Origin of the sequence: Streptomyces sp. BK022 (genome assembly GCF_004217355.1) — a bacterium.
In the GTDB taxonomy this organism is placed as follows: domain Bacteria; phylum Actinomycetota; class Actinomycetes; order Streptomycetales; family Streptomycetaceae; genus Streptomyces; species Streptomyces griseoluteus.
In genome coordinates this window covers 725459-781073 of the sequence record NZ_SHKU01000004.1, presented here as the reverse complement: position 1 = coordinate 781073, position 55615 = coordinate 725459, and the positions used below count along the sequence as shown (strand labels likewise).

Annotated in this window: 54 protein-coding genes and 2 pseudogenes (2 of these 56 cut by a window edge); 33 read left to right on the top strand and 23 right to left on the bottom strand. The window is 71.7% G+C overall.

The genetic code is table 11. The features are described 5' to 3' along the window. The 3 genes from sbnA to EV284_RS20375 form a co-directional block, all read left to right on the top strand. A protein-coding gene (gene sbnA, locus EV284_RS20385) for a 2,3-diaminopropionate biosynthesis protein SbnA (protein WP_130336132.1) crosses the window boundary here: on the top strand, positions 1-818 show its 3' portion. Its footprint begins 208 nt before the window's first position; the window shows 818 of its 1026 coding nt (coding positions 209-1026); its start codon lies off the left edge, out of view; it ends in the stop codon at positions 816-818. Between the two features lie 130 nt (positions 819-948). After that, positions 949-1365, top strand: a complete 417-nt coding sequence (locus EV284_RS20380; RefSeq protein ID WP_130336130.1) for a phage holin family protein — start codon at positions 949-951, stop codon at positions 1363-1365. Beyond that, positions 1362-1745, top strand: coding sequence for a DUF3618 domain-containing protein (locus EV284_RS20375; protein WP_130336128.1), 384 nt, complete (start codon positions 1362-1364; stop codon positions 1743-1745). The genes EV284_RS20380 and EV284_RS20375 overlap by 4 nt, the downstream gene beginning before the upstream one ends. Positions 1746-1811: 66 nt before the next feature. On the opposite strand, the gene EV284_RS20370 is transcribed toward EV284_RS20375, so the two are convergent. After that, the gene (locus EV284_RS20370; protein WP_130336126.1) at positions 1812-2513 is read right to left on the bottom strand and encodes an SDR family oxidoreductase; all 702 of its coding nucleotides are present in this window, start codon (positions 2511-2513) and stop codon (positions 1812-1814) included. 109 nt (positions 2514-2622) lie between these two features. Between EV284_RS20370 and EV284_RS20365 the strand changes: the two genes are divergently transcribed. After that, positions 2623-3048: an ATP-binding protein gene (locus tag EV284_RS20365; protein ID WP_130336124.1), complete on the top strand. Its 426-nt coding sequence runs from the start codon at positions 2623-2625 to the stop codon at positions 3046-3048. 9 nt (positions 3049-3057) lie between these two features. Here EV284_RS20365 and EV284_RS20360 read toward each other — a convergent pair whose 3' ends face one another. Both EV284_RS20360 and EV284_RS20355 read right to left on the bottom strand, forming a co-directional pair. Then, a complete protein-coding gene (locus EV284_RS20360) occupies positions 3058-4473 on the bottom strand; it encodes a sugar porter family MFS transporter (RefSeq protein ID WP_130336122.1) in 1416 nt (471 codons plus the stop codon). Between the two features lie 143 nt (positions 4474-4616). Beyond that, positions 4617-5228: a hypothetical protein gene (locus EV284_RS20355; RefSeq protein WP_130336120.1), complete on the bottom strand. Its 612-nt coding sequence runs from the start codon at positions 5226-5228 to the stop codon at positions 4617-4619. Between the two features lie 365 nt (positions 5229-5593). Here EV284_RS20355 and EV284_RS20350 point away from each other — a divergent pair, with 365 nt between their 5' ends. Beyond that, entirely contained in the window at positions 5594-6040 is a 447-nt protein-coding gene (locus tag EV284_RS20350) for a hypothetical protein (protein ID WP_130336118.1), read from the top strand. A gap of 66 nt (positions 6041-6106) precedes the next feature. Here the strand turns inward: EV284_RS20350 and EV284_RS20345 are convergent, their stop codons facing one another. The 3 genes and pseudogenes from EV284_RS20345 to EV284_RS20335 form a co-directional block, all read right to left on the bottom strand. Beyond that, the gene (locus EV284_RS20345) at positions 6107-7318 is read right to left on the bottom strand and encodes a beta-1,3-glucanase family protein (protein WP_130336117.1); all 1212 of its coding nucleotides are present in this window, start codon (positions 7316-7318) and stop codon (positions 6107-6109) included. Between the two features lie 120 nt (positions 7319-7438). After that, positions 7439-8293, bottom strand: a pseudogene (locus tag EV284_RS20340) (glycoside hydrolase family 16 protein); the annotation flags it as partial. Between the two features lie 475 nt (positions 8294-8768). After that, positions 8769-9383, bottom strand: a complete 615-nt coding sequence (locus tag EV284_RS20335; RefSeq protein ID WP_130336113.1) for a TetR/AcrR family transcriptional regulator — start codon at positions 9381-9383, stop codon at positions 8769-8771. A 214-nt stretch (positions 9384-9597) separates the two neighbouring features. On the opposite strand from EV284_RS20335, the gene EV284_RS20330 reads away from it, so the two are divergent. Beyond that, positions 9598-9948, top strand: coding sequence for a hypothetical protein (locus EV284_RS20330; protein WP_130336111.1), 351 nt, complete (start codon positions 9598-9600; stop codon positions 9946-9948). 17 nt (positions 9949-9965) lie between these two features. On the opposite strand, the gene EV284_RS20325 is transcribed toward EV284_RS20330, so the two are convergent. Next, the gene (locus tag EV284_RS20325; protein ID WP_242625764.1) at positions 9966-11444 is read right to left on the bottom strand and encodes an MFS transporter; all 1479 of its coding nucleotides are present in this window, start codon (positions 11442-11444) and stop codon (positions 9966-9968) included. Between the two features lie 338 nt (positions 11445-11782). Here EV284_RS20325 and mgrA point away from each other — a divergent pair, with 338 nt between their 5' ends. From mgrA to EV284_RS20295, 6 genes are all read left to right on the top strand, one after another. Continuing rightward, complete coding sequence (mgrA, locus tag EV284_RS20320; RefSeq protein ID WP_130336109.1) at positions 11783-12829, top strand: L-glyceraldehyde 3-phosphate reductase; 1047 nt, start codon at positions 11783-11785, stop codon at positions 12827-12829. A gap of 123 nt (positions 12830-12952) precedes the next feature. After that, positions 12953-13438 (top strand): TrkA C-terminal domain-containing protein, encoded by a 486-nt coding sequence (locus tag EV284_RS20315; protein WP_130336107.1) that lies wholly within the window; start codon positions 12953-12955, stop codon positions 13436-13438. A gap of 5 nt (positions 13439-13443) precedes the next feature. Continuing rightward, positions 13444-14688 (top strand): cation:proton antiporter, encoded by a 1245-nt coding sequence (locus EV284_RS20310; protein WP_130336105.1) that lies wholly within the window; start codon positions 13444-13446, stop codon positions 14686-14688. A 60-nt stretch (positions 14689-14748) separates the two neighbouring features. Next, positions 14749-15387, top strand: a complete 639-nt coding sequence (locus tag EV284_RS20305; protein ID WP_130336103.1) for a DedA family protein — start codon at positions 14749-14751, stop codon at positions 15385-15387. A gap of 86 nt (positions 15388-15473) precedes the next feature. Continuing rightward, positions 15474-15647, top strand: coding sequence for a CsbD family protein (locus tag EV284_RS20300; RefSeq protein WP_086695494.1), 174 nt, complete (start codon positions 15474-15476; stop codon positions 15645-15647). A 259-nt stretch (positions 15648-15906) separates the two neighbouring features. Beyond that, entirely contained in the window at positions 15907-16314 is a 408-nt protein-coding gene (locus EV284_RS20295) for an ATP-binding protein (protein WP_242625743.1), read from the top strand. Here the strand turns inward: EV284_RS20295 and EV284_RS20290 are convergent. The 4 genes from EV284_RS20290 to EV284_RS20275 all read right to left on the bottom strand — a co-directional run bounded on the left by EV284_RS20290 (position 16289) and on the right by EV284_RS20275 (position 19949). Further along, positions 16289-17356: an MASE1 domain-containing protein gene (locus EV284_RS20290; protein ID WP_130336099.1), complete on the bottom strand. Its 1068-nt coding sequence runs from the start codon at positions 17354-17356 to the stop codon at positions 16289-16291. The genes EV284_RS20295 and EV284_RS20290 overlap by 26 nt on opposite strands. Positions 17357-17404: 48 nt before the next feature. Continuing rightward, positions 17405-18265, bottom strand: a complete 861-nt coding sequence (locus EV284_RS20285; RefSeq protein WP_130336097.1) for a PP2C family protein-serine/threonine phosphatase — start codon at positions 18263-18265, stop codon at positions 17405-17407. A gap of 94 nt (positions 18266-18359) precedes the next feature. After that, the gene (locus tag EV284_RS20280) at positions 18360-18680 is read right to left on the bottom strand and encodes a hypothetical protein (protein WP_130336095.1); all 321 of its coding nucleotides are present in this window, start codon (positions 18678-18680) and stop codon (positions 18360-18362) included. A gap of 60 nt (positions 18681-18740) precedes the next feature. Beyond that, entirely contained in the window at positions 18741-19949 is a 1209-nt protein-coding gene (locus EV284_RS20275; RefSeq protein ID WP_242625742.1) for a hypothetical protein, read from the bottom strand. A 173-nt stretch (positions 19950-20122) separates the two neighbouring features. On the opposite strand from EV284_RS20275, the gene EV284_RS20270 reads away from it, so the two are divergent. Beyond that, entirely contained in the window at positions 20123-21577 is a 1455-nt protein-coding gene (locus EV284_RS20270) for a glyceraldehyde-3-phosphate dehydrogenase (RefSeq protein ID WP_130336093.1), read from the top strand. 105 nt (positions 21578-21682) lie between these two features. On the opposite strand, the gene EV284_RS20265 is transcribed toward EV284_RS20270, so the two are convergent. Next, a complete protein-coding gene (locus EV284_RS20265) occupies positions 21683-22408 on the bottom strand; it encodes a dienelactone hydrolase family protein (protein WP_130336091.1) in 726 nt (241 codons plus the stop codon). 180 nt (positions 22409-22588) lie between these two features. Here EV284_RS20265 and EV284_RS20260 point away from each other — a divergent pair, with 180 nt between their 5' ends. Then, positions 22589-23158, top strand: coding sequence for a TetR/AcrR family transcriptional regulator (locus EV284_RS20260; RefSeq protein WP_130336089.1), 570 nt, complete (start codon positions 22589-22591; stop codon positions 23156-23158). Between the two features lie 32 nt (positions 23159-23190). Then, entirely contained in the window at positions 23191-24369 is a 1179-nt protein-coding gene (locus tag EV284_RS20255; protein WP_130336087.1) for a GDSL-type esterase/lipase family protein, read from the top strand. 16 nt (positions 24370-24385) lie between these two features. Here EV284_RS20255 and EV284_RS20250 read toward each other — a convergent pair whose 3' ends face one another. After that, entirely contained in the window at positions 24386-25015 is a 630-nt protein-coding gene (locus EV284_RS20250; protein ID WP_130336085.1) for a class F sortase, read from the bottom strand. A 111-nt stretch (positions 25016-25126) separates the two neighbouring features. Next, the gene (locus tag EV284_RS20245) at positions 25127-25720 is read right to left on the bottom strand and encodes a hypothetical protein (RefSeq protein ID WP_130336083.1); all 594 of its coding nucleotides are present in this window, start codon (positions 25718-25720) and stop codon (positions 25127-25129) included. A gap of 337 nt (positions 25721-26057) precedes the next feature. On the opposite strand from EV284_RS20245, the gene EV284_RS20240 reads away from it, so the two are divergent. The 4 genes from EV284_RS20240 to EV284_RS20225 all read left to right on the top strand — a co-directional run bounded on the left by EV284_RS20240 (position 26058) and on the right by EV284_RS20225 (position 29235). Beyond that, positions 26058-26924 (top strand): fructosamine kinase family protein, encoded by an 867-nt coding sequence (locus EV284_RS20240; RefSeq protein WP_207229082.1) that lies wholly within the window; start codon positions 26058-26060, stop codon positions 26922-26924. A gap of 194 nt (positions 26925-27118) precedes the next feature. After that, on the top strand, positions 27119-27310 hold the full coding sequence (tgmA, locus tag EV284_RS20235; RefSeq protein WP_130336081.1) for a putative ATP-grasp-modified RiPP: 192 nt from the start codon (positions 27119-27121) through the stop codon (positions 27308-27310). 16 nt (positions 27311-27326) lie between these two features. Continuing rightward, entirely contained in the window at positions 27327-28310 is a 984-nt protein-coding gene (gene tgmB, locus EV284_RS20230) for an ATP-grasp ribosomal peptide maturase (protein ID WP_130336079.1), read from the top strand. 37 nt (positions 28311-28347) lie between these two features. Then, positions 28348-29235 (top strand): Gfo/Idh/MocA family oxidoreductase, encoded by an 888-nt coding sequence (locus EV284_RS20225; protein ID WP_130336077.1) that lies wholly within the window; start codon positions 28348-28350, stop codon positions 29233-29235. Here the strand turns inward: EV284_RS20225 and EV284_RS20220 are convergent. Continuing rightward, a pseudogene (locus EV284_RS20220) lies at positions 29232-30136 on the bottom strand (GNAT family N-acetyltransferase). The gene EV284_RS20225 and the pseudogene EV284_RS20220 sit on opposite strands and share 4 nt — an antisense overlap. Positions 30137-30366: 230 nt before the next feature. Here EV284_RS20220 and EV284_RS20215 point away from each other — a divergent pair. Both EV284_RS20215 and EV284_RS20210 read left to right on the top strand, forming a co-directional pair. After that, positions 30367-31473 (top strand): PP2C family protein-serine/threonine phosphatase, encoded by a 1107-nt coding sequence (locus tag EV284_RS20215; RefSeq protein WP_165425589.1) that lies wholly within the window; start codon positions 30367-30369, stop codon positions 31471-31473. Positions 31474-31607: 134 nt separating this feature from the next. Beyond that, positions 31608-32840 carry a serine hydrolase domain-containing protein gene (locus EV284_RS20210; protein ID WP_130336075.1) on the top strand — a complete coding sequence of 411 codons (1233 nt, stop codon included), beginning with the start codon at positions 31608-31610 and terminating at the stop codon, positions 32838-32840. Positions 32841-32984: 144 nt separating this feature from the next. Here the strand turns inward: EV284_RS20210 and EV284_RS20205 are convergent, their stop codons facing one another. Next, positions 32985-34514 (bottom strand): helix-turn-helix domain-containing protein, encoded by a 1530-nt coding sequence (locus EV284_RS20205; RefSeq protein WP_130336073.1) that lies wholly within the window; start codon positions 34512-34514, stop codon positions 32985-32987. 261 nt (positions 34515-34775) lie between these two features. Here EV284_RS20205 and EV284_RS20200 point away from each other — a divergent pair, with 261 nt between their 5' ends. From EV284_RS20200 to EV284_RS20190, 3 genes are all read left to right on the top strand, one after another. Beyond that, positions 34776-35396 (top strand): L-threonylcarbamoyladenylate synthase, encoded by a 621-nt coding sequence (locus tag EV284_RS20200; protein WP_165425588.1) that lies wholly within the window; start codon positions 34776-34778, stop codon positions 35394-35396. 23 nt (positions 35397-35419) lie between these two features. After that, complete coding sequence (locus tag EV284_RS20195) at positions 35420-36175, top strand: dienelactone hydrolase family protein (RefSeq protein ID WP_130336071.1); 756 nt, start codon at positions 35420-35422, stop codon at positions 36173-36175. A gap of 135 nt (positions 36176-36310) precedes the next feature. Continuing rightward, positions 36311-37507, top strand: a complete 1197-nt coding sequence (locus EV284_RS20190; protein ID WP_130336069.1) for a glycoside hydrolase family 64 protein — start codon at positions 36311-36313, stop codon at positions 37505-37507. A gap of 75 nt (positions 37508-37582) precedes the next feature. On the opposite strand, the gene EV284_RS20185 is transcribed toward EV284_RS20190, so the two are convergent. Continuing rightward, the gene (locus tag EV284_RS20185) at positions 37583-39988 is read right to left on the bottom strand and encodes a M4 family metallopeptidase (protein WP_242625741.1); all 2406 of its coding nucleotides are present in this window, start codon (positions 39986-39988) and stop codon (positions 37583-37585) included. Between the two features lie 332 nt (positions 39989-40320). On the opposite strand from EV284_RS20185, the gene EV284_RS20180 reads away from it, so the two are divergent. Then, complete coding sequence (locus EV284_RS20180; RefSeq protein WP_130336067.1) at positions 40321-41682, top strand: histidine kinase; 1362 nt, start codon at positions 40321-40323, stop codon at positions 41680-41682. Then, complete coding sequence (locus EV284_RS20175) at positions 41679-42344, top strand: response regulator transcription factor (protein ID WP_130336065.1); 666 nt, start codon at positions 41679-41681, stop codon at positions 42342-42344. Before EV284_RS20180 ends, EV284_RS20175 begins: the two co-directional genes overlap by 4 nt. A 9-nt stretch (positions 42345-42353) precedes the next feature. Here the strand turns inward: EV284_RS20175 and EV284_RS20170 are convergent, their stop codons facing one another. The 3 genes from EV284_RS20170 to EV284_RS20160 form a co-directional block, all read right to left on the bottom strand. Then, positions 42354-43328: a TauD/TfdA family dioxygenase gene (locus tag EV284_RS20170; protein ID WP_130336063.1), complete on the bottom strand. Its 975-nt coding sequence runs from the start codon at positions 43326-43328 to the stop codon at positions 42354-42356. 99 nt (positions 43329-43427) lie between these two features. After that, positions 43428-43889 (bottom strand): peroxiredoxin, encoded by a 462-nt coding sequence (locus tag EV284_RS20165; RefSeq protein WP_130336061.1) that lies wholly within the window; start codon positions 43887-43889, stop codon positions 43428-43430. After that, positions 43886-44260, bottom strand: coding sequence for a hypothetical protein (locus EV284_RS20160; RefSeq protein WP_130336059.1), 375 nt, complete (start codon positions 44258-44260; stop codon positions 43886-43888). Before EV284_RS20160 ends, EV284_RS20165 begins: the two co-directional genes overlap by 4 nt. 182 nt (positions 44261-44442) lie before the next feature. Here EV284_RS20160 and EV284_RS20155 point away from each other — a divergent pair, with 182 nt between their 5' ends. Continuing rightward, on the top strand, positions 44443-45393 hold the full coding sequence (locus tag EV284_RS20155; RefSeq protein WP_130336506.1) for an RNA ligase family protein: 951 nt from the start codon (positions 44443-44445) through the stop codon (positions 45391-45393). A 110-nt stretch (positions 45394-45503) separates the two neighbouring features. Further along, positions 45504-46280: an NPP1 family protein gene (locus EV284_RS20150; protein WP_130336057.1), complete on the top strand. Its 777-nt coding sequence runs from the start codon at positions 45504-45506 to the stop codon at positions 46278-46280. A 27-nt stretch (positions 46281-46307) separates the two neighbouring features. Here the strand turns inward: EV284_RS20150 and EV284_RS20145 are convergent, their stop codons facing one another. Then, positions 46308-46832, bottom strand: coding sequence for a hypothetical protein (locus tag EV284_RS20145; protein WP_130336055.1), 525 nt, complete (start codon positions 46830-46832; stop codon positions 46308-46310). A gap of 357 nt (positions 46833-47189) precedes the next feature. Here EV284_RS20145 and EV284_RS20140 point away from each other — a divergent pair, with 357 nt between their 5' ends. Next, the gene (locus EV284_RS20140) at positions 47190-47981 is read left to right on the top strand and encodes an RNA polymerase sigma factor SigF (RefSeq protein WP_130336053.1); all 792 of its coding nucleotides are present in this window, start codon (positions 47190-47192) and stop codon (positions 47979-47981) included. A 213-nt stretch (positions 47982-48194) separates the two neighbouring features. Next, positions 48195-49007, top strand: a complete 813-nt coding sequence (locus EV284_RS20135; RefSeq protein ID WP_165425587.1) for a VOC family protein — start codon at positions 48195-48197, stop codon at positions 49005-49007. Between the two features lie 57 nt (positions 49008-49064). Here the strand turns inward: EV284_RS20135 and glgX are convergent, their stop codons facing one another. Next, positions 49065-51206 carry a glycogen debranching protein GlgX gene (gene glgX / locus EV284_RS20130; protein WP_130336049.1) on the bottom strand — a complete coding sequence of 714 codons (2142 nt, stop codon included), beginning with the start codon at positions 51204-51206 and terminating at the stop codon, positions 49065-49067. Then, entirely contained in the window at positions 51203-51709 is a 507-nt protein-coding gene (locus EV284_RS20125; RefSeq protein WP_130336047.1) for a pep a2, read from the bottom strand. Before EV284_RS20125 ends, glgX begins: the two co-directional genes overlap by 4 nt. A gap of 302 nt (positions 51710-52011) precedes the next feature. On the opposite strand from EV284_RS20125, the gene EV284_RS20120 reads away from it, so the two are divergent. The 3 genes from EV284_RS20120 to treS all read left to right on the top strand — a co-directional run. After that, positions 52012-52311, top strand: a complete 300-nt coding sequence (locus EV284_RS20120) for a DUF5133 domain-containing protein (RefSeq protein WP_130336045.1) — start codon at positions 52012-52014, stop codon at positions 52309-52311. 112 nt (positions 52312-52423) lie between these two features. After that, on the top strand, positions 52424-54415 hold the full coding sequence (locus EV284_RS20115; RefSeq protein WP_130336043.1) for an alpha-1,4-glucan--maltose-1-phosphate maltosyltransferase: 1992 nt from the start codon (positions 52424-52426) through the stop codon (positions 54413-54415). Continuing rightward, a protein-coding gene (gene treS, locus EV284_RS20110; RefSeq protein ID WP_130336041.1) for a maltose alpha-D-glucosyltransferase crosses the window boundary here: on the top strand, positions 54412-55615 show its 5' portion. 515 nt of this gene lie beyond the right edge of the window; 1204 of the gene's 1719 nt are visible here — the first part of the coding sequence; the start codon lies at positions 54412-54414; the stop codon falls past the right edge of the window. Before EV284_RS20115 ends, treS begins: the two co-directional genes overlap by 4 nt.

Below are 55615 nucleotides of genomic sequence, written 5' to 3'. Positions count from 1 at the left end.
GCAACCTCGGTGTGGCGCTCAGCATGATCGCCGCGAGCAAGGGCTACAAGTTCCTGTGCGTGACCGACTCGCGCTGCAACCTGTCGACCCGGCTGCTGATGGAGTCCCTCGGCAGCAAGGTGCACATCGTCGCCGACCTGGACGAGAACGGCGGGTTCCTCGGCACGCGGATCGAGTACGTCCGCTCGCTGTGCGCCTCCGACGACCGGTACGTGTGGCTCAGCCAGTACACCAACCCCGGCAACTGGCAGGCGCACTTCCGCACGACCGCGCCGCAGATAGCCCGTCAGTTCCCCCGCCTGGACGTGCTGTTCGTCGGAACGGGTACCGCCGGGACACTGATGGGGTGCGCCCGGTACTTCCGGCAGTGGCACCGTCCGGTGCGCATCGTCGCGGTGGACAGCGTGGGCTCGGTCGCCTTCGGCGGGGAACCGGGCCGCCGGATGATCCCCGGTCTGGGGATGAGCATGCGGCCGCCGCTGCTGGACGAGTCCTACGTCAACGAGGTGATCCGGGTGGAGGAGGCGGACACCATCCGCGCCTGCCACCGGATGGCCCGGCGCGGCTTCCTCTTCGGCGGGTCGACCGGCACGGTGGTGAGCGGAGCGGCACACTGGCTGGCCCGCCACGACACCCGTGACATGACGGCGGTGGCCATCGCGCCGGACCTGGGCGAGCGGTACCTGGACACCGTGTACCAGACCAACTGGCTGCAGGACCTGTTCGGCGACGAGATCCTCGACCCGAGCCGGTCCGCCGGCCCCTTCGAGGCGGACGAGCCGGCCCCCCGCGAGGCGGACCGCTGGCCACAGCCGTAACACGTTCCCCGCCTGCCCCGTCCATCTCGGTGCCGCCCGTGTGAGGGCCCTGTGCAACAGGGCCCTCGCAGGCGTCCTACGGCGTAACCGGGGCATCCGGATTGCCGGAGACGCAGGAGGGGTGATGGTCATGTTCGAACCCGACCGTGAACGAGCGGTGGCCCGTGAGGAGCCGGTCGGCGAATTGGTGCAACGCGCCTCGCAGCAGCTCACCGAGCTGGTGCGCGGCGAACTCCGCCTCGCACAGGCGGAGATGAAGGAGAAGGGCAAGCGCTACGGCAAGGGCGGCGGGTTCTTCGGGGGCGCCGGCCTGGTCGGTTTCCTCACGCTCCAGGCCCTGGTGGCCACGGCGATCGCCGGTCTTGCGGTACCGCTTCCGGTGTGGGCCGCGGCCCTCATCGTCACCGGCGTCCTCGGCGCGGTCACCGCGGTGCTCGCCCTGACCGGCAAGAAGGAGGTCGGCATGGCCGCCCCGCCCGCTCCGGAGCAGACCATCGACAGCGTGAAGGCCGATGTGGCCGAGATCAAGGAGAGTGCCAAGCGATGACACAGCAGCCGTTCGAGGAGTCCTCCTCCGCGAGCCCCCAGGAGCTTCGGGAGCAGGTCGAGCGGACCCGCCACGAGCTCGGGGAGACCGTGGAGGCGCTCACCGACAAGGCCGACGTCAAGGCCCGCGCCCAGGAGAAGGCGGCCGCGCTCAAGGTGCAGACCGCCGAGACCGCGCAGAAGCTGGCGGAGAAGGTGCCGGACCCGGTCAAGGAGAAGGCCGCCATCGCGGCGACCCAGGTGCGGGCCAAGGCCGGCCAGGCCGAGCAGCTCTGGCAGGAGCGCGCGCCCGAGCAGGTCCGCGACAAGCGCAAGCTGCTGGTCGCCGGTGCGGTCGCGGTGGTCGCGCTGACCCTGCTGAGCCGCCGGAAGCGCCGCTAGCGCGCTCCGTACCGAACGGGCCCCGGCCGAGCGGAAGTCCGCTCGGCCGGGGCCTGTCGCGTCGGCTCAGTTGGGCTGCCCGACCGGACGCACGACGACGGTGTTGACGTCCACCCCGGCCGGCTGCCGGATCGCCCAGACCACCGAGGCGGCGATCTGGTCGGCGGTCAGCAGATGCCCCGGCGGCAGACTGCCGTAGCCGTCCCAGAACGGGGTCTCCACCCGGCCGGGTGCGACCAGGGTGACGCCGATGCCGTGCTCGGTGACCTGGCGCCGGGTGTTCTCGGCGAGTCCGGTGACCGCCCACTTGGTCGCCCCGTAGAGGTTGCCGGGGGTGTTCACGAACCCGGCGACGCTTCCGATGAGGACGATCCGGCCGCGGGTCTCCTTGAGCGCGTCGACGGCGGCGCGGATGAGCAGAGCCGGGCCGAGGACGTTCGTCAGCACCATCTCGCTCCACCCCGCCGGGTCGCCCTCGGCGACGGAGTCGTGCGTGGCGACACCGGCGTTGGCGATGACGGTGTCCAGCCGCCCGTACCGCTCGACGGTGCGGTCCACCGCGTCCCGGACGTCGTCGTAGGACGACGCGCTGCCCGGGACGGCAAGCAGTTCGGCGGGATCGCCCAGGCTCTCGGCGAACTCCCGCAACCGGTCCTTGCCGCGTCCGGTGACGGTGACCCGGTAGCCGGCTGCCAGCAGCTGCCGTGCCACCGCCGCGCCGATGCCGCTGCCGCCGCCCGTGATGAGCGCGACCGGTGAGTCGTTCATGGTCATCCCCCTCGGTGTTCGTGGACACCGAGGAGCTCATCACTTGGAGTGCTCGCGAAGTCAAGGCTTTCCGCGGGGTGCCGGGGCGATCGCGGGGAAGGCGGACGTCATGAGCGTCGATGAATCTTCCTCGAACGAGTCCTCCCTGCGCGCCGTGGGGTGGGCCCGGTCGCTGCCCGTCAGCAGTGGCGTGAAGGCGGCGCGGGACTGGACGCGCGGCCACCTCGAGAGCCTGGACTGGTCGCGGAGCGCGCCGGACACGGTGGACGCGGTGCTGCTGACCGTCTCCGAGCTCGTCACCAACGCCCATGTGCACGCCCAGGCCACCGCGCAGCTCGTGCTGACCTGGGACAGCGAGTGCCTGCATGTCACCGTGCACGACGCCTCGCCGGAGCTGCCGGAACAGCGCAGGCCGACCACCCAGGCGACCGGCGGGCGGGGCATGCTGCTGGTGGACGCGCTGGCCGACAGCTGGGGCGCCTATCCTTGCCCGCGCGGCAAGGAGGTCACGGCCTGCTTCCGGCCCGTGAGTTGAGGGTGCCGGTCAGGAACGGGCGAAGTCCTCGGGCTGGAACTCGTCGTTCTTCAGGTGCCGTTCGATGTCCTCCAGGCTGTGCCCGGTGAGTTCCGGCATCTTCCGCCAGACGAACAGCCAGGCGGCCACGTTGAAGAAGGCGTAGATCCAGAAGACCTGGCCCACCCCGAAGGCGCTGATCATGCTGAGCAGGGTGAGGGTGATCAGCAGGTTGGTGCTCCACAGGGTGGCCGACTGGACGCTGGTGGCGGCGGCCCGCACGGTCAGCGGATAGATCTCGGAGCCGGTCAGCCAGCCCATCAGCTGCAGGCCGCCCGCGTTGAAGAACATGAAGGTCAGCAGGCAGGCGACGATGGCGGGGACGTAGGCGCGAGTGCCGTGGCCGGTGATGTAGAAGCCGCCCAGCACGAACAGGCTCAGGGCTGCGCCGGGCACCATGATCAGGGTGAGCCTGCGGCGGCCGACCTTGTCGACGATCCACAGGCCGACGATCATCATCACCAGGTAGACCACCCCGAGCGCCACGCTGACCCGGAGCGCCGAGGAACGGTCGAAGCCGTTGTCGGTGAGGATGGTCGGGGCGTAGTAGATGATCATCTCGATGCCGGAGAGCTGGGTGAAGACGGCGATGCCGCAGCCGACGACCAGCGCCGGACGCACCCACCTCTGCCGCAGCCCGCGCCAGCCCTGATGGTCGCGGTCGGTGCGCTGCTGACGGCGGCCCAGGGCGCTGATCTCCTCCAGCTCGGAGTCGACGTCGTAGCCCGCCGGGCGGACCCGCCTCAGGACCTTCTCCGCCTCGTCGACGTCGCCCTTGCGCAGGATCAGCCAGCGGGGACTCTCGGGGAGCCGCAACTGACCCAGCAGCATCAGCAGGGCGGGGGCGGCGGCCGCGCCGATCGCCACCCGCCAGGACACGGCCTCGCTCGCGCCGACGATCGTGGCGATCACGATGCCGACACCGATGGCGAGCTGGAAACAGAGCACCAGGCGGCCGCGGATCGTCCGGGGCGCCAGCTCGGCCACGTACATCGGCACGGTCTGCGTGGCGCCGCCGACCGCGAAGCCCAGCAGCACGCGGGCGAGGGCCAGACCCACGGCGTTGGGGGCGACCGCGCAGGTCAGGCTGCCCACGATGAACACGCAGCAGATCAGCAGGATGGTGCGGTGCCGGCCGAAGCGCTCGCACAGCAGGCTGCAGCTCAGCGAGCCGATGACCGCGCCCAGCAGGATTCCGGCGGCGATGGTCTCCTTCATCGTGTCGCCGATGTGGAACTCCTCGGCGATCTGGAGCAGCGCGCCGGAGATGATGCCGGTGTCGTAGCCGTACAGCAGACCGCTGATCGCGGACACCACGGCCGCCATCAGCATGTGGCCGTTCAGCCCCTTGGTGGTGCGGGGCGCCTGACCCGCGGCTTGCGTCATCGTTCCTCCCGGGCGGTTTCGACCGTTTCCGCCAGCCAGAACCGTACGTCGGAGGAGGTCCCCCAGCCGGGACGGCTCGCTCCGGCGGGCCGAACCGGCCGAGCGTGCCGACCGGCCGTGGAGTCCCACCCGGAACGATCAGGTCAGCGGCACACGAGCCGCTGGGCCTCGACGCTCGCCGGTTCGAGCTTCTCGTCGATCCCGCACTTGACGAGGTCGCCGTACGTCACCGGTGACCAGGTGGCCACGGTGCCGCGTGTCGGTGTCGTGTCCGCCGGGGCGCAGTAGTGTGCGAAGGACGCTTCGTAGGTGGTGACGCCGACGGCGTAGAAGAGGGCGCCCTTCGACTTCTTGAACGACACTTCCTGCACCCTGTCCGCGCCTAGCCTGAAGTCCTCCCCGGCGTCGGCGAGTTCGACACCGGTCTCCCTCTCCAGCGCCGCGACGGCGGCACGCTGGTCCAGCGTGCCCTCGTCCGGTGTGACGCCCGCGTGGAGCGAGCGGACGGGAGCCGCCTCGAAGGTCGCGTGGACGGTGGTGGTCCCGTGCCCCACATCGAAGCGCCGGGCGTCCGACACCCCTGCCAGCACCTCCCTCTTCACGACCTTGCCCCACCGGAAGGTTCCGTGCGGGCAGGCCCGCTCGGACGGCGCGACACGGGCACCGGCGGGACGCGCCGGCAGTGCGTCGGCGGCGCAACCGCTCCCGGCCAGCACGACGGCGACCGTCACCAGCCCTCGAACCCCACGCTTCATGCTCGGCAGCCCTCCCCTTGATCCGAGGGGACAGTCTCCCCGACCCGCTCCCCCGGCCCGCACCGGCCTGGACCGACAACTGGTCACTCGAAGGGGCCGGTTGGGGGAGACAGAAGGTGCCCGCGATACAGGAGTCGTTTCCTCGGCATTGCGGAGCGATTTTCTCGGGGCGGTTGCTGAAACGGTTCGTAGTGCGAAGGGACCGGGGGTGGGGTGTGTGTGCGCCCCCGGTGGGAGCCGGGGCGGGGGCAATGACCGGAATCGGGCTTCAAGGGCAGCTCATCCACTCGGGACGATGGGTCCAGCCTTCGGGACCGGCGTCGTCCGTGGCGGTGGCCGGGGGCGGGGACAGGGGGAGTTTCAGGATGAGCGTGCGCAAAGTTGTGGGCGTGCTGGTGGCCGCGGCGGCGCTGGCGGGAAGTCAGCTGCTGGCCGGGAGCGCGTCGGCGGCGGGCGGTGTGCAGGGCCGGATCGACGGCTATCTGGCCGCCCACCCCGGCGAGCGGCAGCTCGCGGCGGACAAGGCGACGATGCCCGGCGGGACGGTGACCTTCGCCGCCTCCGCCACCGCCGCGATCAGTTGCAGCTCCGGGCACCTGTGTATCCAGGACGGCGACGGCAAGCGTTACGACTACTACTACTGCGGCTACTACGACTTCTACGGAATCGGGGACGGCTACTTCAACAACAGCCAGAGCAGCGGCACCGTGGCCCGCTTCTACAACCAGAACGGCACCGAACGGTGGAGCAGCCGGGCCCCGCAGAGCGGTACCGCGTCCTGGACGCCGGTATGGCACATCCGCCCCTGCTGACCACCAGGGACACCACACTGCTCCCCGCCTTGAGCCGAGGCGGGGAGCAGTGCTGTCGGGGGTGGATCAGAACGCCGTCAGCGTGAGCGTGAAGCCGGAGGGCGCCGTGTCCTGGATGAAGGAGGCGAAGTCGGCGACGTCGTCGAAGGCGAAGCCGTACGCCTTGCCGTCCTTGGTGGCCGCGTGGATGGCCTTGGAGTAGTGGTTGGTCAGCTCGCCCTGGTAGAAGGCGGCCGGGTCGGTGCTGGGCTGCGCGGTGTCGGTGAGCAGCGTCGAGCGGTTGAAGCCGGCGCCGAGGACGGCGGCGACGGGACCGGTGGTGCCGTCGTTCGGGGCGGCGAGGTTGCCGTCGCAGAAGAGGACGTCACGGGTGGAGGGCTTGGCGAAGGACACCGAGGCCGGCCCGTCGAAGGTGAAGCGGTCGCCTCGGACGCGGCCGGTGAAGGTGCCGGCGTTGGTCGTGATCTTGAGGTCCTTGCCGGTGAAGGTGGACCACACCTCGTCGATGTACGGCGCGAAGTAGTCCTTGGCGAAGAGCCCGGCGTCCAGCCCGTGACCCGGCGCGATGATGCGCTTGTCGTCGACGACCAGCTTGGAGAACTCCGCGACCTCCTTGACCGCGGCGAACGCGGCGGCGCGGCCCCCGTCCCGGATGCCGCCGGTCGTCTGGTCCTTCTCACCGGTGAGCCGGATGCTCATCGGCACGCTGAACATGTCGACCATCGTGGTGTTGCAGAACATGCCGGACGCGTTGTACGTGAACTCCGCACAGTCGTGCAGCACACCGAAGTTGGGGTCGGACTCGACCCAGCCGGCCGGGAACTGCAGCGCCGCGTTGCCGTTGCCGTCGGTGACGGCCTTCATCTTCAGCTTGTCGCCGAGCGAGACGTAGATACGGCCCGACATGAACGGCAGGGACAGCTTGGTCTCGCCGCTGCCCGCGAGCGGTATCGCGTAGTCGGTGAAGCCGTCCGCACCGTTGTCGGAGACGGCGATGGGCGCGAGGGTGCCGTCCTGCTTGAGGCGGACCTGCTTGCCGTCGACGTTGCCGACCACGTAGACGTTCACGGAGCCGTTGGCGAACGAGCCGCTGTTGTTGACGACGGTCACCGGCAGCGAACCCGAGGCCGCGCGGGTCTTGTTGCCGCCGCTGTCGCCCGGCTGGTCGGCGAGGGCGAAGGGCGCGATGGCGGCGCCCGCGGGGATGGCCACGGCCGCACCGCCCAGGGCGAACATCAGCTTGCGGCGGGTCAGGTTGCGCTGGTGACGAGGCGACATGCGGGTAACTCCTTGCAGTGGGGGAAGCACCCGGCCGGAGCCGGGACGGCACGGGGACGGTCAGGGGGGCCGGGGGTCGGCGACTCCCGGCCCCGGACCTCAGTTCTGGGCGGAGACGTGGACGTAGTCGACGGTCATCGTCTGCGGGAAGGACGTACCGCCGTCGGGGCTGCCGGGCCAGTCACCGCCGACGGCGAGGTTGAGGATGATGAAGAAGGGGTGGTCGTAGACCCACTTGTTGCCGTTCACGTCGGCCGGGGTGCGGGTCTGGTAGTTCTGGCCGTCCACGGACCAGGTGATGCCGGACGGGCTCCAGTCGACCGCGAAGGTGTGGAAGTCGTCGGCGAACGGCCTGCCGTCGGGCAGGTTGTACGCGGCGCCGATCCCGCCCGCACCGGAGTAGCCGGGGCCGTGGATGGTGCCGTGGACCGTGGAGGGCTCCTTGCCGACGTTCTCCATGATGTCGATCTCGCCGCTGCCCGGCCAGCCGGTGCTGCCGAGGTCGTCGCCCAGCATCCAGAAGGCCGGCCAGGTGCCCTGACCGCGCGGGATCTTGATGCGGGCCTCGAAGTGGCCGTACTTCTGCGTGAAGGTCCGCGCCGTGTTCAGCCGCGCGGAGGTGAACTGACACGGCCCGTTCCAGCAGTTCAGGTTGGGATCGGTGTTCTTGCGGGCGGTGATGACGAGGTTGCCGTTGCCGTCGAGGGCGGCGTTGTCGGTGCTGTTCGTGTAGTACTGCAACTCGTGGTTGCCGTTGCCGCCGCCACCCGTCTCCAGGGTCCAGCGGGAGCTGTCCGGCGCGCTGCCCGCGGCGCCGTCGAAGTCGTCGGACCAGCTCAGCGCGGCCGCCGGCGCCGCGTCGGCGCGGTGCGCGCCGGGGCCGGTGGTGTTGAGCAGCACACCGGCCGCGAGGGCGGCGGCGCTTGTGCCGATCAGTCCGCGGTAGGACCAGCGACGTAAACGATGACCAGCCATGACCTGAACACACCCTGTTCTCTGTGGGGGGACGTACGAGGCACGCCCTCGACCGTGGGGGGAGGGGACGAGCGCCGGAGGAGCACACCGCACACACCGGACCCGAAGGTCTGAGAGCGCTCTCACGCGCAGGGCGAGCACCACCGGCAGGCCCCGACCATACGCCTCGGCCCCACCGGCTCCAACAAGCCCGGCGACCCCCCAAATCGCCCATGAGCAACGGGTATCCGAACAAACGGCAGCCTCACCGGGCGATGTTTAATCCTCGATTAATCTCCCCTTAAGTCCCGGCCGAGGAACCGGAGTTGGCGCCCTGACATGCGAAGACCCCCGTCGCTGCAGGGGCTACGGGGGCCTTGCCGGGGGTCTCGGTCTCCTGAAGGTCTCGCCCCGTCGCGGATGTTCCGTTGCGGGGAAGACGATGGTCTTCCTGATCCCCTCAGCCCGTTACGGCGGCGGAGCCGGCCGCCCGGGTTCAGGTGGGCGTGGTCGTCGCCTGGCGGGTGAGGGGGAGCAGCCCGAGAGCGGTTTCGGCGGCCGTGTCGAGGTAGGCGGGATCGGTGCCCGCCTTGCCCAGAGCCTCGATGCCGCGCATCACGCTCAGGAGGAAGGCGCCCAGGCGTGCGGGGTCGGCGTCGGCGCTGATGTCGCCCGCGCGCTGGGCGGCGGACAGGGCCTGGGTGAGCAGGGTGCCGATGGCCTGGACGGTGCGGCGGGCGATTTCGGCGACCTGGGTGTCGTGCTCGGACCGTTCCGCGGCCCCCTTGGCGAGCAGGCATCCGCGCAGCGCGGTGTCGGCGCCGGTGGCGCGGGCGATGGTGCGGATCTGCTCCCGTACCCGGTCCAGCGCTCCACTGTCGGAGCCGGCGAGTCTGGCGCGCACGGTATCGACGAGGCCGGCGCAGTAGGCGGCGAACACCCGGCGGTACATCTCCTCCTTGGTCCCGAACGCGCCGTACAGGCTGCCCTTGCCGAGCCCGGCGGCAGCCGCGATCTCGTCGATGCTGGTGGCGGCGTAGCCCGTGGACCAGAAGGTGTCCCTGATCCGCGCCAGGACCTCCGTCTCGTCGAAGCTGCGGGGTCTGGCCATGCGGTCACCGTACCCGTTCTTGACCGTTCAGTCCATAACAACTACGTTCTGGACTGAACGGTAAAGAACTGTGCGCGAGAAGGGGGTGGCCCGCGCACCGCAGCGGCGTCGGGCCGAGGGGCAGGGCCCCGCCGCGGCGCGGCACCGCCGCGCGGGACCGGAACCCCGCCGCCCCGAAATCCCCTGTCTGTTCGCACCCCACCGGAGACACAGCATGAGCGAGAACATCACGGCCATGGTCGCCAACGTCGAGGTCGACGATCTGGAAGCGGCCATCCCTCTCTACCGCGACCTGGCCGGCGGCGCCGAAGCCAGGCGCTTCACCTACAAGGAACTCCACGTCGCCAAGGTCGGCCCCTTCCTGCTCTACGCGGGCCCGCTGGAGAAGTACACCTCGCAGACCGCCACGGTTCTGGTCCACGACCTCGGCCCCGTCCTGGAGGCGCTGGCAAAGGCCGGCGCGGACATCCTCGAAGAGGTCAACGAGGTTCCCAACGGCACCCGCATCGTCGCCCGCCACCCCGACGGCGCCGTCTTCGAATACATGAAGCCGCGCCGTTCGTGAGCGCTTCGTGAGGAGTTCTAACCCCGGTCGGCCGCCGGGCTGTCCTTCGCCAGGGCGTACAGCTCCTTGGACGTCGTGATCAGCTCGCGGCGTTCCTCGTTCGAGCCGACCATGGGCTGGGAGCCGCGCAGGGGGACCTGGGCGCTCTCGGGAAGGAACTTCACCGTGATCAGACCGATGGCTCCGGCCAGCATCAGGTAGTACGCGGGCATCAGGTCGTCGCCGGTGATGTCCACCAGCGCGGCGGTCACCAGCGGGGTCGTGCCGCCGAAGGCCGCGACGGCGAAGTTGAAGCCGATGCCCATCGCCGCGTACCGGACGGCCGTCGGGAAGAGGGCCGGCAGCGTGGCCGCGCTCGGCGCGGCGAAGCAGGCGAGCAGGGTGGACAGGATCAGCACGCCGAGGATCGGCGCCCAGGTGCCCTCCATCTTGATCAGCAGGAAGGACGGGACGGCCAGCACGATCATGGCGACGGCGGCCCAGCCGTACAGCGGGCGCCTGCCGATCCGGTCGCTGAGCCGGCCGAGGAACGTGATCAGGATGACGATCCACACCATGCCGATGAGCACCAGCACGTCGGCCGAACTGCTGGACCGGCCGAGCGTCTCGGTCTGGTACGTCGGCAGGTATCCCGTGACCATGTAGTTGGTGACGTTGTAGAGCAGCACCAGGCCCATGCAGATGAGCAGCGCCGCCCAGTGCTTCTTGATGATGTCCTTGAACTCGCTGCCCGCCGACTCCTGGGCGAGGCTCTTCTCGTGCTCGTCGAGCTGCTGCTGGAAGGCCGGGGACTCCTCCAGCTTCAGCCGCATGTAGAGGCCGATCACACCGAGCGGACCGGCGACCAGGAACGGGATGCGCCAGCCCCAGGAGAGCATCTCGGCGTCCGTCAGCAGCAGGTTCAGCACGGTGACCAGGGCGGAGCCGAGGGCGTAGCCGACGAAGGTGCCGAAGTCGAGCCAGCTCGAGAGGAAGCCGCGCCGCCGGTCGGGTGAGTACTCCGCGACGAAGGTGGTCGCACCGCCGTACTCGCCGCCGGTGGAGAAGCCCTGCACCATGCGGGCGACCAGCAGCAGGATCGGTGCCGCGATGCCGATGGTGGAGTAGCCGGGGATCACACCGATGGCGAAGGTGCCGATGGCCATCATGATCATGGTGGTGGCCAGCACCTTCTGCCGGCCGAGCCGGTCGCCGAGCGGTCCGAAGACCAGGCCGCCGAGCGGGCGGACCACGAAGGCGGCGGCGAAGGTGGCGAAGGAGGAGATCACCTGGGCGCCCGGGGAGGCACCGGGGAAGAACACCTTGCCGAGCGTGGCGGCGAGGTAGCTGTAGACCCCGAAGTCGAACCACTCCATGCAGTTGCCGAGCGCCGAGGCGCCGACGGCCCGTTTGAGCAGGGGAGATTCGACGACCTGGACGTCGTCCTTGCGGAAGGCACCCCGATTGCGCCGCAGTCGGTGGGTCAGCTCCTCGCGGACCTGATGGGGGAGCTCCATCACGGCCTTGGAGGCCTTCTTCTTTATGTCTGAGGGCCGCTCTCCGTCGGACAGGGCATCACTCACTGCCGCTCCTTTCGCCGTCGGTGTCACCGGGATGCGCTTTCTCCGGCCGCACCGGGCATCAGCCCCGTGTCCCATCCTGCTGCCCAACGCCCCACACGTCACACCGGCCACGTGCACACGGGCGAACCCCGAGGTCAGAAGCGGGGTGATTAAGAAACAAGGCAGCTCAATCCCATGACATGCGACGGTTGGACTTCGCGCTGCCGAGGGCGCAGGGTGGATCAGCCCCGCTTCCCGGGGGCACCCCTACGGCATCACCCGGAGATCACCCGATGAACCATGTCGCGGACCCCGCTCGCTACGACGGCACCATGCGCTACCGGCGCACCGGCCGCTCGGGGCTCGACCTGCCCCTGCTGTCGCTGGGCTACTGGCACAACTTCGGTGACGACCGGCCCTTCGCGACCCAGCGGGAGATCGCGCTGCGCGCCTTCGACCTGGGGATCACCCACCACGACCTGGCGAACAACTACGGCCCGCCCTACGGCTCGGCGGAGATCAACTTCGGCCGGCTGATGAAGCAGGACCTCGCGCCGTACCGGGACGAGCTGGTGGTCTCCACCAAGGCGGGCTGGGACATGTGGCCGGGCCCCTACGGCCAGGGCGGTGGCTCGCGCAAATATGTGCTGGCCTCCCTGGACCAGTCGCTGAAGCGTATGGGCCTGGACTATGTGGACATCTTCTACTCCCACCGGCTGGACGCGAGCACGCCGCTGGAGGAGACGATGGGCGCGCTCGACACCGCCGTCCGCCAGGGCAAGGCGCTGTACGTCGGCATCTCCTCCTACGACGCCGAGCGCACCCGGCAGGCCGCGGCGATCCTGCGCGAGCTGGGCACGCCGATGCTGATCCACCAGCCGTCGTACAACATGCTCAACCGCTGGATCGAGACCGAGGGTCTGCTGGACGTGGCCGAGGAGGAGGGTTTCGGCGTCATCGGCTTCACGGCACTGGCGCAGGGCCTGCTGACCGGCCGCTACCTGGACGGCGTGCCGGAGGACTCGCGGGCGGCGGCGGGCAAGTCCTTCGACCAGTCCTGGCTGACGGAGGACATGCGCGGCCGGCTGCGCGCCCTGAACGACATCGCGGCCCGGCGCGGCCAGTCCCTGGCACAGATGGCGCTGGCCTGGGCGCTGCGTGACGAGCGGGTGACCTCGCTGGTGATCGGCGCCTCGCGCACCGAGCAGCTGGAGCAGAACGTGGCGGCGCTGGAGAACCTGGAGTTCAGCGCCGAGGAGCTGGCCGAGATCGACAAGTACGCCACGGACGGCGGGGTCGACCTGTGGGCCGACGCCCGGCAGGGCAACCTCGGCGGCTGAGCGGCGTACCGGGCATGACGTGACCCCCCTGAGAGACCGCTTTCCGTGTGGCCATGCACCGTCAAGCTAGGGTGTGGGCAATGGTTGCACCAAGAAAGAGTCAAAAAATCCAGGGGGGTTGCCATGGGCACCGCACGCACGAGTAGGACGCCGCTGCCGGGGATCGGCGTCCGGTACGACCTCACCACCCGGGAACACCGCGGGCTGTCGGTGGTGGCCCACCGGGACGGGGCGCGGACACTGAGCGCCTACCGCGAGGACGACCCCGACGCGTGCGCACTGTCGGTGCAGTTGACCAGCGGCGAGGCGGAGGCCGTCGCCGGGGCGCTGATGCCGACGCACCAGAGCCCCAGCCTGCTCTTCACGACCGAGCTGGGTCTGGTCGCCGAGCGCATCTCGCTGTCCTCCGTCTCGCACTGGAACGGACGGCTGCTCGGGGAGACCCGGATGCGCACCGAGACCGGTGTGTCAATCGTGGCCGTGCTCCGCCGCGCCGACGCCATCCCCTCCCCCGGCCCGGGCTTCCGGCTGGCGGGCGGTGACACGCTCATCGTGATCGGCACCCGCGAGGGCGTGGACGCGGCCGCCGAGATCCTCGGCAGGGAGTGATCCGGATGCATTCCTCCGCGGTCTTCCTCATCGAGTTCGGCGCGATCATCCTGGCCCTCGGCCTGCTCGGGCGGCTCGCCGCCCGGCTCAGGTTCTCCCCCATCCCGCTGTATCTGCTCGCCGGGCTGGCCTTCGGCGAGGGCGGGCTGCTGCCGCTGGGCGCCAGTGAGGAGTTCGTGGCGATCGGCGCCGAGATCGGCGTGATCCTGCTGCTGCTCATGCTCGGCCTGGAGTACACCGCCGGTGACCTGGTCTCCAACCTCAAGACCCAGTACCCGGCCGGTCTGGTGGACTTCGCGCTCAACGCGGTGCCGGGTGCGGTGATGGCACTGCTGCTGGGCTGGGGTCCCATCGCCGCCGTGGTGCTGGCCGGCATCACCTGGATCTCGTCCTCCGGCGTCATCGCCAAGGTCCTGGGCGACCTGGGCCGGATCGGCAACCGGGAGACCCCGGTGATCCTCAGCATCCTGGTGCTGGAGGACCTGTCGATGGCGGTCTACCTCCCGCTGGTCACCGCCCTGCTGGCCGGTACGGGCTTCGTGGCGGGCGGCATCACCCTCGCCATCGCGCTCGGCGTGGCCGGTCTGGTGCTGCTGCTGGCGGTGCGCTTCGGCCGGGTCATCTCCCGCTTCGTCTCCAGCGACGACCCGGAGAAGCTGCTGCTGGTGGTCCTCGGCCTCACCCTGCTGGTCGCCGGACTCGCCCAGCAGCTCCAGGTCTCGGCGGCGGTCGGCGCCTTCCTGGTGGGCATCGCGCTCTCCGGAGAGGTCGCCGAGGGCGCGCACAACCTGCTGGCACCGCTGCGGGACCTGTTCGCGGCCGTTTTCTTCGTGTTCTTCGGGCTGCACACCGACCCCGCGAGCATCCCGCCGGTGCTGCTGCCCGCGCTGGCCCTGGCGGTCGTCACCGCGCTCACCAAGATCGCCACCGGCTACTGGGCGGCGCGGCGCGCGGGCGTCTCCGTGCGGGGCCGCTGGCGGGCGGGCGGCACGCTGGTGGCGCGCGGCGAGTTCTCGGTGGTCATCGCCGGTCTCGCGGTCACCTCGGGCATCGACTCCCGGCTGGGCCCGCTGGCCACCGCGTACGTGCTGATCCTGGTGGTCGTCGGTCCGCTGACCGCGCGCTACACCGACCAGATCGCCCTGGGGTTCGCCAAGTGGCGCCGGGCCCGCACGACCGCCGCCGCGCCGGCCGCGGAGCCGTACGCCCCCGCTGAGGTGCGCGACCAGGACGCGGTGGGCCGCTCCTGAGTACGGCCCTTCACGCAGGTCACGGGGGGGGCGGAGCGCGGCGCGGCGTACGGTGATGCCATGCCGCCTCCCCTCCCCGGCCCGCTGGCGCCGCTGGCCCCGCTCCTCGGTCACTACGGCTACTGGGCCGTCGGCGCGGTCGTCTTCCTGGAGGACTTCGGGGTCCCGGCGCCGGGCGAGACGATTCTGCTCGCGGCCGGGGTCTACGCCGGTGCGGGCCGGCTGAACATCGTCGCCGTGGCGTCCATCGCGTTCGCGGCGGCCGTCCTCGGGGACAACGTCGGGTATGTGATCGGCCGTACGGGCGGCCGGGCGTTCGTCGAGCGCTGGGGCAGGTACATCCTGCTGACGCCGAAGCGCTTCGAGGCCGCGGAGGCGTTCTTCCGGCGGCACGGCGGCAAGATCGTCACGGTGGCCCGGTTCGTGGAGGGACTGCGCCAGGCCAACGGCATCATCGCCGGCACCACAGGGATGCCCTGGCCCCGCTTCCTCGCCTTCAACGCGCTCGGCGCGGCCCTCTGGGTGGGCCTGTGGTCCTCCCTGGCATACCTGGCGGGCAGCCACATCACGGCGGTGTACGACGAGATCGTCCGCTATCAGCGTTACGTGCTCATCGCCGTCGCATTGCTGGTGGCGGCGCTGGTCGTCCGGCATCTGGCACGGCGCCGACGGGCCCGCCGGAACGACTCCGGTCCATGAATTTCGACTTTTCTGGTTTGGCCCGGCGGGGGTGGGGATATCCGAATGTCGACCACGCACCGAAAACGTTGGGATGTGAATACCCCATGGCTGGTGACCAGAAGGGCAAGGCCAAGGCGGAGCAGCTCAAGGGCAAGGTCAAGGAGACCATGGGCAAGGCCGTCGGGAACGAGCGCATGGAGGCCGAGGGCCGCGCCGAAGGCGCCAAGGGCGATGCCCGTCAGGCCAAGGAGAAGGCGAAGGACACGTTCAAACACTGAGTCGGTGCGATGCCGTACCGGGGCGGGCCCGGAAATCCCCTTCGCGGATTTCCGGGCCCGCCACTTTGTGTGCCTGGTGTTTTACCCGGGTCATTTCTCACGCGTCCGGGGGAATCACGCCCCGACGCCCCTTGATCGGCGGAGCTGGGGGTAGCCGGGTGGAGAAGGGACGATCCTCCGCGATCGCACGACGGGGCCAGGACCGGCCACCACGGGAGAAGGGCGATTCCGCATGGACCTCCCCCTCACGACAGACACCATGACGCGGACCACCGCGGAGCTGCCGCGCTACAGCCGCCGCTGGGACGCCGACACCGCGTCCCTCCCGGAGGCCAGGGACGCGGTCGCCGACCTGCTCGCGCGGGTCCGCCCCGCCCCGTCGGCGCGTACCGTGCAGGACGCGCAGCTCGTCGCCAGCGAGCTGGTGACCAACGCGCTCAAGCACGCGCCGGGGCCGTTCACGCTGTGCGTGGAGGTGGTCCCCGACCCGGTGGCCCTGCGGATCAGCGTGACGGACTCCTCGCCCCGCCCGCCCCGGCACCGCCCGCCGGACCCGGAGCGGGTGGGCGGGCACGGGCTGCGGCTGGTGAGCCTGCTGTGCGGGGCGCTGGAGGTCACTCCACTGGGCCGCGGCAAGCGGGTCACCGCGTCGGTGGCGCTGGACTAGGGGGCGTCTCCCCCTCGGGTGTGTCCGGCGGCGGCCGCGCGTCGTCGCCGGACCGGAGCAGGGGGTCGGCGTCCTCGGTGGCCGGGCGGGGTGGCGGGGCCTCCCCCGCCGTGAGGTGTTCCAGCACCTCGACCAGTTCCTCGCACGCCCGCTCCACGGAGCGCCGGGTGTGGCGTTGTTCGGCGATCACGGCGGACAGCAGCAGCGCGGTCAGCGCCATGGTGCCGTTGAACCCCTGGAGCTTGGCCATGATCTCGACACGGCTCAGCCCCCGGAAGGCACCCCCCTCGCCGTTGGCGACGAGCGCCGCGAGCACCGAGGTGGCCAGCGCGCACAGCATGCTGCCGACCAGCTCGAAGCGGAGCGCGCCCCAGATGATCAGCGGGTACACCAGGAACAGCAGGCTGAGGTGGCTGTAGACGGCGAACGGGACGACGCAGACGGCGGCCACGGCCAGCGTGCCGGCCTCCCACCGGCGGGGTGTCGGCCGCAGTCCCCGGGCGTGGCTGAACAGGAGCAGCAGCGGGGTGCCCAGCAGGACGCCCATGGCATCCCCCACCCACCAGGCGAGCCACACGGTCCAGAAGGCGTGCGCGGGCATCCGGTCGGTCACCACGAGCAGGGCGACACCCAGGGTCGAGCTGATCAGCATGGCGCCCAGCGCCCCGAAGAACACCAGCGCGAGCCCGTCCCGCAGCCGCCTGAGGTCGGTACGGAACCCGGCCCGGCGCAGCAGGGCCACCGCCACCACCGGGGCGAGGGTGTTGCCGACCATGTAGCCGAGCGAGTAGAGCACCGGCGTGTCCAGCGACAGCACGATGAGGTAGGCGCCGATGGTGACGCCGGGCCAGTACCGCACCCCGAGGATCAGCAGGGCGGCGACGGCCACGCCGGTCGGCGGCCAGATGGGGGTGACGACGGCGCCGTCGACGGTGAGCTCGCAGAGCAGCCCGAGGCGCCCGGCCGCGAAGTAGCAGACCGCGACGGCCACGACCAGGGCGGCATGGCCGCCCGGCCGACGCGCTTCAGGGAATGCCACCACCCGGCAACTCTCACACCGGTCGGCCGGGAGCGGCCAGGCGAACGCCGCCTATGGGCTGACGACGCGGGGCTGCGCGGGCGGTGGCGGGGTGTCCGGCCCGTCGTGGCCGACGACGAGCACGGCCGCGTCGTCGTCGTGGCCCACATGGTCGGCGCCCTTGATCACGGCGGCGGCGAGCGCGTGTGCCTTGAGGCCGGCCACGGCGGCGATGCCCGCGAGGCGGACCACTTGGGCGAGGCCGTCCTCGACGGGCAGGGAGGGCCCTTCCACCACGCCGTCGGTGAGCAGGACGAAGACCCCGCCGGTGGAGAGCCGGTGCCGGGTGACGCGGTAGTCCATGCCGGGCTGGATACCGAGCGGCGGGCCGCCCATGTCGTGGACGACGCCGGACTTGCCGTCGGCCGTGGCCCAGACGAAGGGGATGTGCCCGGCCCGCGCGCTCTCCAGAACGCCCGTGACGGGGTCCAGCCGGAGGAAGGTGCAGGTGGCGAAGAGGTCGCTGCCGAGGGTGACCAGCAGGTCGTTGGTACGGGCGAGCAGTTCGCCCGGTTCGCTGCTGACGGAGGCCAGCGCCCGCAGCGCGGCCCGCACCTGGCCCATGAAGGCGGCGGCCTCGATGTTGTGTCCCTGGACGTCGCCGATGGTGAGGCCGATCCTGCCGTCGGGCATGGCGAAGGCGTCGTACCAGTCGCCACCCACGTTGAGGCCCTGGTTGGCGGGGGCGTAGCGCACCGCGAGGCGCAGGCCGGGGCGGCGGGGCAGGTCGCGCGGGAGCATGCCGCGCTGGAGGGCGATGGCCAGCTCGACCTGGCTGCGCTGCTGTTCCGCGCGCTCACGCGCCTGGGCGGTGAGCGAGCCGAGTCTGGCCAGCAGCTCGTCGCTTTCGTCCGTGGAGCGCTTGCGGAACATCGTTCACCCCGGTGGGCGGTGATCCTGGCGGGCCGTTGTCTGGATTTTACCCATGCGGGCGCTTTCGGCGTCCGGGACGGCCCGCCACGGACCGTCAGTGCACCTGGGAGTCGATGCCGGTGATCACGGCGGGACCGAGCGGCGCGGAGTTCTCGTCCAGCCCGACGGTGCGCAGGGCCTCGTCCGCGAGGCGGCGGGCCTCCTGCTCGGCGTGCTTGTTGTTGTCGGCCTCGACGGTGAGGTGGAGGGTGAAGGTGCCGTCGTCGTTCACGTTGACGGTGTCGAGGTCCTCGGCGCTGCCCAGGTCGGTGCCGTGCGGGTCGGCGGGACGCAGGGCCCGGCCCAGCCGGGCGCGGGTGTCGGCCTCGATGTCTCCGGTGAAGGTGCCGGGCACGGTGATCACGTAGGTCGTCATGGTCGTCCTTTCCTCGAAGCCCCCGTCTACCCGCTTTCCGGGCCTTCGCACCGGCGCGGGTCACAGGGGTGAATGGACGAGCACCGTGACGTAGGCGCCGTACAGCACGGAGACGACGGCCAGGGCGCCGCCGACCAGGAGGACCGCGGCGGGGCGGGTGCGCCAGGCGCGGGTGAGGGCGCGGGCGGCCGGGATGAGCAGCGGGAAGGCCGGCAGCAGGAAGCGCGGCTTGGAGGAGAAGGAGCCGGAGCCGAGGACCACCAGCAGCACCAGGACGCCGGCGAAGGCGACCAGGGCCAGCGGGGGGCGTTCCAGGCAGAGCAGCGCGAACAGCACCAGGCTGATCAGCACGAGGGCGAGGGCGACGGGGTAGATGACCTGGCCGCCGTGGGCGAGCAGCGCGCCGACGAAGCGGGCGGCACCGGCGCCGAAGTCGACGCGGGACCCCCAGGCGCCCTGCACCGCGAAGTAGCCCCCCGTCAGGTCGCCGGTGCGCGAGCCGACCCACAGGACGTAGCCGAGCCAGCCGAGCGGGGCGAGCAGGGCGGCCGCCCATACGCCGGGGGCGACCTGTCCGCGCCGCAGCACGATCCGCTGCGCGGCGGCGGCGATGACGGCGGCCGCCACGGCGAAACCGGTGGGCCGGGCGAGGCCCGCCAGGAGGGCGAGCGCACCCGCCCACAGCCAGCGGTCCTTGAGCACGCAGTACAGGGACCATGCGGCGAGGGCGGCGAAGAGCGACTCGGTGTAGGCGATGGTCAGCTCCACCGCGTGCGGCAGCGCGGCCCACAGTGCGACGAGGGCGGTGGCGGTGGCGCGGCCGTACAGACGGTGGCCGATGAGGTAGACGCCGTACGCGGCGACGACGGCGGCCGTGCAGGAGACGAGCAGGGCCGCCGCGGCCGGGGTGAGCGGGAGGACGGTGTCGGCGGCCCGGACGAGGGCCGGGTAGAGCGGGAAGAAGGCCCAGTCGCTCTGCACTCCCCCCGTGGGAGTGATCCAGATGAGCCGGCCGTAGCCGTGCGCGGCGATGTTGAGGTACCAGCGCGAGTCCCAGGAGTGGGCGAGGCTGTGCACCAGGGGGCGGCCGGTCAGCGCGTTGGTGGCGATCACGGCGGCGATGCCCGCCGCGCGGACCGCCGCGAACAGCGCGAGGGCGAGCAGGGCGCCTTGCGGTGCGCGGTGGCGGACGATCAGGGGCAGTGCGCGGCGGCGCGGCGGGCCGGGGGCGGTGGCCGCTCCGGGCCGGGGTGCGGAAGACGTGATCACGCTCCGACCATGGTCACGGGGTACCGGCGGTGCAATGCGGTGCCAGGGTGTCGCGTGTTCTTCCACCCTGATTCAGGAACGGCGGCCGGGCCGACCCCCCTGACAGGCGGCTCTGGTGATCAAAGTAGGGTGTGTCTACCATATGAGCGCCGCCTAGCTCGAAAGATAGATCTGTGACTGTCAACGACGACTCGTTCACGAACTGGATGCACCGCGAGGAGATCGCGGAGTCGATGATCCCGATCATCGGGAAGCTGCACCGCGAGCGGGACGTGACCGTCCTGCTGCACAGCCGCTCCCTGGTGAACAAGTCGGTGGTCAGCATTCTCAAGACCCACCGCTTCGCCCGGCAGATCGCGGGAGCGGAGCTGTCGGTCACCGAGACGATGCCGTTCCTTAAGGCGCTGACCGCCCTCGACCTCGGCCCCTCCCAGATCGACCTCGGCATGCTGGCCGCGACGTACAAGGCCGACGACCGGGGACTGAGCGTGGCGGAGTTCACCGCCGAGGCGGTCGCCGGGGCCACCGGCGCCGAGAAGATCGAGCGCCGCGCGCCGCGTGACGTCGTGCTGTACGGCTTCGGCCGCATCGGCCGGCTGGTCGCGCGCCTGCTGATCGAGAAGGCCGGTTCGGGCAACGGCCTGCGGCTGCGGGCCGTCGTGGTCCGGGGCGGTGGCGCCAAGGCCGCCGGCGACCTGGTCAAGCGGGCCTCGCTGCTGCGCCGCGACTCGATCCACGGTCAGTTCCAGGGCACCATCACGGTGGACGAGGACGCCAGCACGATCATCGCCAACGGCAACGAGATCAAGGTGATCTACGCCGACGACCCGTCGTCCGTGGACTACACCGAGTACGGCATCCGCGACGCCATCCTGATCGACAACACCGGCAACTGGCGTGACCGCGCGGGTCTGTCGAAGCACCTGCGGCCCGGCATCGACAAGGTCGTGCTGACCGCGCCCGGCAAGGGCGACGTGCCGAACATCGTGCACGGCGTCAACCACGACACCATCAAGCCGGACGAGCAGATCCTGTCCTGCGCCTCCTGCACCACCAACGCCATCGTTCCGCCGCTGAAGGCCATGGACGACGAGTACGGGGTGCTGCGCGGCCACGTCGAGACGGTCCACTCGTTCACCAACGACCAGAACCTGCTGGACAACTACCACAAGGCCGAGCGCCGGGGCCGGTCCGCGCCGCTCAACATGGTGATCACCGAGACCGGCGCCGCGTCCGCCGTGTCGAAGGCGCTGCCGGACCTCAAGGCGCCGATCACCGGCAGCTCGATCCGGGTGCCGGTGCCCGACGTCTCGATCGCCATCCTGAACCTGCGCCTCGGCCGCGAGACCACCCGCGAGGAGGTCCACGACTACCTGCGCGAGGTGTCGCTGACCTCTCCGCTCAAGCGCCAGATCGACTTCACCACGGCGCCGGACGCGGTCTCCAGCGACTTCATCGGCTCCCGCAACGCCTCGATCGTCGACGGCGGCGCCCTGAAGGTCGACGGCGACAACGCGATCCTCTACCTCTGGTACGACAACGAGTTCGGCTACTCCTGCCAGGTGGTCCGGGTCGTCCAGCACGTCTCGGGCGTGGAGTACCCGACGTACCCGGCGCCGGAGGTCTGAGCGACCCGGCAGCACACCGAGGGCCGTCCTCCCCGAGCGGGAGGGCGGCCCTCGGGTCTGTCCAGCAGGGCCAGGAAGTCTCCGGGGGATCAGAAGCCGGTCGGATCAGTCCGTGACGGGCAGGCACTCGGCGAGCAGGGCGACGACGTCACACCAGGCTCGCCGCGCGTGCCGGGGGTGGTGGCCGACGCCGGGACGCACGGTGTGCCCGACCGGCGGATGGTGGAAGGCGTGCAGGGCTCCCCCGTAGACCGTGAGGCGCCAGTCGACGCCGGCGGCCTGCATCTCGGCGGTGAACGCTTCCCGTTGCGCGGGCGCCATGATCGGGTCCTCCGACCCGACCCCGGCCCATACCGGGCAGCGGATGCGCGCGGCCTCGCCCGGTCGGCCCGTGATCAGCCCGTTGACCGTCGCGATCGCGCGCAGGTCGACACCGTCGCGCCCGAGTTCCAGCGCGATCGCGCCCCCGGTGCCGTAGCCGACGGCGGCCATCCGGTCGGGGTCGGTCCGCGGTTCGGAGCGCAACACGTCCAGCGCCGCGTGGCCGATGCCCCGCATCCGGTCGGGGTCGGCGAGCAGCGGCATGCAGCGGGCCAGCATGTCCTCGGGCTCCCCCAGGTAGCGCCCGCCGTGCAGGTCGAAGGCCAGCGCCACATACCCCAGCTCGGCGAGGGCATCGGCCCTGCGGCGCTCGACGTCGCCGAGCCCCGTGCCCTCCGGTCCGAGCAGCACCGCGGGCCGACGGTCGACACCGGCCGGGAGCGCGAGGTGCCCGATCATCGTCAAACCGTCGGCCGGATACTCGACCGTACGCGTCGTGATCGTCGTCATGAGTCCGGACGCTAACTGACCACCGCGCCCGCCCAGGGTGGTGTTCACCGACGGCAGACAGCGGTCCGCCCCGTCCGGGGGACCCGGTGGCCGCCGCAGGTGCTGCCTACACCTGGTTCTCATTTGCCTAAACCTTTTAGGCAGATACATAATCGGTCAGGTTCTTGAGGAGGCGGGTCCATGGTGCGTGCGGGTCTGAGCACGGAACGGCTGGTGCGGGCCGGTGCGGAACTGGCCGACGAGGCCGGGTTCGAGCAGGTGACGGTGTCGGCGCTGGCCAGGCGGTTCGACGTGAAGACCGCGAGCCTGTACTCGCATCTGCGCAACTCCCACGACCTGCGCACCCGGATCGCGCTGCTCGCCCTCGAGGAGCTGGCCGACCGCGCCGCCGAGGCCCTCGCGGGCCGGGCCGGGAAGGACGCCCTGACCGCCTTCGCCCACGCCTACCGCGACTACGCCCGCGCGCACCCCGGCCGCTTCGAGGCGGCCCGGTACCGGCTCGACCCGGAGACCGCCGCCGCCAGCGCGGGCGTCCGGCACTCCCAGATGACCCGGGCGATCCTGCGCGGCTACGACCTCGCCGAGCCCGAGCAGACCCATGCCGTACGCCTGCTGGGCAGTGTGTTCAGCGGCTATGTGGGCCTGGAGTCGGCGGGCGCGTTCGACCACAGCGCCCCCGGTTCGCAGGAGTCCTGGGACCGCGCCCTCGACGCGCTCGACGCCCTCCTGCGCAACTGGCCCGCCTCCTGAACTCCCCTGCCCCTACTGCCGACGGACCCCCCATGCCCACCGACTGGACCACCACTGCCCTCACCGCCGACCTCGTCCGGGGCGCCCTGGAGCTGGAGCGCACCGAGCGCGGCCTCCTCCCCCACCGGCTGCCCGCCCGGGCCCGCGCCCAGTGCGCCGACCCGCAACTGCACATGGTGGAGTCCCAGCCCTCCGGCGTACGGCTGGTGTTCCGCACCCGTGCCACCGTGATCGAGCTGGACACCGTGCCCACCAAGCGGGCCTACCTGGGCGCACCGCCGCGCCCGGACGGCGTCTACGACCTGCTGGTGGACGGCCGCCCGGCGGGCGCCGCCACGGTCACCGGCGGCGACACGCTGACCCTCGACATGTCCACCGGCGCCGCCGAACTGACCCCCGGTCCGGTCGGCACCGCCCGCTTCGGCGGGCTGGCGGCCGAGGACAAGACCGTGGAGATCTGGCTGCCGCACAACGAGACCACCGAGCTGGTCGCCCTGCGCACCGACGCGCCCGTGGCGCCCGCACCCGCCTCCGGCCGGCCGGTGTGGCTGCACCACGGCAGCTCCATCAGCCACGGCTCGGACGCGGCGAGCCCGACCGGTGTCTGGCCCGCCGTCGCCGCCTCGCTCGGCGGGGTCGATCTGGTCAACCTGGGCCTCGGCGGCAGCGCGCTGCTGGACCCGTTCACCGCCCGCGCGCTGCGGGACACCTCGGCCGATCTGATCAGCGTCAAGCCGGGCATCAACCTGGTCAACACCGACCTCATGCGGCTGCGGGCGTTCGGGCCCGCCGTGCACGGCTTCCTGGACACCATTCGCGAGGGCCACCCGGACACACCGCTGCTCGTGGTCTCCCCCATCCTGTGCCCGATGCACGAGGACACCCCCGGCCCCACCATGCCCGACCTCTCCGCACTGAGCGAGGGGCGCCTCGTGTTCCGCGCGGCCGGGGACCCGGCGGAGGCCGCCCAGGGCAAGCTGACGCTGAACACGGTACGGGCGGAGCTGGCCCGGATCGTGGCGCAGCGCTCCGCCGAGGACCCGCGTCTGCACCTGCTCGACGGGCGCGAGCTGTACGGCGAGGCCGACTTCGCGGAGCTGCCGCTGCCCGACGGACTCCACCCGGACGGCGCCGCGCACCGGCGGATCGGCGAGCGGTTCGCCGCGCTCGCCTTCACGCCGGGCGGCCCCCTGGCGCCCCGCGCCCGGTGAGCGCGGGGCCGCCGGGTCAGACGAGGTGGCCGAAGACGACCAGGTTCTCGGTGTAGTCCTTGGCCGAGTGGTCGTAGTCCCCGGCGCAGGTGATGAGCCGGACCTCGGGGCGCTTGGCGTTCGCGTACACCCGCTCGCTGGGGAAGTCGTCCTTGGCGAAGGTGTCGGCGCTGTCCACGACGAACGTGGCGGTGTTCCCGTCGGCGCGCTCCACCGAGAAGCGGTCGCCGGGCGCCAGGTCGTCGAGGTTGGCGAAGACGGCCGCCGAGGTGGTCGTGTCCACGTGGCCGGCGATGACCGAGGTGCCCTTCTCGCCGGGCGAGGCGCCCTTGCCGTACCAGCCGACGAGGTTGGTGTTGCCCGCGGGCGGGGGCTCCAACTGGCCGTTCGAGGCGAGGACGAGGGCGGTGAAGGGCGCGTCCACGCCGATCTTGGGGATGCGCAGCCGGGTCGGCGCCGAACGGGGCAGCGGGGCTCCCGCCTGGACCGCGCCCGCCGTCGCGGTCTTGGTGCGGGCCGCGTCGGTGCCGTCGCCGGTGCCGTGGTGGCCGCCGAAGACGCTGAGCGCCAGGATGACGATGGCCGCTCCCCACAGCGTCAGCCGGCCGCCCCGGCCCGCGTTGTCACCGGAAGGGTCTGCTGCCATCGGACACCACCTCGCTCGGGCACGGCAGCACAGGGATCTGGATCAGGGGGCGCGGGCCGCCGACGCGGTACGGCGTCGACGGCGGCCACGGCCCCTGGGTCGCGGGGGCGGTCAGGCGGCCGGACCGGCGGCCTTCCTGCGGCGCAGCGCGTAGGCGCCGACGGCACCCGCGGCGAGGACGGCGACGCCGCCCGTGGTCACACCGCCGGAGCCGGCGAGGGCGCCGCCACCGGTGTGCATCCCGCCGCGCGGTTCGTCGGAGTCGCCCTTGCCCCCGGAGTCCTTGCCGCCGCTGTCCTTGCCGCCGCTGCCGCCGCCGTCGCCCTTGTCCTTGTAGCTCTCCGGGTCGAAGCGGCTGTCGTCGCCGGAGTCGGAGCTCCAGTCGTCGCTGCCGACGGCCGCGAGGGCGCCGCCGCCGGTGTGCATGCCGCCGCGCGGGCCGTCACCGCCGGAGTCGGAGTCGTAGGAGTCGCGGCCGGAGTCCTTGCCGCCGGAGTCGCGGCCACCGGAGTCGCGGCCGCCGGACTCCTTGTCACCGGAGCCCTTGTCGCCGGAGCCCTTGTCCCGGTCCGAGTCGCTGTCCTGCTGCTTGTTGTAGGAGGAGTCGTCCCGGCCCCCGTCGTCCCCCGCGAGCGCGGCGCCGGGAGCCAGGGCGAGGGCGGCGGACGCGGCCGCCGTGGCGAGAAGAATGCGGGCAGAGCGCATGTCGGTGTCCTTCCGCCGTGGCCGGGCAGCTGATTCCTCATCGGCTGACATGACCCGGCCTCGACATGATCCACCGTCGGACCGACCGGCGCCGCGCACCATCCGGGCCGTCCAGCCGGGTCACCTCTCCACCCGTCTGTCCCAGCGACACGCCGATGCGACCCCCGAACGGACCAGTGGGTTACCCGTCCGGCCGGGGGGTGGGGGCCCCGGCCGCAGCACAGGGGCGAAAGGGACGTCAGCGCCCCCCATTCCGGGCAAACTTGGCCGAAAACCGTCGTAGCAACGCTCGAAGTTCCTGACGTGACCGGGCTTTTGCGGGTCGTACTCTGGGGCCGTGGTCGAGCGAGTCGAAGATCCAGCGCTGACGGCGTCCCGGCTGACCGGGCGTCGGGTCACGGGCGGTCCGGTGGGGGCGGGCTCGCCCGCCGAGGTCACCCTGGAGGACGGCACCACGGTGATGGTCAAGCGCGGCGACGGCCCCGGCGCGGTACGCGCCGAGGCGGCCGGGCTGCGCTGGCTCGGTGCGGCGCGTGCGGTGCGGGTGCCGGAGGTGCTCGGGCACGACGAGTGGTCCCTGGTCAGCGAACGGGTGCCGACCGGCGCCGCCGACGCCGGGGCCGCGACGCGTTTCGGCCGGGCGCTGGCCACGCTGCACGCTTCCGGTGCCCCGGCGTTCGGCGCCGCCCCGCCGGACGGGCCCGTGGAGGCGTACATCGGCCGGGCGCCGATGCGCAACGTCCGGGGCGACGACTGGCCCTCCTGGTACGCCGAGCACCGGGTACTGCCGTATCTGCGGTGCGCCGTCGACGCGGGGACGGTCCGGGCGGGCGAGGCAGGGGTGATCGAGGCGGTGTGCGAGCGGCTGCCCGCACTAGCCGGTCCCGCCGAGCCGCCCGCGCGCCTCCACGGCGATCTGTGGCAGGGCAACGTCCTGTGGGGCGCCGACGGCGAGGTCCGCGTCATCGACCCGGCCGCGCACGGCGGCCACCGGGAGACCGACCTGGCGATGCTCCGCCTCTTCGGCTGCCCCCATCTGGAACAGGTGCTCGCCGGCTACGAGGAGAGGCGCCCCCTCGCCGACGGGTGGCGCGACCGGGTCGGGGCGCATCAGCTGTTCCCGCTGCTGGTGCACGCGGTGCTCTTCGGCCGAGGCTACGCGGAACAGGCCCTGTCCGCCGCGCGCGCCACCCTGGCCGGGTGAAGCAGGCTCGCACCGGGGGCGGACGGGGCAGACGAATGTGCGGTGGGGCGCAGCCACCGCGGCCCGCGCGGCGTCCTTCCTGCTGACCCATCGGTTCACGGTGCCTCCCTCCGGGCCCCGGTAACGGAGCGTGAGGAAACCAACCACTCGTTCGATTCGTATAAGGACGTGAAGGACGAAACAGGGGAGAGACCATGCAACCGTTCACGCTCAACTACGCACGGCCCGCCGGTCAGTCGGATGCCACCGCTCCTTACGCGTACGACTCCGCGCTGCAGTTGAACGTCCTGCCGGACGGGCGGATCGCCGCGACCGACCACGCCATCCTGCTCACCCTGGGGACGACCACCTCCACGGCGGGCTCCAAGACGCACTTCGACGACTGATCGCGGGCCCCCGACGATGACCGTGCTCATCCTGACCAGTGACGAGGACGTCACGGCCGACATGGTGGTCCTGCGGCTGGGCGAGACGGGGGTGCCCGTCGTGCGGTTCGACCCCGCGGACCTCACCAACGGGGTGGCGCTCACCGGCGAGTACGCCGGGGACGACTGCGGCGGCCGGCTGTCCGTCGGCGGGCGACTGGTCGGGATGAGCGGCCTGCGCTCCATCTGGGTGCGCAGGCCCGGAGACGCGGCCGCCCGTGCCGCCCAGCCGTCCTCCTGGCTGACCCAGGAGTCGGCGCAGGCGCTGTACGGGATGCTGCGGTGCAGCGACGCCCGCTGGATGAACCATCCGGACGCGGCCCGCCGTGCCCGGCACAAGCCGTGGCAGCTGCGGCTCGCCCAGCGCAGCGGGCTGCCGGTGCCGGCCACGCTGATCACGACCTTCCCCGACACGGCGCGGGAGTTCGCCGAGCGGCACCGGGACGTGGTGGTCAAGCCGGTCTCCGGAGCGCATCCGCAGGAACCGCCGCGCGCGGTGCCGACCAGCCGGGTGGCGCCGGGCACCGACTTCAGCGCGGTGGCCTTCGGTCCGACGCTGCTCCAGCAGCGGGTGGCCAAGCGGGCCGACATCCGGCTGACGGCGGTCGGGGACCGGCTGCTGGCGGCGCGCAAACCGGTCGATCCGGATGCCCACCCCGACCATGTGGACGTCCGCTTCGCCCCGTCCGTCTCCCCCTGGCTCGCCGCCGAGGTCCCCCCTCGGGTGGCGGCGTCGGTCCGCCGCTATCTGACGGCCGCCGAGCTGGCCTACGGCGCCTTCGACTTCGCGGAGGACGCGGACGGCACGTGGTGGTTCCTGGAGTGCAATCAGTCGGGCCAGTTCGGTTTCGTGGAGCTGGACACCGGTCAGCCGATCGCGGAGACGATCGCCCACTGGCTGGCCGGAGACGACCGGCCCGTGGAGCCGTATACCCACGACAAGAGGGACGCCGTCCCTTGATGCCGTGGAGCACGGTGTGAAGAGAAGGGAGCGCTCGATGCGCATCGGACTGCTGGGAACGGGCCCCTGGGCGCGCGCCGCACACGCCCCGGCGCTGGCCGGTCACCCCGGTGTGGAGTTCGCCGGGGTGTGGGGGCGCGGCCCGGAGGCGGCGGCCGCGCTCGCCGGGGAGTACGGGGTGCGGGCCTACCCGGACGTGGACGAGCTGCTGGCCGATGTGGAGGCGGTCGCGGTGGCGCTCCCGCCGTCGGTGCAGGCGGAGTTGGCGGTGCGCGCGGCACGGGCCGGGCGGCATCTGCTGCTGGACAAGCCACTGGCGCTGGGCGTGGCCGAGGCGCGGGCGGTGGCCGAGGCCGCGGAGCGGGCCCGGGTGGCGTCGGTGGTGTTCTTCACCACCCGGTTCCAGAAGGAGCCGGAGGCGTGGATCGCGGAACAGGCCGCCGAGGCGGGGTGGTTCACGGCGCGGGCGCACTGGATGGGCTCGGTGTTCACCAGCGACAGCCCGTTCGCGGCGTCGGCGTGGCGGCGGGAGAAGGGCGCGCTGTGGGACGTGGGCCCGCACGCGCTGTCCGTCCTGCTGCCGGTGCTGGGTGACGTACGGCAGGTGCTCGCGGCGGTGCACGGTCCCGCCGACACCGTGCACCTGGTGCTGGACCATGCCACCGGGGCGTCGAGCACGCTGACGCTGAGTCTGTCGGCGCCGCCCGCCGCGGCCGGGGCCGATGTGGAGCTGCGGGGCGAGTCGGGGGTGGCACTGCTGCCGAGGAGCTCGGAGGGCGCGGTGCCCGCGCTGGCCCGTGCGGTGGACGCGCTGGCGGCAGCCGCCCGCACCGGCCGCCGGCACGCCTGCGACGCCGCGTTCGGACTCCGGGTGACCGAGATCCTCGCGGCGGCACAGGCACGCCTCAGCGAACCGGTCGACTAGCCGGCCGCTGCCCCCTCCCCCCAGAAGTTGACCCGTTCCCGTACGACCGGATAGCCGGCCGTGGTGAAGTGGGCGGCCATCGGGAAGTTCCCCTGGTCGGTGGCGGCCGCGATGAAGTCGGCGCCCTGGCCGGCGAGGAAGTGGGTGCAGTCGGCCAGCAGGTCGTAGGCGTAGCCGTGGCCGCGCTGCTCGGGGACCACGCCGATGAAGCCGACACAGGGCCCGGAGGGGTTGCGGGCCGGAACGTGGATACCGGCTGTCTCGCCCTCGGGGGTACGAGCGACACGCCACCACTCGCGGGGCGAGGGCACCAGTGGAAGAAGTCCAGCTCTTCCTGGGCGGCGAGTTCCACTCCGCCCTTCTCGATGGCACGCCGGGCGTGCGCGTCGAGGGTGACGGAGTGGATGCGGCGCAGGGCGTCCAGGAAGACCTCGTCGTCCGGGTCCGGGGTGAACTCGAGGCGGCCGGGCTGCTCGGGCAGGCCGAGGTCGGGGGTCCAGCGGTAGAGGAAGCGCTCGACGAGGGGCTCGTACCCGGCGAGGCGGGCGGCGGCGGTGCGGGTGGCGACGGCGGCGGCGAGGTGCGGGTCGCCGCGCCAGCCGGGTGGGAGGTCGAGTTCGAGTTCCGGGGTGGCCCAGGGGGCGGTGCGCAGCAGTTCGGCGCCCGCCGCCTCCTCGCCCTCGGCCACGTCGAACCAGTTGATCAGCAGGGGGGCGGGGTCCTCGGCGCGGGCCCACCAGGCGGCGCGGGCCACGGGGCGTCCGTCGCGCAGGGCGACGCGCTGCCAGTCGGGGCGGTAGCGGGTGGTGCGGTGCCGCTCGCTCAGGCCGAGCGGGTCGGGCAGGTCGTGGAACAGGTGGGCACTGCTCGGATCGAGCGTGCGGATGACCGGTGCGGTCAAGGTGTCCTCCGGGAGATGTGCCTGTGGTGGTGGCGCTCCCGGTCCGGTCAGGTGGTGCACACCCGGATGACGGAGTGGAGGGAGCGCGCGTGCGGGGTGACGTACATGACGCTCGCCTCCTTCCTGGTCCGTCTCGGGCGTGCTCGCGCCACAGTAGGGGGCCGCTCGCGCGGGCGTCCAGGGGTTTTACGGGGCGGGCGGCGGGGGCGGGCCCGGCGTAGCGTGGGCGTGTGAGATCGCTGCGTGGCTGGTCACCGGGGCGAGCGCGGGAGCGGCGCGGCTGGCTGCGGGGTGCTCCCCCGCCGGCGTGGGTACGGGTGCTTCCGGTGCTGCTGCTGATCGCGGTGACGCTGGCCAGCCTCGTCACCCCGCACGCGAGCGATCTGGGCTTCCTGCTCGGCGCGATCCCGCCGCTGGCGGTGCTGTCGTACGGGCCCCTGGCCACGGCGGCGCTCGGCGCGCTGGTGATCGTGTCGCTGCTGGTGCCACTGACCCATCTCGACCGCCCCGGCGACACCGACCTGCTGACCATCGCCTTCGTGGCCGTGCTGAGCGTGTTCGTGTCCTACGTACGCAGCCGCCGGGACGCCCAGCTGGACACCGAGCGGGAGATCGGGGAGGCGGTGCAGCGGGCGGTGATGCCCCCGCTGCCGGAGCGCGTCAAGGACCTGCGATGCGTGGGTTTCAGCCGGGCAGCGCAGGACGGGACACTGCTGGGCGGGGACTTCTTCGACGTCCGGGATGGCCCCTACGGGGTGCGGGCGGTGATGGGGGACGTCCAGGGGCACGGCCTGTCAGCGGTGCGGACGGTGGTGGCGCTGCTGGGCGCGTTCCGCGAAGCGGCGCTGGACCAGCGGTCGCTGGAGGCGGTGGCCGCCCGGATGGACCGCAGGCTGGTGGCGGACTCGTCCGGGGTCCGGCACCCGGAGCTGTTCGCCACCGCGGTGCTGCTGGAGTTCTCCGCCGACACCCGGACGGTACGGGTGGTGGCCTGCGGGCACCCGCCGCCGGTACTGCTGCGCGCGGGAGGGGCGCGGGAGCTGGCGGTCGCGCCGGGGCCGCCGCTGGGCATCGGTCTCCTCGGGGTCGAGCCGCCGAAGGAGGTCACGGTGACACTGGACCCGGGCGACCGCCTGCTGATCGCCACCGACGGCCTGTGGGAGGCGCGGGACGCGTCCGGCCGTTTCTACCCCCTGCCCGAACGCCTGGCCGCCCTCGCGGACACCGGCACCACCGCACTCCCGGACGCGCTCTGGGAGGACGTACGCCACCTCGGCCACCACGTGGACGACGACGCGAGCGTGCTGGTACTGGCCCCGGAGCAGTCGCCCCGCTGAGTAGGAGCAGTCGCCCCGCTGAGTACCGGCGCTCACCCGGACGGCCGACGGGCGGGGCGGAGGAAGCGCTCCTATGCTGAGAGCCCGGGGCGCCAGCCCCGCAGCTCCGGCTCTCACGTGCTTGGAGTCAGCTCATGCCCCGTTTCCCAGCACACCTGCGCCGGAGGCTCGCCGTCGCGGCCGCCCTCGGCGCACTCGTCGCCCCGCTCACCGCGGTCCCGTCCCTGGCGGCGCCGGCCACCGCGGACTCTCCGAGCCCCTCCCCCACGGGACCCGACGTACAGGCCCTCACGCCCGAGGTGAACCGGCAGATCGACGACGCCGTGCAGCGGGTGATGCGCGAGGCGGACGTCCCCGGTGTCACGGTCGGGATCTGGACCCCGGACAAGGGGAATTACGTCCGTTCCTTCGGGGTCGCCGACAAGAGCAGCAAGCGCCCGATGTCCCCGGATCTGTACATGCGGATCGGCAGCGAGACCAAGACGTTCACCGTCACCGCGCTGCTGCAACTGGTCGACCAGGGCAAGGTGGACCTGGACGACCCGATCGGCCGGTACATCGCCGACGTGCCGAACGGCGACAAGATCACGCTGCGCCAGCTCGCCGACATGCGCAGCGGGCTGTTCAACTACTCGGAGGACCCGGACTTCTTCAAGGCGCTCACCTCGGACCCGCAACGCTCTTTCACCCCGCAGCAGTTGCTGGACTACGCCTTCAAGCACCCGGTGCAGTTCCAGCCGGGAGCGAAGTTCGAGTACTCCAACACCAACCTCATCCTGCTCGGCCTGGTCGTGGAGCAGCAGAGCGGACAGGGGCTCGGGGACTACATCCAGCAGCACGTCCTGGACCCGGCCGGGATGAAGCACACCTCGTTCCCCGAGGGCAGCGAGTTCCCGAAGCCGCACGCGCAGGGGTACACCAACCAGACGGCGGACGGGAAGGTCGCGGAGACGGCAGGCTGGAACCCGTCCTGGGGCTGGGCGGCCGGCGCGATGGTCTCGAACCTGGAGGACATGCGGGTGTGGTCCCGCACGGTGGCCACCGGGCGGTTCCCGGACGGCGAGCGGATGATCAGCCCCGCCACCCAGCGCCAGCGCCTGCTCACCCCGCCCACCGGCTACCCCGACGCGGGCTACGGCCTGGGCATCTTCGACGTGCACGGCTGGATCGGCCACAACGGCTCGCTGCCGGGGTACGAGTCGCTGACGGTGTATCTGCCCTCGGCGCGCACCTCGCTGGTGGTGCTGCTGAACACCGACATCGCGCATGACGGCCAGGAGCCGAGCACTCTGTTCGGGCAGGCCGTCACCAGGATCATCTCCCCCGGCCACGTCTACGACCTGCCCGCGCAGAACCCCCGGCACTGAGTCCGCGACCGGGCCGGGGCGCGGCCACGCGGAAGGGGTACGACCGGCCCCCCGCTCCGGTCGTACCCCCGCTGGACTGCCGAACTTAACCGCGGGGCCCGGCGGTCGCCATCGCAGCGGTGCCCGCTCCGTGCCGGTGAGCACTCACCCGTGCACGGGTGAGTCCGCTTGGTCCCCGTTCGCTCCGGCCTCGGGGGCGGCGAGGGTGCCGTCCGCGAGATGGGCGAGGACCACCTCGTACAGGTCGCTCCCGCCCGCGAGGAGCTGGCGTTCCAGGACGGGTTCGGCGGCGCGGACGTGTTCACGGACCGTCTGGGCGTGGACGCCCCGCTGCCCGGCGGCCCGTTCGGCGTTGGCGCCGGCCGAGATCCAGGCGCTGAGGGTGGCACGCAGGTCGCGGCCGTCGCCGTCCAGCCGGCCGAGCAGGTCGCGGGCCCAGTCGCGCAGCGCGGCGGAGTCGAGCAGGTCGCTGAAGCGGGGCCCGGTGTGCGGGGCGGTTCCGGGTGCGTAGGGGCCGTGCGCCGCCTCGGTGAGCAGGGCGAGTCGGACGACGGTGCGGGTGGTGAGGTCGGTCAGGTCGGTGTCCAGCAGGGACTGCAGCCGGTCCATGCGGGCGCGGACGGTGTTGCGGCTGACGCCGAGCACCTTGGCGGCGCTGACCGCGGTGAAGTCCAGGCCCAGCCGGGTGGTGGCCAGCAGCTCGGCACGGGTGTGATGGGGCAGCGTGTCCAGCGGGCGCAGGGTCCGGGCCGACCAGGTGCGCAGCGCGGCCGGGTCCAGCAGGCGTTCGGGGTGGGTGCGTTCGGCGTAGACGGCGCTGCGGCCGGGGCTGAACCGGGCGACGGCGAGGGCGCTGACGGCCTGCCCGTAGGCGGTGGCGGTCCGGGCGAGGCGCTGGTCGAGGCTGCCGCCGAGGTAGGTGCCGGGGCGGTCGGCGACGAGGCCGCGCAGCCTCTCCCCCGGCGCCGGGGCGGGGCTGACGACGATGACATGGCCGTCCATGGCGGGGCAGCGCACGACCAGCGCACGGCCCTCGGTGACGTCGGCGCACTCCTCGGCGAGGGCGTCGCGTCCGGTGGGCGAGCCCTCGACGACCCAGACGCGGGCGGTGTCCTGTTCGAGCAGGCCGGGCCAGAGTCCGGCGGCGACGCGGCGGGCGGAGACCACGTCCTCCACCATGAGCAGTTGCAGGACGGCCAGGCGCAGGTCGGCGGAGGCACGGCGCAACCGGCGTGCGGATCGGGCGAGTTCACCCTCCCTCAGCAGCAGTCCGAGGACGCTCGCGGTGCGGTGCACGATCTCGGCGGCGCGCCGGTCGAAGGGATCGGGCCGGACCACGGTGAGCACGGCACCGGCCGCGCGGCCGGGTCCCGGGTGGCGGATGCCGACCACCTGGACATGGCGTCCGGCGTCCTCCAGCGCGGCGGCGGAGATCCGTCCGGTGGCCACGTCGGCGTGGACGGCTCTGTCGGCGGTGAGGCGGTCGCCGGCGAGGAGCCGGCCGTCGGCGTCCTCGAGGCTGGCGGTGGCGTGGACGGTACGGGCGAGCCAGGCGAGGACCCGGCGTGGGTGCCGGACCGCGGGCCGCAACTGGTCGAGCAGCTCTTCCGCCCAGGTGGCGGTGGTGTCCTGCGGCGGTGGGGCGTGCGTGCCCTCGCCGGCTCGGGCGGCCACGTGGTGCACCTCGTCCCCGTCTCGGCCTCGGCGTTCGACCGCCGACGTTACCCGACACCCCCGCCGGGCGTCGCGGGTGGACACGGGCGGGGCTCCGCCGGTGGCCTGGGGGGCATTGGCCACCGGCGGAGACGGCGGGGCCCGGAGCTGGGGGGGGAGTGCTCCGGGTGCCTCGACGTACGGCTGCCCCGGTCTCCGCGCTTCACGCCTGGCCGGGTGGTGGTGCGCGAGGGACGGTTGGGGACGGCTTAAGCTCGGCGAATGGCCAAGTACTTCGACGTGCACCCCGACAACCCGCAGCCCCGCGCCGTGGCGCAGATCGCGGACGCGGTCCGGTCGGGGTCGCTGATCGCCTACCCCACGGACTCGTGCTACGCGCTCGGCTGCCGGCTGGGCAGCAAGGAGGGCATGGAGCGCATCCGTGCCATCCGCAAGCTGGACGACCGGCACCACTTCACGCTGATGTGCCAGAACTTCGCGCAGCTCGGTCAGTTCGTCCGCATCGACAACGACGTGTTCCGGGCGGTGAAGGCGGCGACGCCCGGCAGCTACACCTTCATCCTGCCGGCCACCCGCGAGGTGCCGCGCATGCTGCTGCACCCGAAGAAGCGGACCGTGGGTGTGCGCATCCCCGACCACGTGGTGACCCAGGCGCTGCTGGCCGAGCTGGGCGAGCCGCTGGTCTCCAGCACGCTGCTGCTCCCGGACGAGGAGGAGCCGCTGACCCAGGGCTGGGAGATCAAGGACCGGCTCGACCACGTGGTGGACGCGGTGGTGGACTCCGGCGAGTGCGGCACCGAGCCGACCACGGTGGTGGACTTCTCCAGCGGCGAGGCGGAGATCGTGCGGGTGGGCGCGGGCGACCCCGCGCGGTTCGAGTAGTCCGACAAGGAAGTGTGCTGATCATGACCGAGGTACAGGGAACGACCGTCACCATCCCCACCCGGGACGGGGACGCCGACGCCTATCTCACCCACCCCGCCGACGGACGGCCGCATCCCGGAGTCCTCTTCTACCAGGACGCCTACGGGCTGCGGCCCTGGCTGAAGGGGATGGCCGACCGGCTCGCCGCCGAGGGGTACACCGTACTGGTGCCCAACGTGTTCTACCGGCAGGGCACGGCGCCGGTGGTGGAGCTGCCCGAGTTCATCGACCCCGGGTCCGACCCGACGATCTGGGAGCGGCTCGGCCCGCTGGTGCACTCGCTCACGCCGCAGCAGGCGGAGGTGGACGCGGACGCGTTCCTCGGCTGGCTGGAGGAGTCGCCGCTGGTGGCGGCCGGACCGGTGGCGGTGACCGGGTACTGCATGGGCGCCCGGCTCGCGCTGCGCGCGGCGGCCACGCACCCCGAGCGGGTGGCGGCGGTCGCCGGGTTCCACGGCGGCAACCTGGCCACCGAGGACCCGGACAGCCCTCACCTGGGCGCCGGCCGCATCACGGCCGAGGTGTACTTCGGCCACGCCGACCAGGACGCCTCGATGCCCGAGGAGCAGATGCGCCGCCTGGACGACGCGCTGACGGCCGCCGGGGTGCGCCACACCAGCGAGGTCTACGAGGGCGCGCCGCACGGCTACACCCAGAGGGACACCTCGTCCTACGACGCGGCGGCCGAGGAGCGTCACTGGGAGGCGCTCGACTCCCTTCTGCGGCGCACTTTCTGAACGCTTGTCGACGTCACGGAACGTGTTCGGTTCAACTGATTGACACGTCCGTGACACACACGCACTCTGAGAGCGCTCTCAAAAAGGTACGGACCAGTATCCGTGCCGCCCCGAACCCCACACGGAGGTGGAGAGTTGACTCGAAGAATCGCTCGTTCCGCGCTGTCGGCCACGGCCACGGCCGCCCTGGTCGGCTCGGTGCTGACGTTCGGCGCCGCCGGCCAGGCCAGTGCCGCGGTGCCGGACACGATCCCGCTGCAGATCACCAACAACTCGGGCCGCTCCGAGCCGGTGTACATCTACGACCTCGGCACCCAGCTGTCCTCCGGGCGGCAGGGCTGGGCCGACGCGGGCGGCACCTTCCACGCCTGGCCGGCGGGCGGCAACCCGCCGACCCCGGCACCGGACGCGGCCATCGCCGGGCCCGGTCCCGGCCAGTCGACGACCATCCGGATTCCGAAGTTCTCCGGCCGGATCTACTTCTCCTACGGCCGCAAGCTGGACTTCCGGCTCACCACCGGCGGCCTGGTGCAGCCGGCCGTGCAGAACCCCTCGGACCCGAACCGGGACATCCTGTTCAGCTGGTCCGAGTACACGCTGAACGACGCCGGGCTCTGGCTCAACAGCACCCAGGTCGACATGTTCTCGGCGCCCTACGCGGTCGGCGTGAAGCGCGGCGACGGCCAGGTCGCCACCACCGGTCACCTCAAGTCCGGCGGCTACTCGGCCGTCATGAACTCGCTGAAGAGCAAGTCGGGTTGGTCGGGCCTGGTCCAGACCCGCTCGGACGGCACCGTGCTGCGTGCCCTCTCCCCGCTGTACGGCGTGGAGACCGGGGCGCTCCCGTCGAACGTGATGGACGACTACGTCAACCGGGTCTGGTCCAAGTACTCCTCGCAGACCCTGACCGTGACGCCGTTCACCGACCAGCCGAACACGAAGTACTTCGGCCGGGTCTCGGGCAACGTCATGAACTTCACCAACTCCTCGGGCGCGGTGGTGACCAGCTTCCAGAAGCCGGACGCCGCCAGCATCTTCGGCTGCCACAAACTGCTGGACGCGCCCAACGACCAGGTGCGCGGCCCCATCTCCCGCACCCTGTGCGCCGGTTACAACCGCTCCACGCTGCTGAGCAACCCCAACCAGCCGGACAGCTCCGACGCGGGCTTCTACCAGGACGGGGTCACCAACCAGTACGCGAAGGCCATCCACGCCCAGATGGCCGACGGCAAGGCGTACGCCTTCGCCTTCGACGACGTCGGCAACCACGAGTCGCTGGTCAACGACGGCAACCCGCAGCAGGCGTATCTCACGCTGGACCCGCTGAACTGACGGGGAACGCGAGGGGACGCGAAGGGTCCCGCACACACCCGTGTGCGGGACCCTTGTCGTGCGGGGAGGTGCTGATCAGCCGGTCGTCAGGGCGGTGTCGTCGATGACGAAGCTGGTCTGGAGCGAGGAGTCCTCGACCCCGGTGAACTTCAGGCTGACCGTCGAACCCGCCAGCGAGGACAGGTCGATGGTCTTCTGGACGTACCCCGTGGCCTTGTTGAGGTTGGAGTAGGTCGCCAGGGTGGTCGAGCCGGCGGTGAGCGTCAGCTTGTCGTACTGCGTGCTGGTGGTGGTCTCGGCCGAGTCCACGTGCAGGTAGAAGGTCAGGGTCGCCTTGCAGCCCGCGGGGATCGCGACCGACTGGGCCAGCGTGTCGGTGTGGGTGGTGCCGTAGCCGTTCAGCCATGCCTTGTACGAGCCGCCGTGGCTGGCCTGGCCGCTGTCGGTGGTGATGACGCCGCTGCTCGCGGTCCAGCCGGTGTTACCGGACTCGAAGCCGGGGTTGGCGAGCAGCTGGGTCGCCGAGCAGCCGCCGCCGGTGGCGCTGACCGTCCAGGTGAAGGCGGCCGTGCCGGTCTTGCCCGCGGAGTCGGTGACGGTGACCGTCGTGCTGGAGGAGCCCGCACCGGTCGGCGTGCCGGAGATCAGACCGGTGGAGGCGTTGATCGACAGCCCGGCCGGGAGCCCGGTGGCGCTGTAGCTCAGCGCACCGCTGTTGGTGCTGCTGGCCTGGATCTGGAGGCTGACCGCCTTGCCCACGGTGGCGGACTGGTTACCGGGGTTGGTGACGGTCACCCCGCTGGCCGGCGGGTTGATGTGGCTGCCGACGTTGATCCCGGCGAAGGCGTTGCCGACGGCCGCGTACTCGGCGGAGTTGGCGCCGTACAGCGCGGTGGCCGCGTTCAGGGAGGCGGTGCGGGCGGCGGCGTAGTTGGTGCTGGACGTCATGTACGTCGTCAGCGCCTTGTACCAGATCTGGAGGGCCTTGTCCCGGCCTATGCCGGTGACCGCGACACCGTCCGAGGTCGGGCTGTTGTACGTGACGCCGTTGATGACCTTGGTGCCGCTGCCCTCGGAGAGCAGGTAGAACATGTGGTTCGCCGGGCCCGAGGAGTAGTGCACGTCCAGGCCGCCGAGGCTGGAGGACCAGCTGTCCTTGGACGCGCCGTCCTTGCTCGGCTTGTCCATGTAACGCAGCGGCGTGCCGTCGCCGTTGATGTCGATCTTCTCGCCGATGAGGTAGTCACCGGGGTCGGTGGTGTTGTTCGCGTAGAACTCCACACCGGTGCCGAAGATGTCGGAGGTGGCCTCGTTCAGCCCACCGGATTCACCGGTGTAGTTGAGCCCGGCGGTGTTGGAGGTGACACCGTGGCTCATCTCGTGGCCGGCGACGTCCAGCGACGTCAGCGGGTCGTTGTTGGCCGTGCCGTCGCCGTAGGTCATGCAGAAGCAGGAGTCGTCCCAGAACGCGTTCACGTACGCGTTGCCGTAGTGCGCGCGGGAGTAGGCGCCGACGCCGTCGTTCTTGATGCCGCTGCGGCCGAACGTGTTCTTGTAGAAGTCCCACGTCGTCTGGGCGCCGTAGGCGGCGTCCGCGCCGGCCGTGGCCGCGTTGGACGTGGTGCCGTTGCCCCAGGTGTCGTTGGTCTGGGAGAACAGCGTGCCGGTGCCGGAGGTGCCGTGGTTGAGGTTGTACGTCTTGTGGCCGCCGCGCGTGCTGTCGGTGAGGGTGTAGTTGGAGCCCGACTGCGCGGTGGTCAGCGTGACCTGGCCGCTGTACTGGGTGTTGCCGACGCCGGTCTGGATCGCCTGGTAGCGGTACAGCTCCTTGCCGGTCGTGGCGTCGGTGATCACGTGCAGCTTGCTCGGGGTGCCGTCGTCCTGGAAGCCGCCGATCACGGATTCCCAGGCGAGCGTCGGCGTGCCGGAGCCGGCCCAGATCACCTTGCGCGCGCTGTCGGCGGCGGGCTTCTCCGCCTTCAGGGCCTTGGCGGCCTTGAGCGCCGTGGACTGCGCGGCGGACTTGGTGACGGCCGGGGTGAGGGAGGCGACCTTGATGGCCCGCTTGGTGTTGAAGGTGGTGCTCACCGTGCCCTTGGCCACGGAGGCGGGCGGGGTGTGCACCACGAGGTCGCCGCCGAGGACCGGCAGGCCCGCGTAGGTGCGCTCGTAACGGGTGTGCAGGGTGCCGTCGTTGTCCTTGACGACGTCCCGGACGACCAGCTTCTCCTTGGCGCCGAGGCCGAGGGAGCGGGCGGTGTCGTCGGTGCCCTGCTTGGCGGTCCTGACCAGCGCCGCGTGCTGGGCGGGGCTGAGCCTGGCCTCCAGGGCGCCGGTGCGCAGCGGGGCGTGGGGGGCGGCGGGCCGGGCGGCCGCGGGGGTCGCCTGGACGGCCACGGCGAGGAGCGCCGCCGTGGACAGCAGGGCGGCTCCGACCGTGGCTCCCTTGCGGGAAAGGTGTCTGTGGGGAAGGCGTCTCACTCGTACTCCTCCTGTGAAGGGAGTGGGGAGGATGCGCGTACGGGGCGAGAATGGCACCTTGACTAGGTCATGTCACCAAGCGCCGGTACAAGCGAGGGTTTTCCCTAGGAGGTCGCCCGGCTTCCGGTGAATGAATTCGACCTCAAACCTCGCTGTGTAAAACCTTTTTGACAACCGGACAAAGAAATGGCCATGACTGTCCGCATTCCGGAGCACCGGTTTTCCCGGAGCGGAACTCCGGGGGTTGCCCCGCCTCCCCCCTGAGACGGACCCCCCAGAACCCTCCTGAGAGGGGACGACCGCTCCCCCGCCCTCCGCCTACCGTCTCTTCCGTGACCGATACGACGCACACCCAGCCGATACCGCCGGGCCGGGCCGGGCGGCAGCGCAGCCCGGAGTTCCGGTTCGCCGCGGACGCCCTGGGCGGGCTGCGGCAGGACCTGTTCCAGGACGCCTTCGCCTACCGCCCGCTGCCGCCCATCGAACCCGGCGGCCGCCTCACCCGGCGCGGCTCCGAGCGCCTGCGGGAGTACGGGGCCTGGGCGCCGCACGCGGTGGTGGTGGTCCTCGCCTCGATGGCGGCGTTCCTCGGGCTGGTGAGCACGGACGGCGCCGGTCCGGTCCCCCTGCTGTGCGCGCTGCTGGCCGGGGCTCCGGTCCTGCTGACGCTGGTGCGTCCGGCGGGGGCGTTCTGGGTCTCCCTGGCCGCGAACACGGTCGCCCTCGTCCTGTCGGGCGGCTCCTCCGGCGAATCCCCGTTCCCGCCGGGCGGCTTCCTGGCGCATCTGGCCGTGCTGACGGTCGTCGCCGCGCGCACCCGGCCGCGCACGGCCGCCTGGATGTGGCTGCTGACCGCGGCCTACGGGGTCCTCGCCGACGGCCTGTTCGGCCCGAGTGACTTCGGCTACGGGTCCGACCTGGGGCCGCTGCTGTTCTTCGCCGGGGTGTTCCTGCTGGCCGTCGTCGTCCGGCAGACCCTCAAGCAGGCCCGGCGGGAGGTGAGCGTCCATCAGACCGTCACCGCGCACGAGCGTTCCCGGCGCACCCTGCTGGAGGAGCGCACCACCATCGCCCGCGAGCTGCACGACGTGGTCGCCCACCACATGTCGGTGGTCGCCATCCAGGCCGAGGCCGCCCCCTACCGGGTGGAGAACCCGCCGCCGGAGCTGGAGAGGGCCTTCGCCACCATCCGGGAGAACGCGGTCGCCGCCCTGACCGAGCTGCGCCGGGTCCTGGGTGTGGTCCGCGCACAGGACTACGAGGCCCCGGACGCCCCTCAGCCCACCCTCGCGGACCTGGACGCCCTGCTCGCCAACGTGCGGGACGCCGGGCTGGACGTCACCAAGACGGTGACGGGCGCGGTGCGCGAACTCCCGCAGGGCGTCGAGCTGTCGGCGTACCGGATCGTGCAGGAGGCGCTCAGCAACACCCTGCGGCACGCGCCGGGCGCGGATGCCAAGGTCGAGATCGGCTACGTGCTCGGCGGTCTGGGCCTGCGCGTGGTCAACGGGGCGCCGCCCGCGCCCCGTCTCGTCAAGCCCTCCCCCGGCGCCGGTCACGGCATCACGGGCATGCGGGAACGCGTCTCCATGCTGGGCGGCGAGATGACGGCGGCCCCGACGGCCGAGGGCGGTTACGAGGTGGCCGTGTTCCTGCCGGTCCCGGCCGCCGCCCCCGTCGGGGATGACGCATGACGATCCGTGTGGTGATCGCCGACGACCAGATGATGGTCCGCGAGGGCTTCTCGGTCCTCCTCAACGCGATGCCGGACATCGAGGTCGTCGGCGAGGCGGTCAACGGCCGGGAGGCGGTCGCACGGGTACGTGAACTCGCCCCGGACGTCGTGCTGATGGACATCCGCATGCCGGAGATGAACGGTATCGAGGCGACGCGCGAGATCATCGCGGCGGACGCGACGGCGAAGGTGCTGGTGCTCACCACCTTCGACCTGGACGAGTACGTGTACCAGGCGCTGCGGGCCGGGGCTTCCGGCTTCCTGCTGAAGGACGCCTCCGCGCGCCAGCTCGCGGACGGTGTGCGAGTGGTGGCCTCCGGAGAGGCGCTGCTCGCGCCGACGGTCACCAGGCGGCTGATCCACGAGTTCTCCCGCCTGTCCGAGGCCCCCCGCCTGATGCCGGCCGCCCACGCGGCCTACGGCGAGCTGACCGAGCGGGAGACGGAGGTGCTGGTGCTGATCGCGCAGGGCCTGTCGAACTCCGAGATCGCCGAGCGGCTGGTGGTGGCCGACTCCACCGTCAAGACGCACGTGAGCCGCATCCTGGTGAAGCTCGGCCTGCGGGACCGCACCCAGGCAGCCGTGTTCGCCTACGAGGCGCGGCTGGTCACACCGGGGTGAACCAGGGGGCTACCAGCGTCCGGGCTCGGTGCCCACGAGCGGCTTCGACGCGATGCCGTCCACGCCCACCGGCACGTCGCCCTGGAGCATGACCCGGTGCATGATCCGGGGGTGGCCGGCGTGGGCGGTGTCGCCGGGGGCGAGGTGGACGGTGGCCCGGTTGTCCCAGAAGGCGACGCTGCCGGGCTCCCAGCGGAAGCGGACGGTGTACTCCGGCCGCACCACCTGCTCCAGCAGCATCTCCAGCAGGGCCGCGCTCTCCGGGCGGGAGACCCCGGAGATCTGCTCCAGGTAGTACCCGTTGACGAAGAGCACCCGCTCCCCCGTCTCCGGGTGCACCCGCACCAGGGGGTGCTCGGAGGCGACCTGGTGGTCCAGGAGGTGCCGCAGGTACGCGTCCTCGCCGGGCCGGGGCTGGTAGCCGACCCCGAGCCGGTGCTCGGCCCGCAGCCCGTCCACGAAGGCGCGCACCGGCGCGGACAGCCCCGCGTAGGCGGCGGCCAGGTTGGCCCAGGTGGTGTCGCCGCCGTACGGGGGTACGGTCTCGGCGCGCAGGATGGTCGCGGCGGGCGGGTCGATCCGGGCGCCGTGGTCGCAGTGCCAGCCGCGCAGCAGGGTGTGCCGGCGCCGGCGCAGCCACTCCTCGTGCTCCATGCCGAACCGGCCGCCCAGCTCCAGCCGGTCGGCGGTCGTCTCCACCTCGGGGCACCCCTCCGGCGAGGCGCTCCCCCGCCTGCGCGGCACCACCGGCTCGCCGAAGCGGCGGGCGAAGGCGACGTGCCCGGCGTGGTCGAGGCGCTGGTCGCGGAAGAAGACGACCTTCCAGCGCAGCATGGTCTGTCTGATCAGCGTCACCAGGGAGTCGTCGAGCGGTGCGGCGAGGTCGACGCCGGTGATCTCGGCGCCGATGTGTCCGGCGACCGGTTTCACCGCCACGCCCGCGACCCGCTCGGGCCGCTCCGCCGAGGTGCTGTCCGTGGTCATGTGTGCGCTCCCGGGGGTCGTCGTACGGGCACCCGTTGATCGTGTCAGCCGGACGGTGGCCGTGGCGAGCACGGCCTCGGCCACCGTCCGTACGAGAGATCAGCCCTTCGCCGCCCGCAGCGCGGCCAGCGCCCGGTCGGCGTGGGTGTTCATGCGCAGTTCGCTGCGGACGATCTCCAGGATCGTGCGGTCCTGGCCGATGACGAAGGTGACCCGCTTGGTGGGCGCGAGCGTGAAGCCCCGCTTGACGCCGAAGCGTTCGCGGATCGTGCCGTCGGTGTCGGAGAGCAGGGGCATGCCGAGGGTGTGTCGCCCGGCGAACTCCTGCTGCTTCTCGACGGTGTCGCCGCTGACGCCCACGGGCCGGGCCCCGGCGGCGGCGAACTCGCCCGCCAGGTCGCGGAAGTGGCACGCCTCGGCGGTGCAGCCGGCGGTGAGGGCGGCCGGGTAGAAGAACAGCACGACGGGGCCGTCGGCCAGCAGTTCCGTCAGCCGCCGCTCGGTGCCGGTCTCGTCCGGCAGCGTGAAGTCCTCGGCGATGTCGCCGACCTGGAGGCTCATGACTGCTCCTTCGCGGTACGGGCGACACCCCGGGCCCACAGCACCAGCGGCACCTGGAGGGGCAGCCGGGCGAGGGAGGCGGTGCGCTGCGGGGCGGGCCGGTGCCGCCAGTCGACGGCCATCTTCACGTTGGCCGGGAAGACCCCGACGAAGAAGGCGGCGGCCGCCTTCGCGGCCGGTGCGCGGGTCGCGGGCACCGCGACGCCGGCGGCGAGGGCGAGCTCCGCGGCCCCGCTGGCGTAGGTCCAGGTGCGGGGCGAGCCGGGCAGGGCGCGGGGGACGAGCCCGTCGAACATCCTGGGGGCGGCGAAGTGGGCGATCCCGGCCGAGGCCAGCAGACCGGCGAGCAGCAGGGGCGAGCGTGGGGGCACGATGTCTCCTTCGATGGCCTGCCGCCGGATATTACTTGACGGTAGGGGACGCTCGGCGGCACGGGTACCGGCGCGGCGGCGGCAGCCGTTCGGGGGAACCCGCGGCGCGGGGTGCGTGGTGGCGCCCGGCGTGGTCGACATCTTCTGCCGTGACCCTCGCCCCGCTGCCGTTCGTCCGTCCCATGCTCGCCACCCCCGGCACTCTGCCGCCGCCCGCCCAGGACGCGCGCTGGGCGTACGAGACCAAGCAGGACGGGCAGCGGGTGATGGTCTACCTGCCCGGTGACGGAACCCTGCTGCTGCGCGCCCGCTCCGGGGAGGACATCACGGCCGCCTATCCCGAACTGGAGCCGCTGGCGCACGCCTTGGGGGACTCGCCCGCCATCCTGGACGGCGAGGTGCTGGCGCTGGACGCGGCGGGGCGGCCCGACTTCCAGGCGCTCCAGAACCGGATGGGCCTCGCGCACACCCCGGCCCTGGCGGCGCGCCGGGCCGCGCGGGCTCCGGTCCACCTGGTGCTGTTCGACGTGCCGTACCTCTCCGGGCCCCGGACGGCGGCCCCGTACGCACGGCGGCGCGACCTGCTCACGGGCCTCGGCCTGAACGGTCCGCGGTGGTCGGTGCCGGGGGCGGTGGTGGGCCATGGCGCCGAGGCGCTGCGGATGACGCGGGAGCACGGTCTGGAGGGGGTGGTGTGCAAGCGGCTGGACTCGGTGTACGAGCCGGGCGTCCGCTCCCGGAACTGGGTCAAGATCCGGAACACCCGGAGCGTGGACGTGATCGTCGGCGGCTGGCTGCCCGGCAAGGGCCGCCTGTCGGGACTGCCCGGCGCGGTGCTGGTCGGCCAGCGCGCGGGAGGCCGGCTGGTGTACGCGGGCCGGGTGGGCACGGGCTGGAGCGAGGGCGAGCGCACCGAGCTGGCCGCGTTGCTGGCGGCCTCGGCGAGCGAATGGTGCCCCTTCGAGCCCGCGCCCCGGATTCCGGGGGCGCGCTGGGTGCTGCCCCGGCTGGTCGGCGAGGTCGGCTTCAGCACCCGGACGCGGGCGGGGCTGCTGCGCCAGCCGAGCTGGCTGCGCCTGCGCCCGGACCTCGCCCCCGAGGAGTCGGCGGCGGACCTCCCCGAGGATCTCTGAGGGGCGCGGCTGACAGAATTTCACCTGTGGGACAGCTGGGACGACTTCACAGCGGCCCCTTCGGCCGGGATGCTGAACTGCCCTACCCCTCAACCTAGTTGGAGATTGAAGTGGGTTCGTCCACGTCCCGCCGACGGCGCGGCGGATGGCTCGCCGCGCTCACCGGCGCCGCCACCCTCGTGATCGCCTTCCCGGCCGCGGCCTTCGCCGCTCCCCCGCTCGCCCTGCCGGTCAACGCCACGGCCGAGGAGCTGAGATACCAGCCCGCGTTCGACTACGACACCGACGGCTGCTACTCGACGCCCGCGATCGGCCCCGACGGCACGATCAACCCCGGCCTGAACCCGACCGGCGCGCTCAACGGCAACTGCCGTGACGCCTCGGACCTGGACAACACCAACGGCTACTCGCGGGCCAAGTGCAACAACGGCTGGTGCGGCTATCTCTACGGCCTGTACTTCGAGAAGGACCAGGCACTGCCCGGCACCAGCATCGGCGGCCACCGCAACGACTGGGAGCACGTGGTGGTGTGGGTGCAGGACGGGCAGACGCGGTACGTGTCGACGTCCAACCACGGCTCCTTCACCGTGCACCCGGCCTCCGAGGTCCGCTTCGAGGGCACGCACGCCAAGGTCGTCTACCACAAGGACGGCATCGGCACGCACTGCTTCCGGCTGGCCAACAACAACGACGAACCGCCGGAGAACCACCAGCACACCTGGCAGTACCCGGCGCTGGTCGGCTGGGACGGCTACCCGCCCGGGCTGCGCGACAAGCTGAGCACGTATGACTTCGGCAGCGCCAACTTCGGCCTGAAGGACGCGAGTTTCGCCTCGCATCTGGCGTCGGCGAAACCGGCCGGCATCCCCTTCGACCCGAACGCCTGACCCTCTCGCGGTCCGGCCCGGCGCCCGTCAGGCGGTGCCGGGTTCGGTCCGCTCCTCCAGGTACGCGGTGAGCTGGTGCGCCAGGCTGTCCGGCCCGCAGGCCGCCGCGGTGGCGACCTGGGCGGCCTCGGTGAGGCCGATGCCGCCGGCCCACAGCCGGCGGTCCGTCCACTCGTCGTCCACCCGCAGATGGACCTGGACGTCCACATGGGTGAGCGCGTCCTCGGCGGCGGCCGCGTGGACCACGGCGGTGGCCCGGCGCAGCGGGTACACGTCGAAGCCCTCGATGAACTGCGAGCTGCGCCAGTCGATGAAGGCGCCCTCGCCGTCGGCGCCGACCCGGACGTCGATCTGACCGTCCTCGAGCTGGACGCCGCACGGGCGGGTGCCCCGGTTCTCGATCGTCACCCGGACGCTGAAGTACGTCAGCCCGGCCGCGGCGTCGTCACGCCCCCGGGGCGGTTCGGCCGTCTCCAGACGATGGACGCGGACCCGCAGACCGGCGTGCTCGCCGTATTCCTGCCAGTCACCGACCACGTTCGGCTCGTACACAGTGCCCCTCTCGACCATCCGCGAGCTGCTGTCTATCCGTGTGCTCAGCACACTGTCAAATGAGCGGAATGCCACATGGCCAGGCGGTTCGCCCGGTTCGCTCGGCGATCAAGCCGTGCCCAGGAGAAACCGTCCGGGCGGGTGCGCCGGCACCGCTCGCACGCGTGCCGCACATCACTCCGGGCGACCGTCTCTCACGGCCCGCGTCCATGGAGCCACCCGCCCCAAAACCGGGTCAAGACCGACACGGGTTTCGTCCCTTATTGGCATGTTTGTTTGTTTTTGCCGCACACTGGGGAAGAGGGACTTCAGTGCCGAATGTGCCTGTCGTCCCAGCCCGCGAGAGAAGTGCACGCGATGTCTGTAACTGGCAGCACGAAAACCCACCCGCACGACGACGCCCCCGACACGGCCCATGCCTTCCAGCGCCTTGCCGGGCTGCCCGAGGGCCCCGAGCGCGCGGCGCTGCGGGACGAGCTGGTGCGGCTGTGGCTGCCCATGGCCGAGCGGATCGCGGTCCGGTTCCGCGGCCGCGGCGAGTCCCTGGAGGACCTGTACCAGGTGGCCGCCCTGGGCCTGGTGAAGGCCGTGGACCATTACGACCCCGAGCGCGGCCGGGCCTTCGAGGCGTACGCGGTGCCGACGATCACCGGCGAGATCAAGCGCCACTTCCGGGACCACATGTGGACCCTGCACGTGCCGCGCCGGGTGCAGGACCTGCGCAACCGGGTCCGCAGCGCCGGCAAGGAACTGGCGCAGACCATTCCCGGCCGTCCGCCCACCGTGGCGGAGCTGGCGGCGTACACCCGGCTCAGCGAGGACGAGGTGCGCACCGGCATGGAGGCGCTGGAGTGCTTCTCCGCGCTGTCCCTGGACGCCGACGTGGCGGGCACGGACGGGTACGCGCTGGGTGACTCCCTGGGCGAGCCCGATCCCGGCTTCGACCTGGTGGTGGACCGGGCGGCCGTGAGGCCCTGTCTGGAGGCGCTGCCCGAGCGGGAGCGCACCATCCTCTATCTGCGCTTCTTCCGGGGTATGACGCAGAGCGGGATCGCCGAGCAGCTCGGCATATCGCAGATGCACGTGTCCCGGCTGCTGAGCGGCTGCTTCGACCGGCTCCGCGAGGAACTGCTCACCGAGTCCGGCTGAGCCGCTCCCGTAGCCCCCGTACCGCCGCGCCTTTCACTCTTTCGGGCGAGAGCCGCCCGCCTTCGTGACGACCTGGACATGCTGCGTGGCCGGGGGATGTCGCCGCACATCAGGGCCTTCCCGCGGGGTAGTCGGGAGGCAGCCGACCCCTTTCCGGCCGGACACTGGTCGAGACCGGTGGCCGCCGGGCCCCGAGAGCAGGACGCGACCGTCATGAATCACCACACACCCGTCAGCGGTGGATCGAGGAAGAAGAAGGACACCGTCTCGACGCAGTCCGTCTCCGGCGCCCCCTGCTGGGTGAGCCTGACCAGCCGCGACCTCGACGCCACCGAGGAGTTCTACAGCGCGGTGCTCGGCTGGCGCTGGCGCGACGCCCGCCTCGGCGACCACTTCCGGATCGCGCTGGCGGACGGTGTGCCGATCGCCGGGATCGCCGCCGTCGCCGGGATGTGGCAGACCGCGGTGGCCTGGACCCCCTACTTCGCCGTCCCCGACGCGGACGTGGCGGTCGCGCGGGTCCGGGAGCGCGGCGGCACGGCGGCCGTGGGCCCGCTGTCCTTCCCGCCCGGCCGGGGCGCGCTGCTCGCCGACCGGGACGGGGCGACCTTCGGCATCTGGCAGGGCGAGCTGTTCTCCGACTGGGAGTCCTGGCGCCGCTCCGCCCCCGCCTTCATCCGCCTGCACACCCGCAACGCCTTCGACGCGGCGATCTTCTACGGTGAGGTGCTGGACTGGGCCACCGGGAAGCCGGGCTGCTGCGAGGTCGAGTACGAGGGCGGCGAGGTGGTGCTGCGCAGCCAGGGCACCGTGGTGGCGCGGATCGACTCCGGCGCGGTGGAGGCGGCCCCGGACCCCTCGGTGCGGCCGCACTGGCAGATCCACTTCTCCGTCGACGACGTGGCGCGCTGCGCCCGCAGCGCCGAGAAGCACGGCGGCAGCGTGCTGAGCGAGAGCGAGCGGGAGGCGGTCCTGCGGGACCAGGACGGCGCCCAGTTCACGGTCACCGCGCGCGACCCGCGCTGACGGACGGCGAAGAGGGCGCCCACCGGACTCCGGTGGGCGCCCTCTTGTCGTTCCCGCTCAGCCGTCGCGGGACGGCCGGGACAGCAGGATCAGGCTCCGCGACTCGACCCGCAGCCGGGTACCCGCCTTGCGCTCCCGCTCGTCGGGCACACCCTCGGGGTCGGCGGTGTCGATCAGCGTCGTCCAGCGCTCGCCGTACGCGGCGGCGGGCAGCCGGAAGTCGACGGGCTCCCAGAAGCCGTTCAGGAGCAGCAGGAAGGAGTCGTCGACGACCCGCCCGCCGTAGGCGTCCCGCTCGGCGATGGCGTCGCCGTTGAGGAAGACGCCCACCGAGTGCGCGTCGCCGCGCCGCCAGTCCTGGTCGGTCATCTCCCGCGCGTCGGGCCGCAGCCAGATCAGGTCGGGCAGCGGCTGCTTCCGCCGGGTCTCGGTCTCACCCCGGAAGAAGCGGCGCCGGCGCAGCACGGGGTGCTCGGCGCGCAGGCCGATCAGGCGCCGGGTGAAGTCGACGAGGGCGCGCTGCTCGTCGGTGAGGTCCCAGTCGATCCAGGAGATCTCGTTGTCCTGGCAGTAGGCGTTGTTGTTGCCGCGCTGGGTGCGGCCGAGTTCGTCGCCGTGGCCGAGCATCGGGATGCCCTGGCTGAGCAGCAGGGTGGCCAGCAGGTTGCGCTGCTGGCGGGCCCGCAGTTCGAGCACGGCCGGGTCGTCGGTGTCGCCCTCGGCGCCGCAGTTCCAGGACCGGTTGTCGCTCTCGCCGTCCCGGTTGCCCTCGCCGTTGGCCTCGTTGTGCTTGTCGTTGTACGACACGAGGTCGCGCAGGGTGAACCCGTCGTGCGCGGTGACGAAGTTGACGCTGGCCCGCGGCCGGCGCCGGCTGGCCTGGTAGAGGTCGGAGGAACCGGTGAGCCGGGACGCGAACTCGCCCAGCGAGCCGGGCTCGGCCCGCCAGAAGTCCCGTACGGCGTCCCGGTACTTGCCGTTCCATTCCGACCAGAGCTGGGGGAAGTTGCCGACCTGGTAGCCGCCCTCCCCCAGGTCCCAGGGCTCGGCGATGAGCTTGACCCGGCTGATCACCGGGTCCTGCTGGATCAGGTCGAAGAACGCCGACAGCCGGTCCACCTCGTGGAACTGCCGGGCCAGGGTCGCCGCGAGGTCGAAGCGGAACCCGTCGACATGCATCTCGGTCACCCAGTACCGCAGCGAGTCCATGATGAGCTGGAGCACGTAGGGGTGCCGCATCAGCAGGCTGTTGCCGGTGCCCGTGGTGTCGTAGTAGTGCGCCCAGTCGCCGTCGACCAGGCGGTAGTACGAGGCGTTGTCGATGCCCCGGAAGGAGAGGGTGGGGCCCATCTCGTTGCCCTCGGCGGTGTGGTTGTAGACCACGTCGAGGATGACTTCGAGGCCGGCCGCGTGCATCGCCTTGACCATGGCCTTGAACTCGTTGACCTGCTGGCCGCGCGAGCCGAGGGCGGCGTAGGCGTTGTGCGGAGCGAAGAAGCCGATGGTGTTGTAGCCCCAGTAGTTGGAGAGCCCCCGGTCGCGCAGCACACCGTCCTGCGCGAACTGGTGGACCGGCATCAGCTCGACCGCGGTGACGCCGAGCGAGGTCAGATGCCCGGTGACGGCGGGGTGCGCCAGCCCGGCGTAGGTGCCGCGCAGCCGCTCCGGCACGTCCGGGTGGGTCCGGGTCAGCCCGCGCACATGGGTCTCGTAGATGACGGACTCGGAGTAGGGGTGCCCCGGCGGGCGGTCGTCGCCCCAGTCGAAGTAGGGATCGGTGACCACGCCCAGCATCGAGTGCCCGGCGCTGTCGCCGGGCGCCGGTCCGTGCGGGTCGCGCTCGTACAGCGAGGGGTCGTTGTCCATCTGGCCGTCGACGGCGCGCGCGTAGGGGTCCAGCAGCAGCTTGGCCGGGTTGCAGCGGTGGCCGAGGGAGGGCTGCCAGGGACCGTGCACCCGGTACCCGTAGCGCTGACCCGGCCCGACCTCCGGCAGATACCCGTGCCACACGAACCCGTCGACCTCGTGGAGGGGTACGGGCGTCTCGGCGCCCGAGTCGTCGACGAGGACCAGCTCCACGCGCTCGGCGACCTCGCTGAACAGCGCGAAGTTGGTGCCCTGACCGTCGTAGGAGGCGCCCAACGGATAGGGGTGCCCGCTCCACACGGGCACCCCCTTCCGGGACTTCCTGGCCGTCACCGGGCGCCCGCCAGCGTGCCGGCGGGTACTTCGGCGACGCCTGCGGGCACCGGGGCCGCCCGGGGTACGCGCAGCATCCGGCGGATGTGCGGCGAGGGAGCGGTCGGGACCAACGGGACCCGCTGGTCGGCACGGGCACGCTGCGAGAACCAGATGATCCTGGCCCCGGTCTCGGTGGCGCAGCAGCCCCACCCGTCGCTCATCGCGGCGATGTCCGCGAGGCAGGCGCGCAGACCCTCGTCCGGGCCGAGGTCGCGGTCGCCGCCGCCGATGGCGGTGATGAGGTGCTGACCGTTCCACCACATCTCGATCGAGGTGGTGGTGTCCGGGGCGTGCTGGTCGATGGCGCGCAGCAGAATCTCGGTGCCGCGGCGGACGGGGTCCACGAGATTGTCGAGGTCCCAGTGACTGAGGTGGGCGGCCAGGATGCGGCTGACCTGTCCCACGCGTTCCGGGCTGACTTCCACGTCGAGGTGGTAGTAGCGAGGCACTGCGGTCTCCATTGTCGCTTGCTCCTCACCGGCGAAGCTCCTGCTCCACGGCCGTCCGACGGGATCACCGGACACTCAGCGTGAACGCCAGTCGCTTCTGAGTCATCATCCACAGTGCGGCTGCTACGCCATTCGTGCAACACGAGCATCACGAACGGCGGGGTCGTTGAAGCTCCAACAGGACGGAGTGTGTTTACACGTGCACCATGAGTGAAAGCCCTCGATCGCCGTAACGGTTCCGCGCCCTTCCGTGCTCGGACACCACCCGACCGTCGGGAACGCGACGTCGAGAGCCGTGGAAGGTGAAGGGGACCATGCTGCTACCCGCCAAGGCCGAAGTGGCCCGGCAGTTGCGGCGTTACCGGGCGTGGGAGCGCGTGATGCTCGCCTCGCCCCACGACCGCACGGTCCGGAGCACCTTCGAGGACTCGGGCTACACGTTGTGCGTGTTGATGGGAAAACGCTGCGCCAGGGAGGCGGCGGACGCCGCGGAGCGGTATCTGCGCTCCACCCCGCCCGGCCGGCTGAGCGAGCAGGACGGGCGGCCGCAGCCCGGACGGGCCGCGCGACGCGCGCAGTCACCGGAGCGGCGATCCACGGCGCCAAGCCCCTGACCTGGCACCGTACATGGCGTTCCCCTACGGGACGGCACCTGCCGGCCCCGTATCCAGGACCGCGAAGCCGGGCCCCGTGTGCCCGGCTTCGCGCACGGCGGAGGTGAGATCCATGCGCAGGACCCCGGCCATCGGCCGCGTACCGGTACGTGATGTCCGGCCGGCCGTGGAGTGCGGCAGGCGCCCGGCGAAGGCGGTGGCCGGGGAGACGTTCCAGGTGACCGCGACCGTGTTCCGCGAGGGACACGACGCGGTGGGCGCCAATGTGGTCCTGCGCGATCCCAAGGGGCGGCGCGGCCCGTGGACCCCGATGCGTGAGCTGTCCCCCGGCAGCGACCTGTGGGGCGCGGACATCACCCCGGACGCCACCGGCCGCTGGACCTACCGCGTGGAGGCGTGGTCCGACCCGATCGCCACCTGGCGGCACGCGGCCGGCATCAAGATCCCGGCCGGGATCGACACCGGCCTGGTGCTGGAGGAGGGCGCGGAGCTCTACGAGCGCGCGGCCGCCGGAGCGCCCAGGGGCCCGGAGCGCGACCTCGTCCTGGCCGCCGCCCACGCCCTCGGCGACGACACCCTCTCGGTGAACCACCGTCTGAAGGACGCCCTGAGCCCGGAGGTGGCGGAGGTCCTGGCCCGGTACCCTCTGCGGGACCTCGTGACCGCCTCGGACCCCATGCCGCTGCTGGTGGAGCGCGAGCGCGCCCTGTACGGCTCCTGGTACGAGTTCTTCCCCCGCTCCGAGGGCACGGTCGACCAGCCGCACGGCACGTTCCGTACGGCGGAGAAGCGTCTTGAGGCCGTCGCGGAGATGGGTTTCGACGTGGTGTACCTCCCGCCGATCCACCCGATCGGGACCACGCACCGCAAGGGCCGCAACAACACGTTGACCGCGACCCCGGACGACGTCGGTGTCCCGTGGGCGATCGGTTCTCCCGAGGGCGGTCACGACGCGGTCCACCCCGACCTCGGCACCCTGGACGATTTCGACCATTTCGTGGGCCGGGCAAGGGAGTTGGGGCTCGAAGTCGCCCTGGACTTCGCGTTGCAGTGCTCCCCGGACCATCCGTGGGTGGAGAAGCACCCGCAGTGGTTCCACCACCGCCCCGACGGCACCATCGCCTACGCCGAGAACCCGCCGAAGAAGTACCAGGACATCTACCCCGTCGCCTTCGACGCCGACATGGACGGCCTGGTCACCGAGACCGTGCGGGTCCTGCGGCACTGGATGGAGCACGGCGTCCGCATCTTCCGCGTCGACAACCCCCACACCAAGCCCGTGGTGTTCTGGGAGCGCGTGATCGGGGAGATCAACCGCGCCGACCCCGACGTCATCTTCCTGGCGGAGGCGTTCACCCGCCCCGCGATGATGCACACCCTCGCCCAGATCGGCTTCCAGCAGTCCTACACCTACTTCACCTGGCGCAACAGCAAGCAGGAGCTGACGGAGTACCTCACCGAGCTCTCGGGGGAGGCGGCCGCCTACATGCGGCCCAACTTCTTCGCCAACACCCCCGACATCCTGCCCGGCTACCTCCAGCAGGGCGGGCGACCCGCTTTCGAGGTGCGCGCGATCCTCGCGGCGACCCTCTCCCCCACATGGGGCATCTACAGCGGCTACGAGCTGTGCGAGAACCAGGCGCTTCAGCCCGGCGGCGAGGAGTACCTGAACTCCGAGAAGTACCAGCTCAAGCCCAGGGACTGGGAGGCGGCCGCCCGCGAGGGCCGCACGATCGCGCCCCTCGTCACCCGCCTCAACGAGATCCGCCGCAGGCACCCCGCACTCCACCGTCTGCGCAATCTCAGCTTCCACCGGACCGACAACGACTCGGTGCTCGCCTTCAGCAAGCGCACCGGCGACGACACGGTCCTCGTGGTCGTCAGTCTCGACCCGCACCACACCCAGGAGGCCACCGTCTCGCTGGACCTGCCGCGACTCGGCCTGGACTGGGACGACACCCTGTCCGTGCACGACGAACTGACGGGCGAGACCTACCACTGGGGCCGCGACAACTACGTCCGCCTCAGCCCCGGCCGCGCCCCCGCGCACGTCCTGCGTGCCGAGCCGGCGACGTCACAGATCGGAGGGCCTTCAGCGTCATGACCGTGAACGAACCCGTGCCGGACACTTTCGAGGACACTCCGGCCAAGGACCGGGACCCCGAGTGGTTCAAGCGCGCCGTCTTCTATGAAGTGCTGGTCCGTTCCTTCCACGACAGCGACGGCGACGGTGTCGGCGATCTGAAGGGTCTGACCGCCAAGCTCGACTATCTCCAGTGGCTCGGCGTGGACTGCCTCTGGCTCCCGCCGTTCTTCAAGTCCCCGCTGCGTGACGGGGGTTACGACGTAGCGGACTACACCTCCGTCCTTCCCGAGTTCGGGGACCTCGCCGACTTCGTGGAATTCGTGGACGCGGCCCACCAGCGGGGCATGCGGGTCATCATCGACTTCGTCATGAACCACACCAGTGACCAGCACCCGTGGTTCCAGGAGTCCCGCACCAACCCCGAGGGCCCGTACGGCGACTACTACATGTGGGCCGACGACGACAAGCAGTACCAGGACGCCCGGATCATCTTCGTCGACACCGAGGTCTCCAACTGGACCTTCGACCCGGTGCGCGGACAGTACTTCTTCCACCGCTTCTTCTCGCACCAGCCGGACCTGAACTACGAGAACCCGGCCGTCCAGGAGGAGATCCTGGCCGCCCTCCGGTTCTGGCTGGACCTCGGCATCGACGGGTTCCGGCTGGACGCGGTGCCGTACCTGTACGCGGCCGAGGGCACCAACTGCGAGAACCTGCCCGCCTCCCACGCCTTCCTCAAGCGCGTCCGGAGCGAGATCGACGCCCAGTACCCGGACACCGTGCTGCTGGCGGAGGCCAACCAGTGGCCGGAGGACGTGGTCGACTACTTCGGCGACTACTCCACCGGCGGCGACGAATGCCACATGGCGTTCCACTTCCCGGTCATGCCCCGCATCTTCATGGCCGTACGACGGGAATCCCGCTACCCGGTCTCGGAAATCCTCGCCAAGACCCCGGCGATCCCCACCAACTGCCAGTGGGGCATCTTCCTGCGCAACCACGACGAGCTCACCCTCGAGATGGTCACCGACGAGGAACGCGACTACATGTGGGCCGAGTACGCCAAAGACCCGCGTATGCGCGCCAACATCGGCATCCGCCGCCGCCTCGCCCCCCTGCTCGACAACGACCGCAACCAGATCGAGCTCTTCACCGCCCTGCTGCTCTCCCTGCCGGGCTCGCCGATCCTCTACTACGGCGACGAGATCGGCATGGGCG

Excerpts from the sequence above, each read along its gene's own strand:
- EV284_RS20120 (WP_130336045.1), top strand. The coding sequence starts at position 52,012 with ATGCTGCTACCCGCCAAGGCCGAAGTGGCCCGGCAGTTGCGGCGTTAC.
- EV284_RS20295 (WP_242625743.1), top strand. The coding sequence starts at position 15,907 with ATGACGCGGACCACCGCGGAGCTGCCGCGCTACAGCCGCCGCTGGGAC.
- EV284_RS20165 (WP_130336061.1), bottom strand. The coding sequence starts at position 43,889 with ATGAGCCTCCAGGTCGGCGACATCGCCGAGGACTTCACGCTGCCGGAC.
- EV284_RS20250 (WP_130336085.1), bottom strand. The coding sequence starts at position 25,015 with ATGGCAGCAGACCCTTCCGGTGACAACGCGGGCCGGGGCGGCCGGCTG.
- EV284_RS20265 (WP_130336091.1), bottom strand. The coding sequence starts at position 22,408 with ATGACGACGATCACGACGCGTACGGTCGAGTATCCGGCCGACGGTTTG.
- EV284_RS20260 (WP_130336089.1), top strand. The coding sequence starts at position 22,589 with ATGGTGCGTGCGGGTCTGAGCACGGAACGGCTGGTGCGGGCCGGTGCG.
- EV284_RS20175 (WP_130336065.1), top strand. The coding sequence starts at position 41,679 with ATGACGATCCGTGTGGTGATCGCCGACGACCAGATGATGGTCCGCGAG.
- tgmB (WP_130336079.1), top strand. The coding sequence starts at position 27,327 with ATGACCGTGCTCATCCTGACCAGTGACGAGGACGTCACGGCCGACATG.
- EV284_RS20350 (WP_130336118.1), top strand. The coding sequence starts at position 5,594 with ATGAGCGTGCGCAAAGTTGTGGGCGTGCTGGTGGCCGCGGCGGCGCTG.
- EV284_RS20315 (WP_130336107.1), top strand. The coding sequence starts at position 12,953 with ATGGGCACCGCACGCACGAGTAGGACGCCGCTGCCGGGGATCGGCGTC.
- EV284_RS20345 (WP_130336117.1), bottom strand. The coding sequence starts at position 7,318 with ATGTCGCCTCGTCACCAGCGCAACCTGACCCGCCGCAAGCTGATGTTC.
- EV284_RS20375 (WP_130336128.1), top strand. The coding sequence starts at position 1,362 with ATGACACAGCAGCCGTTCGAGGAGTCCTCCTCCGCGAGCCCCCAGGAG.
- EV284_RS20370 (WP_130336126.1), bottom strand. The coding sequence starts at position 2,513 with ATGAACGACTCACCGGTCGCGCTCATCACGGGCGGCGGCAGCGGCATC.
- EV284_RS20305 (WP_130336103.1), top strand. The coding sequence starts at position 14,749 with ATGCCGCCTCCCCTCCCCGGCCCGCTGGCGCCGCTGGCCCCGCTCCTC.
- EV284_RS20325 (WP_242625764.1), bottom strand. The coding sequence starts at position 11,444 with ATGGAGCTCCCCCATCAGGTCCGCGAGGAGCTGACCCACCGACTGCGG.
- EV284_RS20380 (WP_130336130.1), top strand. The coding sequence starts at position 949 with ATGTTCGAACCCGACCGTGAACGAGCGGTGGCCCGTGAGGAGCCGGTC.
- EV284_RS20255 (WP_130336087.1), top strand. The coding sequence starts at position 23,191 with ATGCCCACCGACTGGACCACCACTGCCCTCACCGCCGACCTCGTCCGG.
- EV284_RS20330 (WP_130336111.1), top strand. The coding sequence starts at position 9,598 with ATGAGCGAGAACATCACGGCCATGGTCGCCAACGTCGAGGTCGACGAT.
- EV284_RS20140 (WP_130336053.1), top strand. The coding sequence starts at position 47,190 with ATGTCTGTAACTGGCAGCACGAAAACCCACCCGCACGACGACGCCCCC.
- EV284_RS20245 (WP_130336083.1), bottom strand. The coding sequence starts at position 25,720 with ATGCGCTCTGCCCGCATTCTTCTCGCCACGGCGGCCGCGTCCGCCGCC.
- tgmA (WP_130336081.1), top strand. The coding sequence starts at position 27,119 with ATGCAACCGTTCACGCTCAACTACGCACGGCCCGCCGGTCAGTCGGAT.
- EV284_RS20365 (WP_130336124.1), top strand. The coding sequence starts at position 2,623 with ATGAGCGTCGATGAATCTTCCTCGAACGAGTCCTCCCTGCGCGCCGTG.
- EV284_RS20200 (WP_165425588.1), top strand. The coding sequence starts at position 34,776 with ATGGCCAAGTACTTCGACGTGCACCCCGACAACCCGCAGCCCCGCGCC.
- EV284_RS20335 (WP_130336113.1), bottom strand. The coding sequence starts at position 9,383 with ATGGCCAGACCCCGCAGCTTCGACGAGACGGAGGTCCTGGCGCGGATC.
- EV284_RS20210 (WP_130336075.1), top strand. The coding sequence starts at position 31,608 with ATGCCCCGTTTCCCAGCACACCTGCGCCGGAGGCTCGCCGTCGCGGCC.
- EV284_RS20170 (WP_130336063.1), bottom strand. The coding sequence starts at position 43,328 with ATGACCACGGACAGCACCTCGGCGGAGCGGCCCGAGCGGGTCGCGGGC.
- EV284_RS20310 (WP_130336105.1), top strand. The coding sequence starts at position 13,444 with ATGCATTCCTCCGCGGTCTTCCTCATCGAGTTCGGCGCGATCATCCTG.
- EV284_RS20135 (WP_165425587.1), top strand. The coding sequence starts at position 48,195 with ATGAATCACCACACACCCGTCAGCGGTGGATCGAGGAAGAAGAAGGAC.
- EV284_RS20285 (WP_130336097.1), bottom strand. The coding sequence starts at position 18,265 with ATGTTCCGCAAGCGCTCCACGGACGAAAGCGACGAGCTGCTGGCCAGA.
- EV284_RS20355 (WP_130336120.1), bottom strand. The coding sequence starts at position 5,228 with ATGAAGCGTGGGGTTCGAGGGCTGGTGACGGTCGCCGTCGTGCTGGCC.
- EV284_RS20125 (WP_130336047.1), bottom strand. The coding sequence starts at position 51,709 with ATGGAGACCGCAGTGCCTCGCTACTACCACCTCGACGTGGAAGTCAGC.
- EV284_RS20300 (WP_086695494.1), top strand. The coding sequence starts at position 15,474 with ATGGCTGGTGACCAGAAGGGCAAGGCCAAGGCGGAGCAGCTCAAGGGC.
- EV284_RS20360 (WP_130336122.1), bottom strand. The coding sequence starts at position 4,473 with ATGACGCAAGCCGCGGGTCAGGCGCCCCGCACCACCAAGGGGCTGAAC.
- EV284_RS20155 (WP_130336506.1), top strand. The coding sequence starts at position 44,443 with ATGCTCGCCACCCCCGGCACTCTGCCGCCGCCCGCCCAGGACGCGCGC.
- mgrA (WP_130336109.1), top strand. The coding sequence starts at position 11,783 with ATGAACCATGTCGCGGACCCCGCTCGCTACGACGGCACCATGCGCTAC.
- EV284_RS20280 (WP_130336095.1), bottom strand. The coding sequence starts at position 18,680 with ATGACGACCTACGTGATCACCGTGCCCGGCACCTTCACCGGAGACATC.
- EV284_RS20115 (WP_130336043.1), top strand. The coding sequence starts at position 52,424 with ATGCGCAGGACCCCGGCCATCGGCCGCGTACCGGTACGTGATGTCCGG.
- EV284_RS20225 (WP_130336077.1), top strand. The coding sequence starts at position 28,348 with ATGCGCATCGGACTGCTGGGAACGGGCCCCTGGGCGCGCGCCGCACAC.
- EV284_RS20195 (WP_130336071.1), top strand. The coding sequence starts at position 35,420 with ATGACCGAGGTACAGGGAACGACCGTCACCATCCCCACCCGGGACGGG.